The sequence below is a fragment of the Pandoraea sp. B-6 genome, assembly GCF_000282835.1.
In the GTDB taxonomy this organism is placed as follows: domain Bacteria; phylum Pseudomonadota; class Gammaproteobacteria; order Burkholderiales; family Burkholderiaceae; genus Pandoraea; species Pandoraea cepalis.
In genome coordinates this window covers 36,769-93,460 of the sequence record NZ_KB290514.1, presented here as the reverse complement: position 1 = coordinate 93,460, position 56,692 = coordinate 36,769, and the positions used below count along the sequence as shown (strand labels likewise).

Below are 56,692 nucleotides of genomic sequence, written 5' to 3'. Positions count from 1 at the left end.
CATTGACGCAAGATCTCGGCATACACGCGCGGGTCGAGGACTTCGTCCTTCGCGGCGCCGGCGAACTGGTCGGTCGTCACGTTGCGAATGCAGTTGCCGCTCGTCTGGATGGCGTGCAGGTCCACGTCGGCCAACGCCGACAGGATTTCGGGCGAGTCGGAGAGCGTCGGCCAGTTGAACTGAAGGTTCTGGCGCGTGGTGAAGTGGCCGTAGCCCTTGTCGTAGCGGGTCGCCACATAGGCGAGCTGACGCATCTGAATGCCGCTCAGCGTTCCGTACGGAATCGCAACGCGCAACATGTAGCCGTGCAGTTGCAGGTACAGACCGTTCATCAGGCGATAGACCTTGAAATCGTCTTCGCTGAGTTCGCCGGACAGGCGTCGCGCCACCTTCTGACCGAACTCGTTGGCGCGGTCCTTGAGGAACTCGCGCTCGGACGGGTCGTAGCGATAGATGCCGGCGTGCTCCGGGGCAACGGTCAATGCCGGCGCATGCACCAGCGCCGCCGGCTCACCGCCCTGCTCGGCCTGCTTGCCCAAATCTTCACGCACCGACGGCCCGCGCGAGCGCAGTTGTTCCCGGAAATCTTCCGGCACCGGGCCGGCGTCGCTCAGTTGCGCCGGGCGCGGCATGGGATCGACGATCAGATTGGCGGCCAGCGCGCTTTTCGCAGCCGCTTGCGCCGGCTCGAGTTCCTGCGCGTCGAACACGTGTGCCTGCGCCAGGTCATCGACCCAGTTATGCTGCTTGTCCAGCCAAACGACCAGGCCGTCTTGCAGCCGGTTTGCCGAAATCAGATTGCCTGCATTCATTCAACGCTCTCAATGCTTGTCATCATTTGGTCGCAACTCGCGATTCGACCCGCAGGCTATCAAGCCGCGCGCGAAGATACGACCATTTACTAGTTATGTAGACATTACGGGATGTTGTTTGGACTCGGCCGCCCCGCCGGACCTGACCGGGCCGACGACAGCCCGCCTAGGCATGCACGCCCCCAAGGGCCAAGAGCGCTGGAATGACTTCAAAAATACACTGTATTTTTATACAGTACTCATGCTACATTTCCGATCATGCCATTTCATCTTGAGTGACACCATGAGCGACGCCAAATCCATCAAGTTCATCGTCGTGCCCTATCGCAAGAACAAAGACGGCGTCTTGCAGCCCGGCGAGTTGCGCCAGGCGAGCACCGAATTCGGCGCCGTGCGCATCGCGCAATCGATGGCCTCCGGCTTCGCGGGCATTGCCGCCTACGAAGTGCTGGTCGACGAGGAAGACGGCACGATGGATGCACCGCGCGTGCTTTTCCAGGACGGGGCCATTCCCGCCATGGCCGACTGAGCGCTGACTGGCGTCAGGGTTCGTCGGTGCAGTGTTCAGTGGGGGCTTCGTGCGAGATCGTCGAGCAGCGGCACGATGGCCAGCACGATCAGTATCCCTGCGAGCGGAACCGTCGCGACGAAGCCGAGGTGCTTGAAACCCAGCGCCCCGGCCAGCCCGCCCAGGAAGAACATGCCCAGCAACGCGCACAGCAAACGCAGCTTCTGATGGTCCCCGGCCACGCGCGGCAGATGACGCGCCACCCCGGGCCGATTCCAGTAGCTCATTTTGCCCAGTTCGATGCCGATGTCCGTGACCAGACCGGTAACGTGTGTCGTGCGAATCTCGGCCCGGGAGATCTTGGTGATGATGGCATTCTGCAGCCCCATCACGTAACACAGCAACCCGACGGTGCCCGGCACGTATAACAGCCGCCGATTTTCAAGATTGGCCCCCATCACGCCGAACGCCAGCAGGAGCAACGCTTCGAGCATGAGCGGTACCGCATATTCGCTGTGCGTCTGATGGCGCCGCCCCCAATGAATGAGGATGGACGAGGTTGCGGCACCGAGCAGGAACGCCAGCAAGGCGCTGAATCCGGCCAACACGAGCACGAGCTGCCCGAGCGCCAGATTGTCGGAGAGCGAGGCGACAATGCCCGACATGTGCGACGTGTACTGACCGACGGCAAGAAAGCCGCCCGCGTTGGCGCCGCCCGCCACGAAAGCCAGCGAGCAGCCCAGACGCCGGTTCGCGGCATCGGTGCGCACCGGCTGGGTGAATCCACGTAGAAATTTAATCGGCATGACGCGTGAGTCTCAGGCTTCGCACATGCGGTATTCTAATGCGCGCTGACGCAGCGTCCACGCCAATATCGCGCGCCGACGCCCAGCCTGTATGACGGAGACAACGAAGCATGATCGAGTGTTACGCGTACTTGAGCCGAGCCTTGCCCGATCTCGATCTGCGGGAGCTCGCCAAGATCATCGTCAACTCACGCGGGTTCAACGCCACCTACGGCATCACCGGCGTGCTGCTCTACGATGGCACGATGTTCTATCAATACATCGAAGGACCGAGCGAACCGCTTGCCGATGCACGCCAGCGCATCGAGGCATCGCGTCACCATCGCGACATCCAGGTGTTGCTCGATGGCACGCCGCACACGCCCGGCGCATTTCCGACGTGGAGCCTGGGCTACCTGATGCTCGACCAGCCCGCCCACGCGCTGCAGGCCCTGATGATCCCCGCCGACCACGCCGACCTTGTCGGCGCCTTTGCCGCACTCGCTGCCAAGTCGGACGCGATGTGACTCATCTGGCACCCGAGCAAAAAACGCCGGGCGCCCTGATGCCCCCCAAGCGTCGGACATCCATCCAACTTTCGGGGTGCCTTTCATGAGCGGCCCGGCGTTTTCCGTCTTCCCGGCGCATGCTGGACATGCGCCAGGGGCATGGCATCGAGATTACTGCTCGATCTGACGGTTCCAGCGCTGATCCCACTGGGCGCGACGCTGATTGATGGCGTCCCAATCCACGGTCGTGATGTTCTTCACCAGTTCGTCGATCTTGCCCAGACGCTTCTGCATCGCGGGCGGCACGGTGGCGTGCGGATTGGTCGGGATGTACGCACCCGCCGCGGCGGCAAGCGTCTGCCCCTTGGCCGAGAGCAGGAATTGCGCGAGCTTCTGCGCCATGGCGTTATCCGGGCTGTTCTTCACGACACACAGGTCGACCAGCAACTGCACGGCACCTTCCTTGGGGGCCACGTACGCCACCGGAATGCCCTTGTCCTGCAGCTCGCTCACGGCCGTCGGCGTCAGCGGGAAGATCGCGGCTTCGCCGGTCTGGATCATTTCCGAGAGCTTGGCCGAATTCGGAATGTACTCGACGACATTCGGGCCCACGGTGGTCGCCCACTTGCTGAAGCCCGGCTCGACGTTGGTCTCGCTACCGCCCCAGATGCGGTTCAGGGCCAGGAAACCATGCAAGCCGAACGTGCTGCTCGACGCCGACTGGAACACCACCTTGCCCTTGTACTTGGGATCGGCGAAATCGCTCCACGACGTCGGCGCGGCCCAGCCCTTTTCCTTGAAGATCTTGGTGTTGTAGCCGATACCGGTCATGCCCAGCTGCACGCCAGCGGCCATGTCGTCCTTCACGCGCGCGAACGGATACAGCTCCTTGAGCGTGGGCGAATCGTCGAGCTTCTGGCACACCCCCATGCTGATCGCGCGCGCCATCACGCCATCGTCCAGGAACACCACGTGCATCTGCGGGCTGTTTCGATTCGCGAGCAGCTTGGCCAGCACGTCGGACGACGTTCCCGGCACCACCACGACCTTCACATTGTTGGCCTTTTCGAACTCGGGGAAGACCTGAGTCGTATAGGCCTTTTCCATCGAGCCGCCATTCATGCCGACGTACAACGTTTTGGACTGCGACCAGGCCGCGCTGCTCGCGCCCAATGCCAGCGCCGCAGCGCACATGACGACCTTTCGGGATAGCTTCATCGTGGTTCTCCTTGTGTTTCCTGGGTGTGAGGAAGGTAGTGTTGTGACGAACTCGGGACGTACGGGATGCATTTGCCGATCACGCATCGGCCGCGACCGGCGCGAACCGGTCGACGGCAAACGCCTCGATCGGTGTCGCCGTCTCGCCGTGCGTGACCAGATCCGCCAGCACTTCGCCTACGCCAGGGGCCAGCAGAAAGCCGCCCCCCGAGAAGCCGAAGGCATGCACCAGATGCGGCGTGGTGCGACTCATGCCGATGATCGGATTGTTATCGGGCGTCTCGCCCTCCACGCCGCTCCAGGTGCGAATGAGCAACGCATGGCGCAGCGCCGGCAGCAATGCACAGGCCTCGCGCATCACGGCGCGCGTGGTATCGGCCGACGGCTGGGCGTACTCGCCGTCGCCGGTGCCGCGTCCGCCGCCGATCACACAGTTGCCGCGCTCGACTTGCCGCGCATACACGCCGCCGCCGTACACGCCGAGGTTATGGCCAATGAACTTCGGCAGCGGTTCGGTGACCCACATGTTCGGATAGATGGCATGCATCGGCACCCGCTCGCCGAACGTGCCCGCGATGTGATTCGCCCACGCGCCGGAGGTATTGAGCAGCCAGTCGGCGCTCAGGTGCAATGGCTCGCCGTCGACTGGCTTTGCCGCAAGCTGGAAGCGCACGCCATCGTGCGCCACCGAGGTAATCGGCGTACGTTCGCGCACGTGCGCGCCGAGCGCGCGGGCGGCGCGCGCAAACGCGGGCGATACGAGACGCGGGTTCGCGTGGCCGTCGCTCAGACACAGCGAGCCGCCGACGGCGCCGTCGCCCAGCCACGGAAAACGCTCGCGAAACGCCGCCCCACGCAGCACAGTCGAGGCGAGACCGTAGCGGCTGGCCATGGCCGACCAGGCGTCGAGCGGTTCGAGATCGCTCTCGCGACGAGCGAGACGCAAGTGTCCCGAGCGCACGAATTCGCCGTCGATCCCGATCAATTCGGGCAGGCGATCCCATAACTTGCGCGCGCGCATGGCGAGCGGCAGTTGTTCTTCCGGGCGGCCCTGGCAGCGTACGCCGCCGTAGTTCACGCCGCTGGCCTGCGCGCCGCAATAACGCCGCTCGAACAACGCCACACGCAAACCACGCTCGGCCAGCGCACGCGCCGCCGAGGCGCCGACCAGCCCACCACCGGCGACGACAACGTCGTAATGCAGGGTCTCACTCATCGCGCGCCTCCTCGGGAATGGCCGCAACGTTTTCATCGAACAACATCGGCGCGATCGGAATCGGTTTGATCGGGGCCTGCGCCCGCAGACGCCCCGCTTGTGCCAGCGTCTGGCCGCTCTCGCGCGCGAGCAGATGGCAGGCCGCCTCGCCGCACATGCGGCCCTGGCAGCGCCCCATGCCGACACGCGTAAGCGCTTTGAGCCGATTGATGTCGGTCACACCGTCCTCCCGCACGCAGTCGCGCAGCGTGCGCGCATCGACTTCCTCGCATCGACACACGATCATGTCGTCGGGCCAACGCGCCGACGGATCGTCGGGCGCCGCAAACGCCTGCTCGATCCCCACACGAAAGCGCCCAATGCTCGCGAGCTTGCGTTCGATGGCGTCGGCGTCGGGCACGTCGGGCATTGCCGGAGCGGCGATGCCGAGATCCTCGAGCAAAGCCAGCGCCGCACGACGGCCGGCGAGTTCCGCCGCGTCGGCGCCGGCGATACCCGCGCCGTCTCCCGCCACATAGATGCCGGGTTGCGAACTGCGACCGGCGGCGTCGCGCTCAGGTAGCCAGCAACGATTGAGGTCGTCGAAGACGAAACGGCACCCGGCCAAATCGGCCAGTTGTGTCTCGGGACGCAGGCCGAAGCCCAGCCCCACGGCGCTGCACGCCAACGTGTGTTCGCGGCCGTCGCGCCGCCAGCGAATCGCGCGCACCCCGGCGGCGCCGTCAATGCCGTCGAGCGTGACGCCATGCTCGATGCGCACCCCATGCGCGCGCAGCCATCCCACGTAATAGAGCCCCTTGGCGAGGGTGGCGGGCTGATTCAGCAGCCGCGGCGTGGCCTTGACCTGACCGGCAAACGCGCTCGTGTCGAGCACCGCGGCCACGTTCGCGCCCGCTTTCGCGTACTGGTAGGCCACGAGATACAGCAACGGCCCCGTGCCCGCGAACACCACCTGCTCGCCAATCGCACACCCCTGTGCCTTGAGCGCGACTTGCGCGCCGCCCAGCGTGTACACGCCCGGCAGCGTCCAGCCCGGCAGCGGCAAGACGCGATCGGTCGCACCGCTAGCAATGATCAAATGCGTGAACGGCACGGGTTTTTCCCGGCCGTCGTGGATCGTATGGAGCCGCGCCGGATCACAAGCCCACACGAGGGTCGCGGGTCGATAGTCGACCTGAAGCAAGAGCGCGGCCATGACGCCGTGGATGGCGTCGGCCTTGGCCGCTTCGAAGCCGTACAGCGCCTGCTTGGTCCGTGTGAAGCCCGCGCCGGCCGGCGGCTGTCGGTAGATCTGTCCGCCCCAGCGCATGTTTTCGTCGAGCACCACCGGACGCTGCCCCGCTGCCACCAGCGTCTGCGCAGCGCGAATGCCCGCAGGACCGGCGCCGACGATCACGATCTCAGCGTGCTCAAACATGCGAGCCTCCGTGCGCTTCGTCGGCATCGGGCGCCCGCGTGAGAATCCGCATGCCGGCTTGCACCGGTGTCGAACAGGCGCGCAGACGCGTCAGTTGGGCATCGCCACCGGTGCCAGACGCCGTCTCGCAGCGCACCCAGCAATCCTGGCATGCACCGATCAGGCAAAAACCGGCGCGCGGTGCGCCGCCGAATTCACTGATCCGGACATGGCGCTGGTGCATGAGGATGGCCGTGAGCAGCGTGTCGCCCGCGAGTGCCTGCACCGGGGCGCCGTCGAGATAAAACGTGACGGGCGCGCGCGCCGTCTCGACCAGGCGCGCCAGTTGCGGATGTCCCGGCGCGCAGGTGTCTTGCGACGCGCGGGAAGCATGGGAAGCGTGAGACATGAGATTCTTCTTGGAGCGCACGTTCAATGCTGACCGATCAGGATGCGGTTCAGGCCGTAGACACGGTCGAGCAGCAACATCGCGCCCAGCGTCACTGCAATGACGAGCGCGGAGACGGACGCCATCATCGGATCGATCGACTCGGTCGCATACATGTACATGCGCACGGGGAGCGTGACCGTCTGCGGCGAGGTGATGAAGACCGACATCGTCAGCTCGTCGAAGCTGTTGATGAAGGCGAGTAGCCAGCCGCCGGTAATGCCCGGCAGGATCATCGGCATGGTCACACGGCGGAAGGTCGTCCATGCGCCCGCGCCGAGCGACGCTGCCGCATGCTCGACACTGCGGTCGAGTCCGCTGATCGACGCCAGCACGAGGCGCATGATGAACGGCGTCACGACGATCATGTGCGCGAAGGTCAGCGCCGCGAACGAGCCGCTCACGCCCAGCATGGCGAAGAAGCGCAGCAGCGCAATGCCGAGCACGAGGCCCGGAATCACCAGCGGCGACAGCAGCAAACCGTTGAGGAAGTTGCGTCCCGGAAAGCGCGCGCGGCCGATGGCCAGGGCGGCGGGCAACGCAATCGCCAGCGAGAGCGTTGCCGACAGGAACGCCAGCTTCAGGCTCGTGAAGAACGACGCGATGAAGTCGGGGTAGTCGAGAATCGCGCGGAACCAGCGCAGCGACACGCCGCGCGTGGGCAGCGAGAGCGTTTGCTCGGGCGTGAACGCGACCAGCACGACGATGATCATCGGCGCGAGGACGAAGAGAATGACGAGCGTATGGAACGCGAGCGCCAGGGGGCTGTTTTTACGCATGATGGCGAGTGGGTTCTGTTCTGCGGGAGACCGTGTCCTGGCCTTAGCCCATGCTGCGCGAATAGCGGCGATCGAGCAGGCGGTAATACGTCAGCATCACGATCAGGTTCGCTACGAGCAGCAGCACGGCGATGGTCGCGCCCAGCGGCCAGTTCAGCGAACTCAGGAACTGGTCGTATACGGCGGTCGCGGCGACCTTGAGGCGGCGTCCGCCCAGCAGGCTCGGAATCGCGAATGCACTCGCCGACAGGCCGAACACCATCAGACTGCCCGACAGAATGCCCGGCACCAGTTGCGGCAACACAATGCGGCGCAGCGTCGTGGCCGGTGATGCCATCAGCGACAGCGCGGCGTTCTCGGTCTGAGGGTCGAGCCGTTGCAGCGACGTCCACACAGGAATCACCATGAACGGCAGCATCACATGTACCAGCGCGACGATGATCGCGAAGTGGGTGTATTCCAGCTTGTACGGGCCCATGCCCAGGAGGCCGAACGTCTGATTGATCAGGCCGCCCGAGCCAAGCAGCATGCTCCAGCCGAACGCCCGCACCACGATCGACACGAGCAGCGGCGAGAGAATCACCAGCAAGAAGAGCGAACGCCACGGGTCGCCCATGCGCGAAAGCACATAGGCTTCGAACGTGCCCACCACGGCGCACACCGCCGTGACGGTGAGCGAGATGCCGAACGTGCGCAGAAAGATCGTGTGGAAGTACGCGTCGGACAGTACCTCGGCGTAGTTACCGAACTGGAACGCCGCGATCGGGCCGCTCGACGGATCGAACTGATAGAACGTGAGCGCGAGCGTCATGAGCAGCGGAATGAGCACCAGCGCCACGAACAGCAGCATGGCCGGAGCGCTCATCAACCACATCGGCAGATACGCATGCCAGGGTGCACGCGTCGCCGGCGCCGTCTCGGGGCTAGCCACCTGCAATGTCTCAGCCATGAGCGTGCTCTCCCGCGTTCGGCGTAATGAAGCGCACGGCCTCGGCCTGCCAGTCAAGGCCGACCGGCGCGCCTTCGGCGAGCGGCTCGCCGCCTTCGTTCTGACAACACACGAGCACTTCGCCCAGCGGACTGTCCACGCGGTACAGCCATTGGCTGCCGAGGAAGAAGCGGCTCGTGACCGTGGCCGCCATCCGGCCGTCGGCGGGTGCGCACAGACGAACCTTTTCGGGACGCAGACACAGCGTGATTGCGTCCCCCACGGCCATCACGCGCTCACGCGGCGAGAGGTCGGACAGCCGCGCGCGCTGGGTCAGTTGCGCGCCTATCTCGACATGCAGGTGCTCGTCGTCGCGCGCCGCCACACGGCCGGCCAGCATGTTGGCCTTGCCGATGAACTTCGAGACGAACGGCGTTTGCGGACGCTCGTAGGCACGATACGGCGTGTCGACCTGGGTGATGCGCCCGGCCTCCATCACCACGACCCGGTCGCTGATCGACAGCGCTTCCGATTGATCGTGCGTGACCATGATCGTGGTCGTGCCGATCTTGCGCTGAATCGCGCGCAGCTCGAACTGCATGTCTTCGCGCAGCTTGGCGTCGAGGTTCGACATGGGCTCGTCGAGCAGCAGCACGGGCGGCGCGATCACGACCGCGCGCGCGATTGCCACGCGCTGGCGCTGACCGCCGGAGAGTTCGCGCGGGAAGCGATGACCGAGCGCATCGAGGCGCACGAGGGCCAGCGCCTCGCGAATGCGCGCCTGACGCTCGGCCTTGTCGATACCGCGCATCTCCAGGCCGAAGCCGACGTTATCCGCCACGGTCATATGCGGGAACAGTGCGTAGCTCTGGAACACAATGCCCAGGCCGCGCTTGTTCGGACGCATGTGCGTGATGTCGCGCCCATCGAGGGTAATGCGCCCGGTGGTGGTTTCCACAAAGCCCGCGATCATCTGCAAGGTGGTGGTCTTGCCGCAGCCCGAGGGGCCAAGCAGCGAGACGAACTCGCCCTTCTCCACCGAGAGGTTGACATTCGAGACGGCGTTCAGCTCGCCAAACGTCTTGGAAACATCCGTCAAAGTCAGAAAAGACATGGTTACGACCTTCGGGCACTTGCGCGCCGCAAGAAATGCAATTGCATCGAACAGTAGCGAGCCAAATTGCCCGCCGCAAGATAACGATTCCGTGAAATGAGATAAATATTCAGATTATTTTGTTTGACGGAATATTTGACGAATGAACACATGAATTCATTTCGCGTCACCACCTCGGTACAATCCCTAACTTACCGAGAATATTGGATGTTTTTTACAGTTTCGGCGGATCGCACCTGTTTTCAAGAGGTATCGGCTTACGCTAGTATTCCGTTTGACGGAATATTCGAGACAGTAATGAACACCATCGATTCACCCCGCACGCCGACGTCGCCGTCGTCGGACGCGGCTGGCGCGGGCATTCTGCAACGCACCTTTGCCGTCATCCGCGCATTGGGCGACGCCAAGCCCGAGGGCGAGCGTGTGACCCACCTAGCCAAGGCAGTGGGCCTCAGTCAGGCGACGGTGCACCGAATTCTGCATGCGCTCATCGCCGAGCAGGTCGTGGAACAGGACGAGACCTCCAAGCTCTACCGGCTCAGCATCGACTTCTTCGCGATGGCGGCGCAGGCCGGCAACCCGAGCGGCATGCGCACGCTGTGCCGTCCGTCGCTGCTGCGGCTTTGCGCGAGCCTCGGCGACACCATCTTCCTGCTGGTGCGCAGCAGCTTCGATGCCGTGTGCCTCGATATGTGCGAAGGGCCCTTCCCGATCCGCTCGTTCACCGGCGACATCGGCGGTCGCGTGGCGCTGGGCGTCGGCCAGGGGAGTCTGGCGATTCTCGCCTTCCTGCCGGAGGCCGAGCGCGAAGAGATCATTCGTTTTAACGTGCCGCGTTTGCGCGGGTATGGAGTGCTCGACGAGGTCTATTTGCGCACCGAAATCGAGCGTGTGCGTCAATTGGGCTATGCGGGCAGCAACAGCGGCGTGCTCGACGGCATGGCCGGGGTGGCGGTTCCTGTGTTCGACCGCACCGGGCACGCGGTGGCCGCGCTGAGCGTGGGCACGCTCGCCGCCCGGCTGTCGCAGGATCGTCTGCCGATGGTGGTGGAATTGCTGCGGCGTCAGGCCGAGTTGATCGGCCCGCAGACGAACCCTTTCGACGTCGCGATGCGCCGCCCGATGCATGGCCTTACACGGGCGCTGACGACAGAACCGCTGGCGTAACTCACGCTGGCCTACCAGGGAGATACTTCGTGGCATCAGGCGAACATCAATATCAGGTCGACGTCGAGTGGACCGGCAATCAGGGCAGCGGTACGTCGGGCTACCGCGCGTACGGGCGCAATCACGACATTCGCGCCGATGGAAAGCCGACGATCCCCGGCTCCGCCGACCCCGCCTTCCGTGGCGACGCCGCGCGCTGGAACCCCGAGGACTTGCTGGTCGCGTCCGCGAGCGCCTGCCACAAGCTCTGGTATCTGCACCTGTGTGCCGAAGCGGGTGTGATCGTCGAGCGATACGCCGACCACGCCCTGGGCACGATGATCGACACCGCGCAGGAAGGCCGTTTCGCGCGGATCGCGCTGCGCCCGCACGTAACGCTCCGGGCGGGCAGTAACGCCGCGCTGGCGGCCGAACTGCATCATCAGGCCCACGCGAAGTGCTACATCGCCAATTCGGTCAACTTCCCCATCGAGTGCGAGCCACGCATCGACGTGTTGCCTGAGTGATGGCGTGATGGCGTGATGCGGATGAGCGGGGTGGCGGGTTGCCCGCCCCCGGTTCGGCCGGTCATTACGCCGCGAGTTGTTTCGCCAGTTCGGCATCGCGCTGCTGCGCGCGCACGAACGAGTCGCGGGCGCGAAAGCGTTCCACGTAGCTCATCACGGCCGGGGTCGGCGGCACGAGCTTGAATTGCGTGAGGAAGTGCATGGCGTTGCCCCACAACGCATCGGCCGCCGTGAACGACTCGCCCAACCACCACGGACCGTCGTTCTGCGCCAGATGCCGCTCCAGCGTCCACATAACGGCATCGTAGTCGCCATACGGCGAGCGCGAGCGCTCGGCGCCGTCGCGCCCCAGCGACTTGTCGACCACCGCCGGCTCGACACACGAACCATAGAACACCATCCAGCGCAGATAGGCGCCGCGGCGCGGATCGCCCGGCATCGGCGCGAGTCCTTTCTCTGGATACAGTTCGGCGAGATACATGTAGACCGCCGCCTGTTCGGTGACGATCGCATCGCCATGACGGATGGCCGGCACCTTGCCCATCGGATTGACGTCCAGATACTCCGAGCCACGTTGCTCGCCGGTGGCGAAACGCAGCAGATGAAGATCGTGCTCGGCCTGCAGTTCGTCGAGCAGCACCAAAACGCCTGACGAGCGCGTGTTGGGGGCGTGATAGAACGTGATGCGTCGATCAGTCGTCATGGGCTTGTCTCCAGTCCAGCGCCAGGGGGAGCGGCATGTCCGGGTCGGCAAGGGGCCCAGGCGACCGCCGTCGGATTTCGGGAAATCTTACTGCATCGCGTCGGGCGCTGGCCGACAGGTCCGGCGCCCGCGTGCGAAGATAACGAACGAAACTGTTCCCCGGGCGAGCCGCATTTATGATTTGATACCGCTGAAGCGACGCAAATCGGCTTCCCGCTCACCTGCAGGTGGCTTTTGTGAGCCCCTGTTCTTGATTTTCATACTCGTCTATTGTCGGAGGCGGACGTGCCAGGACTACTTCCCGATGTCGACCGCGAGGGACTCCTCGAATATTCGGTCGTGTATACCGACCGTTCCATCAATCACATGTCGCGGCGCTTTCAAGGCGTGATGCGCGATATTTCCGATACGCTGAAAAGCGTCTATCACGCGAAGTCGGCGGTCATCGTCCCGGGAAGCGGGACGTTCGGCATGGAGGCCGTGGCCCGGCAGTTTGCAACGAACAAGAAGTGCCTCGTCATTCGTAACGGATGGTTCAGCTTCCGCTGGTCGCAGATTTTCGACATGGGCGGCATACCGTCGGAATCGACGGTCTTGAAGGCGCGTCCCGTCGAACCGGGAAGGCAAGCGGCCTACGCACCGGCCCCGATCGACGAGGTGGTCGCGGCAATCCGGGAACACAAGCCGGATCTGGTCTTTGCCCCGCATGTCGAAACTGCCTCCGGCATGATGTTGCCCGATGCCTATTTGCGCGCGGTGTCCGACGCGATTCATGCCGTCGGCGGTATGTTGGTCCTGGATTGCATCGCGTCCGGCACGGTCTGGGTCGACATGCAGGCGTGCGGCGTCGACGTGCTGATCAGCGCCCCGCAAAAGGGGTGGAGTGCGCCGCCCTGCTGCGCCATGGTCATGCTCAGTGCGCTTGCCCGCGAACGGATCGACACCACCACGAGCACCAGTTTCGCCTGCGATCTTCGGCAATGGCTGCAGATCATGGAAGCTTATGAGAACGGTGGATTCGCGTATCACGCCACGATGCCCACGGACAGTCTTGCGACATTGCGCGACGTCATGAAAGAGACCGAGGCGTACGGCTTCGACAAAGTGAAAGCGGAACAGCTTGAACTCGGTGCGCGCATTCGCGCGCTCCTGACGGAGCACGGATTCAAGAGCGTGGCGGCCGAAGGTTTTCAGGCGCCGGGGGTCGTGGTCAGCTACACCGATGACGACGGCATTCGATCCGGCAAGAAATTCGCCGATGCCGGTTTGCAGATCGCCCCCGGCGTGCCGCTGCGATGCGACGAGCCCGACGACTTCAAGACCTTCCGTATCGGATTGTTCGGTCTGGACAAACTGCACGACATCGACGGCGCGGTGGCCCGGTTCGCCAAGGCAATGCAGAGTATTGTGTAGCGTTTCTCCGGCGCATGCGGGGCGCTAGCCGCCCTCGCATCGGCCGGTCTCCAACCTGGGGTGACCGGCGGACGGCGTCATTTCTTGCCGACGCTACCGCCCACCACCTCAATCGCTGAAAGATCCACGAGATTCGAGGGCATCCCGATACCGGGATTGCGGAACATCCGTTTGTTCTGGCGGGGATAGTCGCAAACATCGTGGGGAAGTCTCTCGCCGACGACGATGCAACGCAAGGTCTCGGAACCGGTATTTCGGATCGAATGCGCCAGACCGCCCTTCCGGTAACCGATGAAATCCCCCGGGCCAATGGCGAATGCCTCATCCCCGATCACGGCGGTTGCCGTTCCACTCAACACATAGACGCACTCGTCTTCGTGATGATGGAGGTGGTACTCCGTCGTTTCACGGCCCGGCTCGACTTCAACAATGTGGAATCCGAACCCGCTAAGCCCGGTCGCGTCGCCCAGCGATTTGTTGGTACGTATTGCATTCGGGTTCCGGAAATGCGTTTTCGTGACGCCATCCATCCCGGCGATGTCTTCGCTTTTGATCAGGTACGTGCTCATTGCAGTAGCGCCTCGTTGTGGACGGTGACGTTCCATTCTATGGGAAGTCGCGCCGCCGGCATGGCAACGTCGACTATCGGCGCCTTCTTTTGAACGCCGTACTCACGGCGCTCCTGCTGTGCGGCAGCGTGATGTGCCTGTCCCGGGTTAGCACACCACGGCATGGGAGCGGTTAGCCTCGCTCGCACGCCGTGCCGCGTTCCCTATTTCCACTTCGAGCCAAGCGTTTCGAGTCCAGCTTTCTTGAGGTCATCTGCCACCATCACCACGCGAAACTCACAGTCGGCATTGAACGTAAGAAACCATGGCTCCGCGAATTTTGGAATCTGCGACGGCTCCTCAAGGTTCACGACGAGGATTGCTCCGCGTGTACCGTTCTGCTCGGTGAAGTACGCTGCTTCCGGCTTCATCTCTGCGAGAATCCTCTCTATTAATTCTCCGATGGAGCCATCGCGCACAAAACTGTTGAATGGCTCGTGAGGTATTCGTATGTTGAGAAGCATTCGCATCGTCGTTCTCCTTGAATGTGTCCGAAAGGACGCTTCAAGGATAGGAGTTCGTCGCGTTATTGGCTGCGTTATTCAACAAGCAAGCAAAGCGCCATCGGGGGCGCTCATGACCCATCTCTGACTGACACCCTCACGGCGCGACGGCATCAGAGCCGAGGATGCTCATCAACGACCTCGCATTGCGCTGCCCCTGATCCTCGTAATTGTTGTTGAACACGACATACACGCGGGCGACTTCCTTGGCGATGACGCGAATCGGATCAACCAGCGCCACCAGTTCCGCGTCGCGATAATCGTAGTTGAAGCGGTCCGACGCCGCGGTGCTATCCCGCACATTCCATGTCGCCTGATTGCGCCCGTGCAGGCGCACGACAGCGGCGAGCGGCGTGGTCGTCGCCCAGACCATCGGGATGCTGTTGGCGAAACCCTGCGGCTCGTCGACCACGGTGTTGACCCAGCCCAACTCGCGCAGCCACGCCAGTGTGGCCTCGCCGTGCGCCCCGTCGAACCAGCCGCGGTGACGAAACTCTGCCGCCACACCGTAACCCTGCATCCGTTGCGCGCACGCCTCGACGTGCGCGCGGCTCTCGCGATTCCCCGTCAGCCAGGGCGGAAACTGAAAATGCACCAGCCCCAGCTTGCCCGCCTGCCGCAACGGCGCGAGCGCTTCGAGATAGCGCCGCCAGATCTCGTCTCTGAGCGCGTCGGGAATGTCCTTGTAGTACACGTTCGCGCGCGGGCCCGGCGGTAGCTCGGCCTGCAAATCCCTGGGCAGCGCAATGCGGGGCGTCTGGTGCCCCGTGAGCAGGCGGAATGCCTTGATGTTGAAGACGAACGCGCGCGGCGTGCGCTCGGCCCAAAGCTGCGCGTTCGATGCCGACGGCATCGCGTAGTAGCTGCTATCGACCTCGACCATCGGAAACTGGCTCGCGTAATAGCGAAGCCGCGCCTCGGCCGACGCATGCCCCGGCGGATAGAACCGCTTGCACGCAATCAGCGACTTGTCCGTCCACGACGCCGTGCCGATGTACACATTCTGGCCAGCCGTCGCGACGCTTGTCGAGGCGTCGGAGGCGTCGGAGGCGTCGGGCGTCAGCCAATCAGCCTGCCCCGCAGTGTGCGATTTCACTCGGCTCATGCCAAATCCTCCCGTGGCGGCAAGCGTCGCGTTCGTTGGGTTGCGTCGCGCCAGTATAGGGCTAGCGCGCATGTCGGGGATGGGGACTGGACTGGGACGAACGACTGCCATACTGCGCGCTGATCTGATCCGGCACGCGTTCCCCGCACCGTGCCGTTTATGCGGCCCGCAGCTCACCCTGCGGGTCGCCTTTTTCGGATCCCCGTTTTCGTCACCGGTGCCATCGGCAGGTTCTCGGCCACGCTATCATGGGCCAATTGCCATCACGCCTGTCATCCCGTTACGCCCGCCGAGTGCCCGCCATGACCGAACGCCTGCCCGTCGAACGCTCAAAAGCTTATCGTCTGCTCAATCACGGCCCGACCGTTCCCGTGGGAAGTGCGCACGACAGCGCCCATCGCAGCGCCGACGAGGTCACTCAAGCGATCGCGCAGACCGCCCACGCGCTCTGGCGCACACACGGCACGACGGGTTCCACGTCGTCGCATTTGCCAAGTGACGACAGGCGGGGCAGAATTGACGCCGTCACCGACATCATCGATCGAGAGTCGCCTTTGGCGTCCACCCATCGCGACATGACCGCATCCGAAGCCGACCTCCACGCATCGCATGCCCCCGCTTCCACGCCGCGGCATGGGCCGATACCCGACACGCCCGTTGACGAGGCCGAACGCCTCGCGGCGCTGCGTCGTTACGAAATTCTCGACACGCCACCCGAGCCCGCGTTCGATCGCATCGTGCGTCTTGCGTCTTATTTGTTCGGCGCACCGATGTCGCTCGTCTCGCTGATCGACGAGTCGCGCCAGTGGTTCAAGGCGCGCCAGGGCATCGACACGCCGCAGACCCCGCGCTCGATGGCCTTCTGCGCGCACGCGATTCTCGGCGACGATGTGCTCGTCGTGACCGACGCCCGTGCCGACCGGCGCTTCGCCGACAACCCGCTGGTCACGGGAGAACCCAACATCCGGTTCTACGCGGGCGCGCCGCTGCGCACGCCCGAAGGGCATCGCTTGGGCACCCTGTGCGTGATGGACCGCCGCCCCCGCACGCTCGACGACGAGAAACGCGCGCTGCTCGCGGATCTGTCGGCGCTCGTCGTCGACGCGCTCGAGCTGCGTCGCGTCAATCGAGTGCTTGGCGAGATGGCCATGCGCGACGCGCTGACCGGCGCACTCAACCGCCGCGCCTTCCTGATACAGGCCGAACGCCTGTTTTCCACCGCACGCGCTCAGCAACGCCGCTTATCCGTGCTGATGCTCGACCTCGACCATTTCAAGCGGATCAACGACGCGTGGGGCCATGCCATCGGCGATCGCGTCATCGTGGAGTTGACGCAGGTAGTGCGCGCCACGCTGCGCAAGGGCACGCCGATCGGCCGCCTGGGCGGCGAGGAGTTCGCGGTGCTGCTGCCCGAGGCCGACGCCCAACGCGCCATGCAGGCCGCCGAACGCCTGCTCGTCGCGATCGGCAACGCCAGCGTACCCGGCGGATCCAGCGACCCCATCCGCTTTTCCGTCAGCATCGGTATCGGCAGCCTCACCCCGGACGATGCCGAATTCGGCACCCTGCTGCAACGCGCCGACCGCGCGCTGTATGCGGCCAAACAGTCCGGGCGCAACCGCCTGGCCGTGATGTGACCCCCACCCGCGACCGACAACAACAACGAACACAATGGGCAAGAGCCGACTGGAAGCCTTCAGCGATGGCGTGATCGCCATCATCATCACGATCATGGTGCTGGAGATGAGAGCACCGCACGGCAGCGAGCTGTCCGATCTCCTGCCGGTCGCCCCAACGTTCCTCACCTACATCCTGAGCTACATCTACGTCGGCCTGTACTGGAACAACCATCACCACCTTTTCCATGTGGTTCAGCGAGTCTCGGGCAGCGTACTGTGGGCCAACCTGCATCTGCTGTTCTGGCTGTCGCTGGTGCCGTTCGTCACGCGCTGGCTCGGGGAGAACCATTTCACCGCCTGGCCGACGGCGCTCTACGGCGTGGTGCTGTTCATGGCGGCTGTGGCGTACTACCTCCTCACGCGAGCATTGCTCGCCGTGCATGGCGCAGGAGGAAATGCAAAGCTCGCCGCCGCCGTGGGGCGCGACGTCAAGGGCAAGCTGTCGGTCGTGGCCTACGCGCTGGCCATCGGACTGGCATTCGTGATGCCGGCACTCTCGCTCGTGCTCTATGCCGTGGTCGCCGCCGTCTGGCTGATCCCGGATCGCCGGATCGAACAGGTAATCGAGTCATAGGGCTGCGGACTCGCAAGCACGGTGGCAGTCGACGCGCATCGCGTTTTTACGTAGTATCCGGTCCATCATGCAAAACGTAACCTTTGAACTGACGGGCGAATTCGTCGCCCTGAACGACTTGCTCAAGCTCGCCGGCCTCGTGGATTCGGGCGGCGCGGGCAAAGTGATGGTAGCCAGCGGCGCGGTCAGCGTCGACGGACGGCAGGAGACCCGCAAGACCTGCAAGATCCGCGCCGGTCAGACCGTTTCGGTCGACGGTGTTCGCATTCGCGTCAAGGCGGCTTGATACCCGGTTTCCCCCATGTGAGCCTGCCCCCGCAGGCCGCTATACTTAAAAGCGGTTTTTGGCGTGTCAGCCCAAGTCACACCCGACAATGTCCACAGGACGTCCGAGGAGGCCGTTGCGATGGTCGTGCCCCGTTCACCGTCCGTCGCCGGCACCGCGCCGGGGCGCGAGGCGCTGCTCGCGGCGCTCGACCACTCGTTGGGCATGCTCACGCTCACGCCGGATGGCATCGTCGTCGATGTCAACGACAAGCTGCTCGGCATGTTCGGTTACGCGCGCGCCGACCTGCTTGGCCAGCCGCACGCACTACTGTGCGAACCCGGCGATCCCACATGCGGCAATGCCCTGGCCCACGTCGCCAGCACCCGGCGCTCGCACACCGGACAAGTTCGCCGTCGCCGCCGCGACGGTCGCCCGATCTGGCTCGAAGCCACTTACAACCCCGTCATCGACGACGACGGTAATCTCGCCTTCGTGATCAAGCTCGCCGTCGACGTGACCGCGCGCGTGGAGCGCCAGGCGGCCGACGACGCCCGCCTGCACCTGCTCTCGCTCGGCGTCGACGAGACCGACAACGCCGTGCTCATCACCGACGCACAGGGTTGCGTGTGCTACGTCAACGCCGGGTTCACGCGCATGTTCGGCTACGCTGCGAATGAGGTCGTCGGCCAGTCCACCCGGCTGCCGTTGGGGGAAACCGCGACGGGCGACGTCGCCGACAGTGCATCGGCCGTCGATATCAAGGAGGCCCTTGCGCATTGCCTCGTCGCCGCCCGCGACGGCCGCAGTTGCCACAGCGAAGTGCTCGTGCGCACGCTGCAGCGCCAGCCGCTGTGGGTCTCCGTCGTGACGAACCCGATGCTCGACGCGAACGGCAAACTCCTCAACGCCGTGGTGCTTTTCACCGACATCACGCAATCGAAGATTCAGGAAGTGCTGCAACACAAGGCGCTCGCCGCGATGGTGCGCGATGCGCCCCTCGTCGAAGTGCTCACGCTCATCTGCCGCGAACTGGAGCAGATCGCGCCCGAGGTCGTGGCCTCGGTGGTGCGGGTCGATTCGGAAGGCCGGTTGCGCCCGCAAGCGGGGCCAAGCCTGCCCGCGCAGTATCACAAGAACATCGAAGGCCTGGCCATTGGACCGAACGTAGGCACCTGCGGCTCGGCGGCGTTTCATGCGCGCCCGGTGATCGTGACCGACATTGCGAACGACCCGCGCTGGGCCGATTTCCGCGACATGGCGGCCGAATTCGGATTGGCCGCGTCGTGGGCCATGCCCATCATCGCGAACGACGGGCGGGTCCTCGGGGTGCTCGGTTTCTATTACCGCACGCCGCGCAGCCCCGACGCCCTGCATGAACGACTCGTCGACGTCTGCGTGCATCTGTGCAAGCTGGCCTTCGAGCGCGACGAGTCGCGCACGCGCATCCGCCAACTGGCGTTCTCGGACAACCTCACCGGCCTGCCCAATCGAAGCATGCTCGGCGTGCTCGCGGCACAAGCCATTGCCAGCGCGGCGGAGCTGAACGCGCGCATGGCCGTCATCTTCATCGACCTGGATCGCTTCAAGCAGGTCAACGACTCGCTCGGCCACCAGGCAGGCGACGCCCTGCTGCGCACGATCGCCCAGCGCTTGAGACGCTCGCTGCGCGGCGCCGATATCGTTGCGCGTCTGTCAGGCGACGAGTTCGTGGCCATGCTCACCGAGTGCGATCCCGAGCGACTCGATATTGCGCTCGAGCGCATGCGCAGCGCGTTGCGCGCGCCATGCCAGATCGATGGCGTGACGCTCGCACCGTCGGGCAGCTTCGGCATCAGTCTGTATCCGAATCACGGCAAGGAATTCGACATGCTTTTGCAGCGTGCAGACATGGCGATGTATCAGGCGAAGATGACCAGCCCGGGCAGCGTACGCGTCTATCACGAAGACATGAACATCCACGCGCAGGAGCGGCTCGAGCTGGAGACCGCCCTGCGCGACGCCCTGCGGCACGGCAAGCTCGCGCTTTTCTATCAGCCGCAGATCGATCTGTCCGACGACTCGGTCTACGGCGCCGAGGCCCTGACGCGCTGGACGCATCCGCAGTACGGCGACGTGTCGCCGTCGCGCTTCATTTCACTGGCCGAGGAGTGCGGCCTGATCGGGGAACTCGGCACCTGGACGCTGCGCGAGTCGTGTCGCCAGTTGGCGGATTGGCGCCGGCGAGGCGTAGGCATCGGCAATGTGTCGGTCAACCTGTCGCCCACCAACTTCCACGATCACAACCTGCCGCGTACGATTGCCGACGCGCTGGCCGATCACGATCTGCCACCATCGTGCCTCGCCATCGAGATCACGGAAAGCGTGTTGATGGACCACAATCCGACCACGCTGCGCATCATCGACGAAGTCCACGGCATGGGCGTGCGCCTGTCGATGGACGACTTTGGCACCGGCTACTCGAGTCTGGGTTATCTGCGCCGCCTGCCGGTCTCGGAGTTGAAACTCGACCGCAGCTTCGTCCATGACATTACCCGCGACGAAACGGTGCAGGCACTGACCAATGCCATCATCAGCATCGGTCGCAATCTGCGCCTGACGGTCGTGGCGGAAGGCGTCGAGGACGAAGCCCAGCGAGCGCTGCTCTTCGCGCAAGGGTATCGTGTCGCGCAAGGGTATCTGTTCTCCCCCGCCCTGTCGGCCGTCGACGTCGAACGCTGGCTCGAACAATGGTCGGCACGCCCTCCCTCACCGAACCCCGTCCCCGCCTGAAACATCGGGAATCACGGCGCGAGCCCGAGTTCCATCTGATGCAGGGCCGTCTCGATGGCCTGGCTCTGTTCGGCGTCGAGCGCGTCGGCGCCAATGCTCGTCTCACGGCGGTAGATCATCTGGCCATAAATGTTGGCCAGCGCGCGCGCCGACTGGCACAGCGACCAGTGGCTGTCGGCGGCCTGACGGCCCGTCCAGTAGTTGATCGCCTGCTCGATTTCGGCGATGGAATAGTTGGCTTTCATGAGAGGTTCTGTCTCGCCGCGAAGTGGAATACTGTGATTATATACAGTGGACAAGAAATCGGTAAGTTGCCCATGTCATGACCGGCATCGATCCAGATCGATTCGGGTCCGCGCATGCGTCGATTCTCAGGCGCGCGTTTCGGAACTGCAACACTTGATGCCGGGGCATCGCCACAAACGGTCCCGCATACCTCGACATTCTTCACAAAATCAACCACTTACCAGTTCCGGCACGATATTGGCTTCAGCTTCGTGAAAACGCCGTGCAGCCGCTTGCCATGCTCGCCCTGCTCGCGTCCCCAACGATCGCCCCGACGGAGCCGACCCATGCCGCCGAGACACGCTACGCCACCGGTTCTACCGGTTTTCCCATCCGCCGTGCGCCGCGTGATGCTGCTTCGGTTTGGCATCGTCGCACTCTGCGTGCTGATCGCATCCGGCGCACCACGGGTCCATGCGCAATCGGTGCCGCCCGCCGGCGCCGCACCCACCGATCCCTTTCATCAACCGTGTGTCGCCGTGCGCGCCTCGCCGGAAGCGTCCGCCCCGGGAGCACGCGGTATGCGCCACGGCGTCGCTGCCCTTCGGACCGTCGCGACGACACCGGCTGCAGGACGCGTGGTACGCAAGCAATACGTCGACCTCGACAACCGCTGCGCAACACCGCCCGCGTTCGCGCCGACGCGCGATGTCGACGCGACCTCCACCTGGCATGTGGACGCGCCGGCAGGCGACATGCACGCGGCCGCCAAGCCTTCCGGGACACACGCCTTGCGCGGTCTCGCGTCCTGAGCGGCGGCGCACGACGTTTGCTATCCTGCGTCTTTCGCACGCCCACGTCGTTGCGCCCCCAGAGTTTCCGGAACCTCAATGCCCGCCAACACGCCCAACAGGCCCGACACGCCCAACACTTCTGACAAGTCGCGCGGCACCCTCCGCTCGCCCGCCGACGGCATGCCTCCACCGGGCGCGTTGCCGCTCGCTTGGATCGGCTTGCTGGCCGCTGCCGCCTGGGTACTCAAAAGCCCACACCCCACGTGGGCCGTCGGTGTGATGTGTCTTTGCGCCGGCCTGATCTCATCGTTCGGCGCACGTCGCCGCGGACGCAGGGCATGGCCCGCCTTCTTCACCGGTCTGCTCCCCGTCGGCGTCGCGCTGTTCTTCGCGTTGCTGATGTTGCGCCCGCTGCTTCGTTGACAACGCCTCGTCAAGTGTTCGTGTGGCTTGCAAGCCATGACCGGCGAGCCCTTCTCGTTACGCACTCAACGACCGATGAGTTACCCACAGCTTCTGTGGATAACCCACTGGATAACTGGGCACTCGCCCGCCGAGACGCCCGCCGTTACACGCTGTCAAGAGGATTGCCCGTTTCAGCGTCAGCATTGGATAAATTTTTTAAGCTTGACGTTTCACCGCGCATCTGTGCGCAGGCAAAACCCTTTGACGTGAAGCAAGCCTGCGGAAAATCCCGCCGCAATTCGTGTGAAAAGCGGGGTCCCCGCACGCATGGAAGGGTTCGCAGCACAAGCGAATCGGCCTATGATGGAATTGCGCGATACCTCGCCATGCATGACTTGGGATCCTCGCCGGATCCGCACGTCAGTGGCCGCTTCGCTTTCCAGTAACCCCGGGAGAACGTCTCGTATGACCCAATCCGACAAGCCGTCCGTTACCTCCGCCTCATCACCTGTCGACGCGTCCACGACCGAAGCGGAGCGCGTCCATCTGGACGATCTGCTCGCGCGTCACTCGGTCACGGAAACGGTCGACCGCGCGTCCGTCATCGACTTGATCAACGAGTTGCGCTCGCCTGAAGTGAAAACGGCGGAAGACCGTGATCGGGTCGTCAAGGAAAGCCGCTTGTGGCGGGAAGTGTCGCACCGCGACACCGCCATTTCGCTGATCAATTCGCTCGCGCAGATGGCACCGATCTTTCTGAACCAGATTCACTGGTGATGCTTGTCGCGCCGGCCGTCGCCGGCGCGATGCGCCTTCTTTCGCTTCAATCCTGATTTGCACGCTTGCCGCGCCGATCCATTGATCTGGATTAACGTTGCGTGCGGACACCTTGGTGGGTGAGCGGGACCTTGCGCCGCGTGTGCCTTACAATGCGGGTCGCTTAAGCGCTTCCTGTTGACCCGACACCATGACGACCACGCTGAACACCTCGACCGACTTCAAGAACTGGATCTGCCTGATCTGCGGATGGATTTACAACGAAGCCGAAGGCGCACCGAACGACGGCCTTGCGGCCGGTACGCGCTGGGCCGACGTGCCCGCCGACTGGCGTTGCCCGGAATGCGATGTGGCGAAGGCGGATTTCGCGCTGTCCGAGTTCTGAGTGCGATAGCGCCCGCCCGATCGGTGCAGGCTCAGTGATGCCAGCCCCATCCGCGGCCCCGGCCGTGCCATCCGCGATCATAGCCACCGTCGTAATAGCCGCCCGATATCCCGAACGTCACGACCGGTGCGGGGGCAACCGCGTAGCCCGGCGCATAGCCATAACCGTCGTAATAGGCGTTGCCGTACGCCGGCGCGCCATAAGGCACGGCCACGCAACCGGCCATCATCAGGGCGACGGCAGCGCCGCCCGCCAGCCAAAGTAAGCGTTTCACGATGAAGTCTCCCGCATGAGCTGTTCGAGTCGTGCGCGAAACGGATCGACGCCAGCCCGTCAGCGGCTCATCGATTTTCGCAGCACCCGTTTGACTCGTTAGACAGGTATGTTCCCGCGAAATGCGTGATGGGGCACATCATCTTTGGTTACCAAATGTGACATCGGTAACCGTGCGATCAGAAAACCCAGCAGCGGTCGCGACCGGCACGTTTGGCGCGGTACAACGCCATGTCGGCTCGTTCGACCATGGTCATCGGCGAGTCGCCGTCCTGCCACTCCGTGATGCCGAAACTCGCCGAGAAACGCAGCGGCGGCTCACTGCCTTCCAACGATTCGCGCTTGCAGCGCTCACGAATGCGATCCGCCACGCGCAGTGCATCGCGCTCGCTCGCCCCCGGCAGCAGAATCGCGAACTCCTCGCCACCAATGCGGCCGATCAGGTCGTCGCCGCGCAATGTCGACGAGCACACCAGCACGAATCGGCACAGCACCTGATCGCCGATGGCATGCCCGTAAGTGTCGTTGATGGACTTGAAGAGATCGAGATCGGCCACGATAAGACTCATCGGCTCGTTCTTGCGTTGCGTGCTCTCCAGCAACCGCTCGAAGCGATGGAAGAAGTAGCGTCGCGTCAGGCTGCCCGTCAATTCGTCATAACTGGCTTCGAACGCCAGTTGATGATTGGCCGCGCGCAGCACCTCATTCGACTGACGGGCTTCGCGATGCTTCACACGCTCACGCCAATAAGTCCAGCCGGCGAGCGTTACGATGATGACGCCGCCCAGATACAGCAAGAAACACAACACCAGGTCCTTGGCATGCTCGCGCGTGAGTGCCTCCCAGGCGTCGACACCCTCCACCGCGTAGACGGTCAGGTCATTGCTCGAACTCGGACGCGACGTGATCACGAACGGCTTCCGGGACTCGTCGAATGCCGACATCCGGTCGAGCAATTCCTGAGGCACCCAGGCGTTCGAACGACCGGGGGCGCGCTTGAACGGGGAGATGGGCATGCGCGCGAAGTCGTCGTGCTGGTACAGCGCCATGCGCTCGGCCTCGGACAGCTTGCCCAGCTTGCCATCGAGCATGAAACGATCCTCGAAACGAGGGTCGTTCGCCATGATGACCACGCCATTGCCGTCAACGATGAACGACTCTCCGCTACCCACCCAATGACGCAATCGCGTGAGTCCGATCTTGGTCATCACGACACCGATCAGCGCGCCCTTGCGATACACCGGGGCGCTGAAATAAAGGCCGGGCGCCTGATGCTCCCAGCCTGCGGCATAACTCTCGAAACGTCCGCCCAACAAGGCATTCGTGACATAGGGCATGTTGGCCACGGACTGCCCGATCGGCGACGGCTCATCGCGGAAATTGCTTGCGGCCACGCACACGCCATGAGCGTCGATCAGCCACACCCGGTCAACGCCGAAGTATCCCTGAGCGCCTTGCAGAAATTCGTTGGCACGATCCACGGTCTCGGGCGCCGGGGCGTCGCCCCCCGTCGCTCGCAGCACGTCACGCAGCAAACCGACTTCCGCCAACGTGGCGGGGATGGCGCGCACCATCGCCAGATCCGTGTTGATGGCGTGAATCATGCCGTCGGCGACGCGGTCGGCCACCATTTGCCCCGCGTCAACGCTCTGAGCGAGCTTGTCGCCGACCAGCGACGTGGCAGTCCTGTCCGCCGCCATCCAGCAGGCGACCAGCACGCCAACCGAGACGCTGGCGGCATAAAGCCAATGTCTAATCCTCATCCGAAAATCAAACGCTCGTTCTAATATTATTCACTTCTTACGTTGGCGACGTATCCACTGCATTCGTGTTGCGCTTCTGTCATTTCCCCGGACAGAAGCCCTGGTCGCGGCTGACATTCTGAGTGCCAGCGAATTGCCGCCAATTCTGGTCTGCGCGTCGAACTCGTTCCCCCTTTTCCCCCTTTTTTGCGATCCACGGCGTGTCGCGCCACGCGCCTCCGGACCCTGGCTGCTCCGCATTGCCCACCCCGACAACGGCAGCCGCCCCCGCTCTCCAGCGCAGTGCGCGGCGCACGGCCACCCGCTCATGCCGCCCGACTTCATCACGACTACGACTGATTTTATCGCACGCCAACGATGAACTCGTACCGCCAAACATCAAATCACGAATTTATTACGATCACCGATTTAATCTATTAATTAGCCGAATACGTCGCTTGTTCGCATTGGTCAATGGGTCCGCTTTATTCGCAAATCCCCAAACGCGCGATGACCGAATCAATCTCTTCGATTTCCACCGGACGGGAGAATAGGTAACCCTGTGCGCACAGTGGCACGAAATGACGCAGCCAATCCAGTTGCCGCGCATTCTCGACGCCCTCGACAATCAGCTCGATACCCAGCGAACGCGCAATGTTGACGATGTTCGAGATCATCAGGCAAGAACGTGACGAATCGGGAATCGACTCCACGAACGAGCGATCGACCTTGAGCGTGTCGACAGGAAAACGTGTCAAGTAGGACAACGACGAGTATCCGGTACCGAAATCGTCAAGCGCAATGCGCACCCCGGCGCGCTTGAATTGCTTGATCTTCATCTCCACGAGCGCCGGATTCTTGACCATGACCGACTCGGTGACTTCCAGCTCAAGTCGATTCGGTTCGACGGCGTACGCCCTCATGAGACGCTCGACCAGCTCGCCAATGTCGCCGCGCCAGAACTGCACCGACGAGACATTGACGGCCAGTCGCAGCGACGCCATCGGCGTGCCTCGCCATGCCGCCAGTTGACGGCACGCCTGCGTCAGCACGAACTCGCCGATGGCCACGATCTGTCCGGTCGTCTCCGCCAGGGGAATGAACTCGCCCGCGCTCAGCACGCCGCGTTCCGGGTGACGCCAACGAATCAACGCCTCCATGCCGCGCACGCAATCGGACTCGAGCGCGACGATGGGTTGATAGGCGAGGAAAAACTCGCCGTTGACCAACGCCTGCTCCATTTGCCGCTCCCACACGACGAGCTGATGCGCCTGATACGTCATCTGCTGCGTATAGACGCGCACCACGCTCTTGCCGGCCTCCTTCGCAGAGTACATGGCGAGATCGGCCTTCTTGATGAGGTCGGCTTCGGTTTCCTCCGGTTTGGACCAGAAGGTCACCCCAATACTCGCGTGAAGCGCGAACGACGTGCCGTCCGCCACCATCGGCGACTTGAGGGTGGCGAGCAACGTCTCGCCCAGCGGCTCGGCGGCGTCGGTTGCGCCGTTGCCTGTGAGCAGCACCATGAATTCATCGCCGGCAAAGCGCGCCAGCATGGCCTCTGGTGGCATGCGCGGGGCAAAGCGCTCGGCCACCTGCCGGATGATCTCGTCACCCTGCGTATGACCCAACGTGTCGTTCACGCTCTTGAAATTATCGAGGTCGATGTGCAGCAGCGCCACCTTGCCGACCTGGTCGGGCACGGACAGCGCACGCCGCAACGCCTCCATGAGCGCATAGCGATTGGGAAGTCCGGTGAGCGCGTCGAACGAAATCAGTCGCGTGAGCTGCTGATCCCGTCCGATCAGCCGCTGCATCAGGTAGGCGATAAGCACGAAGAACACGATGAGCGCAACCGACACGAAGGTGGCCATCGTTAAATAAACCCGCGCGACATGCCGATGCTCGGTCAGCGCTTCATCCAGCGACAGTCCGACCTGAACGGCGAGCGGATAGTCCCGCAGATGGCGGTATGCCACGATACGTTCGATGCCATCGATGGGATCACGCTGGATACCGGAACGGCGTTGCGCTGCCGAGAACGGCGGCAATTCCCCCGTGCCGGCGATGGCAACGCCGGCGCCGGTGCTGCGCGCGAGCATGGCGTTGTCGTCGGCAATGACGGCGACCTCGCCGTATTGGCCCAGCACGGCGTTCGTGTAGAAGTCCGTGGTGAAGTAGTCTGGCGCCTGCGACACGATCACCACACCGGCGAAGCTACCATCGGGATGATTGAGCCGCCGGGTGAACTGAAGCACCCACTTGCGCGACACGCGCCCGAGCACCGGATGACTGATGAACAGGTTGTCGTTCGAGAGTTCCTGATGCACCCGGAAGTGCTCGCGGTCGGCGATGCTGATCCCAACGCCGCCGGCGATCGTCGTGGCCACGATGTTGCCGCTCGCATCGGCCAAACTGACCTGCACCATGAAGGGATCTTTGACCGTTCCTTCGGCGAGCGCTTGCTTCAGATCGAAGTGTCCGTGACGTCGCTCGAATTCGTATTTCACGAAACGCGTCAGTTGATCGACCTGACGGATGGCCCGCAACGTATGCTGCTCGAGTGCGGTCGTCACGGTCGACGCCGAGGCCGCGGCGTCGCGCAGAATTGCCTGACGCTCGATGGCGATGCGCCATAGCACCGCCGTCCAGACGAGGATCAGAATCAGGAGACCGAAAATCAGAATCGCGGCGATCGAGCGATGGGGCGTCATCCAACGCCCGTGTCGCGCTCCCGTTGTGCTCGGTTCCGCCATAGGTGGAGATCCTCTCAGCCTTTGTGCCAAAACGCGCAAAGATCGGTGTTGGCCCGGTCGTCAATAGGATCCAGCGGTCGTCGCCAACGGACGCCATGGTTTCCGGCAAGTGTAAGGCAATCGCGGCGCCCCCGGAAGTCGTTTGGCGTTTCCGCGTTCCGGCAGGGGGACGGGGTGGGCGCGAGCACCGCCCCACCCCACGGCGTGCCATATGTCGGATTACGGATATTTCGGCCACCGCCGCACTAGGAGAATCCCGAAGTTCGAGGCACGGTTCGAGGCGCGCCCCAGCAGCCGAATGCCACGGGATGCGTCACAAGCACTCGCTATCGCGTGGCTTCAGGCATTGACGGCAAAAGCGAAGACAGTGCAAGCGCACGAGGACCGCCACCACCGATGCGTACGCCTTGTTCAGGACTTGAGCAGATCGATGACCGCCTCCAGACGATGGCGTAAGTCAGCCACGTCGAGGGTCGTCTCGGGTTCGGTCAATGCGGCCGACTCGCCCCCGTGCCCCGCAGCCGCGCGGGCGCCACGCGGCGTGTCGGCATCGAGGCGATTGCGCGCACCATTGATGGTGAAGCCCTGCTCATAGAGCAACTCCCGGATACGCCGGATCAACAGGACTTCATGGTGTTGGTAGTACCGTCGATTACCGCGCCGCTTGACGGGGCGCAGTTGCGTGAACTCCTGCTCCCAATAGCGCAGTACATGCGGCTTGACGCCACACAGCTCACTCACCTCACCAATGGTGAAGTAACGCTTTGCGGGAATCGGCGGCAAGGCAACGTGATCCATCGCGGCGTTAGCGGAATGGGACGACGGTTAAACAGCGGAGGAAAACCCAACGGCCGCCACAGAAAGCGGCGGCCGGGAATCACTTGCCCAGCACGCCTGATTCCACCATCGACTTGAGTTTCTGGCTGGCGTGGAAGGTCACCACCCGACGCGCGGCGATCGGAATCGCCTGGCCGGTTTTCGGATTGCGGCCCGGTCGTTGCGGTTTGTCGCGCAACTGGAAATTGCCGAAGCCGGAGAGCTTGACGCTGTCGCCAGACTCAAGCGCATCGCGGATCGATTCAAAGAAGGCCTCGACCATATCCTTCGCTTCGCGCTTGTTCAGACCGACTTGCTCGAACAGCAACTCGGCCAGTTCGGCCTTGGTCAGCGTCGGTGCTTCGGTCGAGACCTCGTTCGTGTCGCTGCGACCCAGCGCGATGCGCTGCGCCGCGAGCATGGCTTCAAATTCACCAGGATTCATTTCGTTCATACGTCCCACGCGATGGCGATGACAGTGCGATAACCAACTCGCAAGCGGATGTTGACTGAGTTTCAGGCGCGCAAACGTGCGCCGAACCCTTCTACCCGTTGTACCAGTGCGTTGATGGCGCCCTGGACCGTCTCGTCTTGCAACGTACCCGAGGGGTCCTGCAGAGTAACACGAAACGCCACGCTTTTGTCCTGAGCCCCCAGCGAGCCCGAGGCTGCACCGGCCTTCGGACGGAACTCGTCGAACAGGCGAACCGATTGCACGACGCTGCATGCCGGATCGTCGTGACGCGCCGCCAGCATGGCGTCGATCAGCCCTTGCACCGGCTGCGCCTGATCCACCACCAGCGCGATGTCGCGCGTGACCGGCGGGAACTTCGAGATGTCCTCGTAGCTCGCGACGTCGCGCACCAGCAGCGCTTGCGCCTCGATCTCGAACAACACCGGCGCATGCGGCAGGTCGTACTTCTGTTGCCAGCGCGGATGCAGCTCGCCGATGATGCCGACACGCTTGCCATCGACTTCGATCGCCGCGCTGCGTCCCGGGTGCAACGCCGGGTGTTCGGCCTTCACGAAGCGTGCCGTGCGCGGGGACAACAGTGCTTCGAGATCGCCCTTCACGTCGAAGAAATCGACCTGACGCGTTGCCGCGCCCCATTGCTCGTCGAGCACCGGGCCATAGGCCAGCGCCGCGACCGTGAGCGGCTGACGGTAACCGCCAACGCTCAACTCGCCCGAGGCGACCGTATTGTCGCGATGGTAAGTACGGCCAATTTCGAATACGCGTACACGCGACGCCTTGCGATTCAGGTTGTAGCGCGTGCTCGCGATCAGGCTGCCGATAAGCGTCGAGCGCATCACCGCCAGGTGGCTGGCGATCGGATTGAGCAGCTTGATGGGGTGATCGTTGCCGGCGAAATCGGCTTCCCACTCCACGTCGACGAAGCTGAAGCCAACCGTCTCGTGATAATCGCGCGCCGCCACGGCGTGACGCAACGCGTGTTGCGAGCGGCGGCCTTCCTGCGTCGGGCGCATTTCGCTTGCGGCGACCGGCGGATTGGCCGGAATGCGATCGAAACCGTAGATGCGGGCAATCTCTTCGATCAGATCTTCTTCGATTTCGATGTCGAAACGATACGACGGCGGCGTGACGCTGAACACGCCATTCTGAAAGGTGAAAGGCAGACCCAGGCGCGTGAAGATCGCGCTCATCTCCGCCTCGGAAACCGGCACGCCCAGAATCTTGACGGCACGTGCGACACGCAGGGTCACGGGCTGACGCTCGGGCAACTGTGCGATCTGGTCTTCAAGCGGACCGGCCTGGCCGCCGCAGATGTCCAGCACCAGTTGCGTGGCCCGCTCGAGGGCGCGCCCATTGCCGGCGAAGTCGACGCCGCGCTCGAAGCGGTGCGAGGCATCGCTTGTGAAGTTGTACTTGCGAGCCCGGCCCTGAATCGCCTGCGGAAAGAAGAACGCGCCTTCGAGGAAGATATTTTGCGTGTCCAGACCCGCCTTGGTCGAGTCGCCGCCCATGATGCCGGCAAGTCCGATCGGACCGCTGGCGTCGGTGATGGCGAGCACATTCTCGTCGAGCGTGACGGTCTGTTCGTTGAGCAGCTTGAGCGTTTCGCCCGCCCGCCCGAAGCGCACGTCGATCCCCCCTTGCAGGCGGTTCAGGTCGTAGACGTGCAGCGGCTGGCCCAATTCGAGCATCACGTAGTTGGTGATGTCGACCAGCGCGGAGATGCTGCGCTGACCGGCGCGCTCAAGGCGCTCGACCATCCAGCGCGGCGACGCCGCGGCAGCGTTCACATTGCGGATGATTCGGCCGCCGAAGCGCCCGCAACCTTCCGGCGAGCTGATGCGTACCGGCAGCGTGTCGGCGATCGTCGCGGGCTGAGCGCCCTGCCCCGGCAAGTCCTTGAGCGGCGCGCCGGTAATGGCCGCGACTTCGCGGGCGATACCCAGCAGCGACAGGCAATCCGCTTTGTTCGGCGTGAGCTTGACGACGAACACCGTATCGTCGAGATCGAGATACTCGCGGATGCTCATGCCGACCGGCGCGTCGTCCGGCAGGATCATCAGACCGCCGTGGTCTTCCGAGAGCTTCAGTTCGCGCGCCGAGCACAGCATGCCGAAACTCTGCACGCCGCGCAGCTTGCCGATCTTGATCTGGAACGGGGCGCCGCCGGCCTCGGCCGGGGGCAATGCCGCACCCACGGTCGCGCACGGCACCTTGATGCCCGGCGCCACGTTGGGGGCGCCACACACGATGGTGAGCGTCTCGCCGGTACCGGCGTCGACCTGGCAGACGTTCAGACGGTCAGCGTCCGGATGCCGGGCGACGTCGAGCACCTTGGCCACGACCACACCGGTAAACGGCGGGGCGACCGGGTCGGTTTCCTCGACTTCGAGCCCGGACATCGTCAGGGCATGCGCCAACGCGTCCGTCGACAAATCCGGGTCGACCAGGGTACGCAGCCACGATTCAGAGAATTGCATGGATCAGTTCGCTCGCAGTTAAGTCTTCACTTCCGAGAGCCCGGCGGCAGCGGCTTCGCGCGCCAGTCCGGGGCCGTCGGCATCGATTACATGAATTGGCGCAGGAAGCGCAGGTCGTTCTCGTAGAACAGTCGCAGATCCTGCACGCCGTAGCGCAGCATCGTCAGACGCTCCAGACCCGAACCGAACGCGAAGCCGATATAACGCTCCGGGTCGAGTCCCATGTTGCGCACGACCGTCGGATGCACCTGCCCGGACCCCGAGATCTCCAGCCACTTGCCGGCGTTCTTGCCCGTTTCGAACTGCATGTCGATTTCAGCGGACGGCTCGGTGAACGGGAAATACGACGGGCGGAAACGCACCTGAATGTCGTCGCGTTCGAAGAACTTGCGCAGGAAATCGGTGTACACCCCCTTCAGGTCGGCGAAGCTGATGTCTTCGGCAATCCACAGGCCCTCGACCTGATGAAACATCGGCGAGTGCGTGGCATCCGAATCCACGCGATACGTGCGGCCCGGCGCGATCACCTTGATCGGCGGCTTGTTCATGCGCGCGTAACGCACCTGCATCGGGCTCGTGTGCGTGCGCAGCAGCAGCGGCTTGCCGGCGTCGTCGTTCCCTTCGATGTAGAACGTGTCTTGCATCGAGCGGGCGGGGTGGTTCTCCGGGCTGTTCAGTGCCGTGAAGTTGAACCAGTCGGTTTCGATTTCGGGGCCGTCGGCCACGTCGAAACCAATGGAACGGAAAATCTGTTCAACGCGCTCCCAGGTGGTGAGCACGGGGTGCAGGCTGCCAGCGCCCAAGCCTCGGCCGGGCAGCGTGACGTCAACGGCCTCGGCCGACAAGCGCGCGTCGAGCAGCGCGTCGGCCATGGCCTGGCGGCGCGCCTGCAGGGCGCCTTCGATCTGTTGCTTGGCCGCGTTGATCCGTGCGCCTTCATGCTTGCGCGCGTCGGGATCAAGCTTGCCGAGGCCCTTGAGCAACTCGGTCAGTTGGCCGGTCTTGCCGAGAAAGCGGGCTTTCTCGTTTTCCAGCGCGGCGGCGTCGGGAGCGGCGGCGAACGCACGCTGCGCTTCGCTGACGATAAGTTCCAGATCCATATGCTACAGACTCAAGTTAGGCGGTCGGAATGGCCGCAGATGCCAGCGAAAAAACCAGCGAAAAGGCATGCGAAAAACAAAAGGGGGCTCCGATGAGAGCCCCCTCCTGGCGAATGGCGCGCGGTAAAGCGCGCGATACGCTAACTACAGCTTAGGCTGCGACGGCGGCTTTCACCTGGGCGACAATCGCGGCAAACGCCGGCTTGTCGTTGATGGCCATGTCGGACAGCACCTTGCGGTCGAGTTCGATCGAGGCCTTTTTCAGACCAGCGATGAACACGCTGTAGGTCATACCGTGCTGACGCACACCTGCATTGATACGCGCAATCCACAAGGCGCGGAACACGCGCTTCTTGTTACGGCGATCGCGATAGGCGTACTGCCCAGCGCGCATGACCGCTTGCTTGGCGATGCGGAAGACGTTATTGCGGCGGCCGCGGAAACCCTTGGCAGCAGCGATGACTTTCTTATGGCGGGCCCGTGCGGTGACCCCACGTTTGACTCGAGGCATGTTTCTCTCCTATCTAAGTCGGGGTTTAAGCGAAGGGCAGCATTGCGCGTACGGAGTTCAGATCAGACTCATGAACGCCGACGGCACCGCGCAGGTGACGCTTATTCTTGGTGGTCTTCTTCGTCAAAATGTGACGCTTGAAAGCCTGACCACGCTTAACGGTACCGCCAGGCCGCACGCGAAAGCGCTTCTTGGCACCGCTCTTGGTTTTCATCTTAGGCATGAAAAACTCCGAGTTTTTAACATGATCACAGGTGTGACGCCAAAATCGCGCCCCTTGTAGAACCCGAGACCACTTGTATTCAGGGTCAGACAGCACCCTGCATCACTGCCATGGCCTTGCGGGCCACGGCGGCAATTCCTTGCAGCCCGGCGGTATCGATCGATACCGCCACGGCGTTACTTCTTTTTCGGCGCGATGACCATGATCATCTGACGGCCTTCCATCTTCGGCATCTGTTCCGGCTGGCCGACCTCTTCGAGATCGGACTTCAGACGTTCCAGCATACGCGCGCCGATTTCCTGGTGAGCCATCTCACGGCCGCGGAAACGCAGCGTGATCTTGGTCTTGTCGCCTTCTTCGAGGAACCGCTTCAAATTGCGCAACTTGACGTTGTAGTCGCCGTCGTCGGTGCCAGGCCGGAATTTGACTTCCTTGATCTGAACAACCTTCTGCTTCAGCTTGTTCTCGTGCGCTTTCTTCTGTTCCTGATACTTGAACTTGCCATAGTCCATCAGGCGGCACACCGGCGGCTGCGCCTGCGGCGCGATTTCCACCAGATCGACGTCGGCCTCTTCGGACAGACGGAAAGCCTCGGCGAGTTTCAAGATGCCGAGCTGTTCCCCGTCGACCCCGGTTAGACGCACTTCAGGCGCAGTGATTTCGCCATTGATGCGATGCGCTTTATCGGTAGCGATGTTGCTTATCCTCGAAAAAAACAAAAAATTTAGCCGCGCGGTCCGACAGGCGTTATTGGAACGTTGCGCATTCCTGCGCCAGACGTTCGATGAGCGCGTCAACGGGCATCACACCCAGATCCACGCCGCCACGGGCACGCACGGCTACCGTATTCGCTTCCTGCTCTTTATCCCCTACAACAACAAGGTAAGGGACCTTCTGCAAGGAATGCTCGCGTATTTTATAGCTAATTTTCTCGTTGCGCAAATCGCTGCGAGCCCTAAGCCCTTGTTCTTTCAACTTTTTCGTCACTGCCTGGGCATAATCGGCCGTTTTTTCAGACACATTCAGCACAATGACCTGTTCCGGCGCGAGCCAGACCGGCATTGCACCAGCATGGTGCTCGATCAAAATACCGATAAACCGCTCGAGCGACCCCAGGATGGCCCGGTGCAGCATGACCGGACGGCGGCGGCTGTTGTCCTCCGCCACATATTCGGCATCCAGGCGCTCCGGCATCGAGAAATCGACCTGCATCGTGCCGCACTGCCACTGACGGCCAAGCGCGTCCTTGAGCGTGTATTCGATCTTCGGGCCGTAAAACGCCCCGTCGCCCTCCGCGATCACGAATTCGCAGTTCGAACGACGCAGCGACTCCATCAGCGCAAATTCGGCCTTGTCCCAGTTCTCGTCCGAACCCACACGATGCTCAGGGCGCGTCGCGACCTTGTAAATCATGTCCGTGAAGCCGAAATCCTTGTACACGGCATGCAGCAGCGCCGTGTAATTCACGCACTCGTCAAGAATCTGGTCTTCCGTACAGAAAATGTGACCGTCGTCCTGCGTGAAGCCGCGCACGCGCATCAGCCCGTGCAGGCCGCCCGACGGCTCGTTGCGATGACATTGACCGAACTCGCCGTAGCGCAGCGGCAAATCGCGATAGCTGTGCAGCGCCGAGTTGAAAATCAGCACATGGCCCGGACAGTTCATCGGCTTGAGCGCATACGCGCGATTTTCCGATTCCGTCGTGAACATGTTGTCCTTGTAGTTCTCCCAGTGGCCCGACTTCTCCCAGAGCGCACGGTCGAGAATCTGCGGACCCTTCACTTCCTGATAGCCGTGATTGCGATAGACGCGGCGCATGTATTGCTCAACCTGCTGCCAGAGCGTCCAGCCCTTCGGGTGCCAGAAGACGAGGCCAGGCGCCTCCTCCTGCATGTGGAAGAAGTCCAGCGCACGGCCGAGCTTGCGGTGATCGCGCTTTTCCGCCTCTTCGAGCATGTGCAGATAGGCATCCTGGTCTTCCTTTTTCGTCCAGGCCGTGCCGTAAATGCGCTGAAGCTGCTCGTTCTTGGCGTCGCCGCGCCAGTAGGCACCCGCGACCTTCATCAGCTTGAAGACTTTGAGCTTGCCCGTCGACGGCACGTGCGGTCCTCGGCAAAGATCGACGAACTTGCCTTCGCGATACAGGCCGATCTCGTCCGTCGCCGGAATCGATTCGATGATCTCGGCCTTGTACTTCTCCCCCATCGACAGGAACAGACGCACGGCGTCGTCGCGCGAGAGCACTTCGCGCGTGACCGGCTCGTCTTTCCTGGCCAGCTCGTGCATCTTCTTCTCGATGGCATCGAGATCTTCCGGCGTGAAGGCGCGGTGGAACGCGAAGTCGTAATAGAAGCCGTTTTCGATGACCGGGCCGATCGTGACCTGCGCTTCAGGGAACAACTCCTTGACGGCGTAGGCCAGCAAGTGAGCCGTCGAGTGACGAATGACGTCGAGGCCATCGGCGTCCTTGTCCGTGACGATGGCGAGACTCACATCGCGCTCGATCAGATAGGACGTATCGACCAGCTTGCCGTCGACGCGGCCGGCCAGGGCAGCCTTGGCCAGCCCCGTGCCGATCGAGCCGGCGACTTGCGCCACCGTGAGCGGGCCTTCGTACTGGCGTTGCGAGCCGTCAGGCAAACGTACCGAAATCATGTCGCACTCCCATGCGCAAAAGCATCACGCGCGGCCAACGCCACGCGGCAAAACCACGAAAAAAAACGGCCTCGACTGTCGTCGAGGCCGTCTCTTCATTCCTTGCATCCAGACGAAAAACACCCTCGACTTAACGTCGCACCTTCACCACTGTGAAAGTTCGGGCCGTCTTCAACATGAGTGTTTTCCAGCGTCTGTGTCTGCGGGGTCTCGCGGACTGTCATGCATCAAATTCGTTGGTAGGCTCGATTGGACTCGAACCAACGACCCCCACCATGTCAAGGTGGTGCTCTAACCAGCTGAGCTACGAGCCTACTACAAGAGAACGAGATTCTAGCAATATTTCAGCGAGTCGCCAAGCGAATATTGTGCCTGCCGCAAATGCCGATCACCGCCGCCGCGACGACATCACCCCCGCCACCCCGCCCAGTTGCGCCAGCGCGCGCTGCAACTGCCCGCCATCGCGCACTTCCACGGTGAACTGCATGAACGCCTGCGCGCCCCGCGACTGCGTGCTGACACCGGTGACGTTGAGCTTTTCCCGCGAGAACACTTCGGAGATGTCGCGCAGCAATCCCTGACGGTCGGTCGCCTCGATCTGGATATCCACCGGATACGCCGCCACGCCCCGCCCTTCGAGCACATCGGCCGACCACGCGGTCTGAATGACCCGCTCCGGCGCCCGCGCCTTCATGGCGTGAAAGCTCGTGCAATCCTGACGGTGGATCGATACCCCTTTGCCGCGCGTGACAAACCCCACGATCGGATCCGGCGGCGCCGGACGGCAGCACTTGGCCAGTTGCGTGAGCAACGCGCCGACGCCCACGACCAGCACGCCGCTCTTGGCCCCCTGCGTGACGCTGGTGTCGAGGCTCTTCTTCGCGACGAGCGTGTCCTCGTCGCGCGGCTCCGGCCCCGGCAGGTTGCCCGACAGCGCCTGCTCGACATGGCGCAGGCTGAACTCATCCTTGGCAATCGACGCGTAAAGGTCGTCCGGCGTCCGGAATCCGAGCCGAGCCGCCAGATCCTCCAGATTGACCGACGTCTTGCCCTCGCGCTGCAACGTCTTGTCGATCAGCGTTCGGCCATGGGCAATCGTTTCTTCGAGATCGATGGTATTGAACCACTGACGCACCTTCTGGCGTGCCCGGTGACTCTGCAAATACCCCAACTGCGTGTTGAGCCAATCGCGCGACGGGCCGCCCTGCTTGACCGTCACGATTTCGACCGTCTGCCCGTTCTGCAGCGGCGTATTGAGCGGTACCATCGCGCCGTCGACACGCGCGCCACGGCAACGATGCCCCAGCTCCGAGTGCAGGTGATACGCAAAATCGACCGGCGTCGCCCCCTGCGGCAACGCGATCACGCGTGCCTGCGGCGTGAGCACGTAGATATGATCATCGATCGTCGCGCGCTTGAGCTGCGCCCACGGCTGCGCGGCCCCCTCGGCGCCCACCGTATCGGCCACATCGTCTTTCCACGCGAGCAACTGGCGCAGCCAGGCGATCTTCTCGTCGTAGGCCTCGTTCGCCGCAAACGCGCCGCCGTAGCCGCGCTGCCCCGCTTCCTTGTAGCGCCAGTGGGCCGCGATGCCATACTCGGCAAAGTGATGCATCTCATTCGTGCGTATCTGCACTTCGAATGCCCGCCCGTCATCGCCGATCACCACGGTGTGCAGCGACTTGTAGCCATTGGGCTTCGGACGCGAGATGTAATCGTCGAACTCTTTCGGAATCGGCTGCCACAGGTTGTGGACAATGCCCAGCACCGTGTAGCAATCCTTGATGTCGTCGACGATCACGCGAAACGCGCGCACGTCGTACAGTTCGGCGAAATCGACCGCCTTGCCGCGCATCTTCTTCCAGATACTGTAGATGTGCTTCGGCCGCCCGGACACTTCGGCCCTGACACCCGCGCGCGCCAGTTCGTCCTGAAGTCGCTGGATCGCGCCTTCGATGAACGTCTGACGCTCGACGCGCTTCTCTTCGAGCAGCTTGGCAATCTGCTTGTAAGTGACCGGCTCCAGGAAGCGGAACGCGAGGTCTTCGAGCTCCCACTTCAGTTGCCAGATGCCGAGGCGGTTCGCAAGCGGCGCATAGATCTCGAGCACCTCATGCGGCATCTCCTCAGGGGGTGTCTTCTTCTGTGCCGCATACCAGCGCAGCGATTGCAGACGCGACGCCAGCCGGATCATCACCACACGGATGTCTTGCGCAAACGCGAGCAGCATCTTGCGCAGCCCTTCGACCTGCGACTTGCGTTCTGCCGCGGCGTCGCGATCGCGCCCGTCGGTCGGCATGGCCTGCGCGGCACGCGAGCCCGCGCCCGAGAGCCGCTGCAACTTGCGCACGTCGATCACGAGCGCCGCCACTTCGGCGCCGAAGGTTTGGGTCAACGTGGTTTGGGGATCCGGCAGGAACTCGACGGCGGAGAAGAGCGCCGCGGCCTGATGCGTTGCCTCGTCCACGCGCAGCGTATCGAGAATCGCGAGCATGCCCCGTGCGTGCGCCATGATTGGCTCGCCGGACGAGAGCACATGCTCGCCGCACAGGGTGGTGGCGAACGCGAGCGCGTTGTCGAGCGTGGCGGGCAGAGGCACATCACCCACGCCCGGGGTCGAATTCCGGGCGTCGGGCGCCGTTGTCGAATTCGTGCCAGCGGAGGTCGGTGCTTGATGTTGGTTCATGTCGGAACATGGGGCGACGCGCGCCCCTGATGATACGGGTCGTGAGACTCAGCCTTCGCGCTGAGCCGCCACGACCACGATTTCTACAAGCATGGCAGGGTCGGCGAGCAACGCCTGCACAGTGGCACGCGGAGGTGCATTACCCGCGGGCACCCATTCGTCCCACACCTGGTTCATTTCGCCGAAATACTTCATGTCCGAAATATAGATCTGACAGGAAAGAATCAGCGACTTGTCGCTGTTCGCCTCGGCGAGCAGGCGGTCGATATGCGCGAGTACCTGACGCGTCTGACCGACCATGTCCTGCGTGCGGTCATCCGGCGTCTGCCCTGCCAGATAAACCGTGCCGTTGTGCACCGCCATGTCCGACCAGCGCTTTTCGACGTAGAAACGTTGTACTGCCATGATGTAAGACTCCTCGTGTTCTTCGAACGTCGGACTTGTCGCCGCACCCCGCCACCGGAGCGAGTGTCAGTCGGCAAATCCCTCAAAAAATCGGCGTGCGATCTCGATCTGATCCGCATGCACAAACGTCGGCGCGTGTCCCACGCCGGGTATTTCCACGGCGCGTGCGTGTTGCGCGAGCGCCAGCATTTGTTCGAGCGTCGCGCGAGACAGCAGATCCGACTGCTCGCCGCGCACAATCAACAGGCGTCCGGAAAATGCCGCAAGCGACGCCCAGAGCATGCCCTCTCCCGCCGCTACGGCCTCGGGCGAAATCGCGGCAAATGCCGCTCCGAGCGACGGATCGTAACGCAACACATACCCATCGCCGTCGGCCTTGAGCAGCGGCTCGCACAATGCGCGCCATTCCTCCCGGGTATGCGGACCGAATGACGACGAGATCGACCAAAGGTAGTCGGCCCCCTCGTCGATCGATGCAAAACGCTTCGGCGTACCGACATATTGACCGATGCGTGCGAGCGCGGCGACGTCGATGTGCGGTCCGACATCGTTGAGCAGCAGATTGCGAATCGGCGTATCGGGCAAGCCCGCGAGGCCCATGCCGATCAACCCGCCCATCGACGTGCCAAACCAGTCCACGGACGTCACGCCCAGGCGCGCAATCAACGTCACCATGTCGGAGACGTATTGCGGCACGACATAGCCTGCGGGATTGCGCAGCCACGACGACTGTCCGCGCCCAACCACGTCGGGACACACGACACGGTAGTCGTTTGCGAACGTCTTCGCCAGCGCATCAAAATCGCGACCGCATCGCGTCAGCCCATGCACGCACAACAGAACGCGCGGATTCTCCGGATCGCCCCATTCCGTGTACGCCATACGATGCAACCCGGAAGGGCTCAGACACTGAACGTTCGACAGGCGCGGCGCGTAGCTCGACATGACAGACTCATCGGATCGGTTTCCAGAACCGAATTCTACCGCGCTTGCCGTCTACCTTTGCAGCGATGCCCGCAACACGGCGCGCAGTGTCGCGCAGAACCCGAATCGTGGCCGACTCACCGTCACCGCCAAAACAAAACGGGCGGGGAAATCCCCGCCCGCTTCGCCTTCCATCGGTCACCGGGTTCAACGGCCACGGCAACCCTCAGCAATACTGCGTGTCACACGCCCCTGGCATTCAAGCCACAAGAGACGACGGCCACGTCACCCATGCGTCAGACAGCGCTCGTGTCGAGCGGTGCCCCGGTCTTCTGCGAAATTTCTTCCTTCGTCACGCCCGGCGCGAGCTCGACCACTTTCAGGCCGTCCGGCGTCACATCGATCACACCGAGGTCGGTGATGATGCGGTTGACCACGCCAAGGCCGGTCAGCGGCAGATCGCAGGCCTTCAGGATCTTGTGGGCGTCGCCCTTGGCAACGTGCTCCATGAGCACGACCACGCGACCGACACCGGCGACAAGATCCATCGCGCCGCCCATGCCCTTGATCATCTTGCCCGGGATCATCCAGTTCGCGAGGTCGCCTTTTTCGCTGACCTGCATCGCCCCGAGGATTGCCAGATTGATGTGGCCGCCACGGATCATCGCGAACGAGTCCGCCGACGAGAAGATCGACGAACCCGGTAGCGTCGTCACCGTTTGCTTGCCCGCGTTGATCATGTCTGCATCGACTTCGTCCTCCGTCGGGAACGGGCCGATACCGAGCAGGCCATTCTCCGATTGCAGCCAGACTTCCATGCCGTCGGGCACATGGTTCGCCACCAGCGTGGGCAAACCGATGCCGAGGTTCACGTAAAAGCCGTCTTCCAGCTCTCGCGCCGCGCGCGCAGCCATTTCATCACGATTCCATGCCATGGTTATCTCCTTGATCTCGGCGCTTACTTGGCACGAACCGTGCGTTGTTCAATGCGTTTTTCCGGATGCGCGTTCAGCACGATGCGCTGAACGAAGATGCCGGGCAGGTGCACGTCGTCCGGGTCGATCGAACCGGTGTCGACCAGTTCCTCGACTTCGACGATGGTGATCTTGCCGGCCATGGCCGCCACCGGGTTGAAGTTGCGGGCGGTACGATTGAACACGAGGTTGCCCGCGCGGTCCGCCTTGGCGGCCTTCACGAGCGCGATATCGGCGCGCAGCGAGCGCTCCATGACGTACGTCTCGCCGTCGAATTCACGGATTTCCTTGCCTTCGGCGACTACCGTACCCACGCCCGTCTTCGTGAAGAACGCCGGAATGCCTGCGCCACCGGCGCGCAGCTTTTCGGCCAGCGTGCCCTGCGGGGTGAATTCGAGCTCGAGTTCGCCCGCCAGATATTGGCGCTCGAACTCCTTGTTCTCGCCAACGTACGACGAAATCATCCGCTTGATCTGACGCGTCTCGAGCAGCAATCCCAGACCGAAGCCGTCCACGCCGGCGTTGTTGCTGATACAGGTGAGCCCCTTGACGCCCGAGTCGCGCAACGCGGCGATCAGGGCCTCGGGAATGCCACACAGGCCGAAGCCGCCGACAGCAAGCGTTTGCCCGTCTGCGACAACATCGGCGAGCGCCTCCTTGGCGCTGGCGTATACCTTGTTCATCGTGTGTCCCTTTCCCTCGGTTGAGAATTGAAATTATGTCGCGCGCTTGCGCGTTGCGAGGCTTGCGCCGCCCGTTGAATCGCTGTGGCCACGCACCTCATGCAATCATAGAGCTTACGGTGCCGGGCAAATCGGGCACAATACGTGAAATTACATATCTCCTTGCGCGCCGGGCCGTAACACGCGATCCACCGGCACGCGCCCAGACAGGATCCGCGCCGCTCCCCCATGCCGACGTTCGACTACCAGACCGCTTTTCATATCGCTCCCGTCGGCCTGGTCATTTCGCGCCAGCGCATCATCGAGGACTGCAATCGACAGCTTGGCAAGATCTTCGGCTACGAGCCCGAGGCCCTGATCGGTCAGTCGTTCCAGGTACTGTATCCGTCCCCCAAGGAGTTCGAGCGCATTGGCGAGCGCATTCCGCCGATCATGAGCGCGCAGGGCGTCTATGCTGACGAGCGCATCATGCGCCGGGCCAGCGGCGAACTGTTCTGGTGCCACGTGACGGGTCGCTCGCTCGACGTGAAAGACCCCCACGCCGCCGGCCTCTGGACCTTTGAGGACATGTCGGCCACTCGTCGCGTCGCCGTGGCACTGACCGCGCGCGAGCGCGAAATCGCGGCGCAACTCGTGCAGGGCAAGACGAGCAAGCAGATCGGCAAGGTTCTCGACATCAGCCCGCGTACCGTCGACATCTACCGCGCGCGCCTGATGCAGAAGTACGGCGCCGGCACGGCGACCGAACTCGTTCAGCGACTCCTCGGCAACTGAGGAACGCCAGGGGGCAGGCAGCGCCCCCTTCCCGCTTCACCGAAACAAGCCTCACGCCATCAACGCGCGCACCGCCTCCGGCAGCGGCACCGACTTTTCCGCTTTGTAGTTGACCCAAACGATCTTCGCACCGCCCTCGGCGACGAGGACATCCGGCGTATCGGCGCGGCGCAGCTCAAAACGTGTATCGACGCTGCTTCGGCCCAGCGCGCCTACCGACATGCGGCAATCGATATCGCCGGGATAGCGCAACTGACGCAAGAACGTCATGTTCGCGTTGATGATCACCGGCCCCTCGCCCGTCGAGCTTTCTTCCGACGCGATGTCGAGCGACTCCAGCCACGAGATACGGACCTGCTCCATGTAGCGGAAGTAGACGGTGTTATTCACATGCCCGAAGGCATCCATATCGCCCCAGCGAATGGGCATGCTCATCCGAAAGACTTCTTTGTATTCTGACGACACTGCAAATTCCCCATATTGAAAATCGACGCCCTGCCACGTAGTGACAGGACACCATGGGGAGAAAGTGTAGCGCGTCGGAGCGTTTGGTGTGCGCCAACCCTCGGCGAGTGGCGACGAGCGGCAGCCTTTTCAGAATCGCGTGAGACCAGCGCCACAGACATTTCCGACGCGAGCCGGCACAACTACTTGCGCGCGCCGGCGTCGTGCGTCTTGGCGATCGTTGCCTCGTCTCTCACGGCGGCCTCGGCCTTGTCGACCAGATCGCGCCCGACCAGCACTTTCCATTTCGCATAGACGGGACGCGTTGCGTCGACAAAGCGCTGGCGTTGTTCCGGCGTGAGTCGCGTGACCTTCACGCCGCGCGCTGCCAGATCGTCCCACGCGGCATTCTCGCCGCGCATCGCGTCTTCTCTTGCGAGCGTCACTTCGAATCGCGCCGCCTCGATCGCTGCGTCGCGAACGATGTCGCGATCCTGCGGCGACCAGCTATCCCAGACCTGTCGGTTGACGGAGAACACGATGGGATCGGCGACGTAATCCCACACCGTGATGAAGCGCTGTCCCAACGTATCGAGCCGCACATTGTTGAAGACCGTAATCGGATTTTCCTGGCCGTCGATCTTGCGTGCGCGCAGCGCGCGCACCGCATCGTTCCACGTCATCTGAGTCGGCACGGCGCCCAATGCCGTGAAGATGTCGTTGAACAGCAATGACCCGACAACACGGAAACGCAGGCCGCGCATATCCTCTGGCGCACGGATCGAACGGCGAGAGTTGCTCAGTTGCCGAAAGCCATTCTCGCCCCACGCCAGCGGTACAACGCCCTGCTCTTCCACGCGGCGAAACAGCTCGCGCCCGACGTCGCCCTGCGTCAGGGCGTCGAGAGAACGACAGCCACGCAGCAGGAATGGCAGGGAGAAAACGTTGAATTCGGGTATCGCTGACGACCAGTTGATCGTCGAGCCGACCGCCATGTCGATCACGCCCTGACGCAATGCGGAGAATTCCCGCGTCTGGTCGCCACCCACGAGCGAGGCGCCTGTGTGCAGTCGAATGTTGATGCGCCCACGCGTACGCTCGCGCACCATGTCCGCCCAAAGTTGCGTGCCTTTGCCCCAGGGCGTGCCGGCATCGGGCATGATCGACAGCGAGTATTCGGCCTTGTAGGGCTGCGCGGCCACCGGCAGCGCAATTGCGGCGAGGGCGAGCGCGACGCCGACGAGCGCACGCCAGCCTTGATTCAACATGTTGTCCTCAAGATGTTTCGGGATCCGACGTCAGCACGACGTCCTTCACGACCCCATTAGCACCCGAGAATTATGCGCTTGTCGCCGCTACGCTGACTGCCTCGGACAATCCCGGATTGCCGCATTGCAGCGAGCCTGCCCAATTCGCCAAATCGCCGTGGCACAAGGCCTGACGAGGCTCAGCCGACCGCCAGACCATCGTCGATCGTCATGATCGACCCGTTGATAAACCTGGAATCGTCTGAGGCAAGAAGCAGAATCAGCCCGTCCAGATCGCTCGGTTCCCCGACGCGTTGGCGGGGCAGCATCTGAACGAGCTTGCGACCGGCGTCGGTCTGCCAATGCTCGTGGTTGATCTCGGTGTCGATATAGCCCGGACACAACGCATTGACATTGATGTTGTAACGTCCCCATTCGAGTGCCATCGCACGGGTCATGTGGATGACCGCCGCCTTGCTCACGCAGTACACGCCGAGCATGGAAATCGCGCGCTGCCCAGCCACCGACGCCACATTGATGATCCGGTGCTGGCGCTGCGGGTCGCCCTTTGCCCGCCGAATCATGCGTTTGGCGACTTCCTGCGCCACGAAAAAGGTGCCGCGCGTGTTGGTGTCCAGGACGTAGTCGTAGTCCTGGGGCGTAACGTCGACCAGACGCTGCTGGGTCGACACACCGGAGTTGTTGATCAGAATATCAATGGCCCCCGCCTCGGTCTCGGCATGGGCCACCCCGGCGCGAATGCTGTCGTAGTCGGTCACATCGAGAGGAACGACGTGCGCCGCACCGCCTTGCGCCTCGATCTCCGCCCTCAATTCCTTGAGCCGCTCGACACGCCGGCTGGCCAGCACGACCTTTGCCCCGGCCTGGGCCAGCACCTTGGCAAACTGCATGCCAAGTCCGCTCGAGGCCCCCGTCACCATCGCCACTTTCCCTTCGAGATTCAGCGAACGCCCCATCGTCTTCTCCCTCGCGCCTGGACACCCATTGAACAACGGCGACGCCGCATGGCGTGCCGCTAGAGTTGCTTACCTACCATACCGAACGATCGTGCTATTAATATGCGGTTGCGAGGTGCCCCCCATTCCCGGAAAATGGCCGCACCCACGAATTCTAACGTTTATAACAGGAGCATCAATGGATCCCAAGCTGCTTGAGCAGTACGGCCCGAGGGAGTCGATGGAGTATGACGTCGTCGTTGTTGGCGGCGGTCCGGCCGGCCTGTCCACGGCAATCCGTTTGAAGCAGCGCGCGCAGGAGGCGGGGAAGGAGATTTCCGTATGTGTCCTGGAAAAAGGCTCGGAAATCGGGGCGCACATCCTGTCCGGCGCGGTCATGGATCCGCAAGCGCTGACCGAACTCATTCCCGACTGGAAAGCCCTTGGGGCTCCGCTCGACACCCCGGTCGTTGAAGATCGCTTCCTGTTCCTGAACGAGACCGGCGCGACCCCCACGCCGTCGTGGCTGCTGCCCGCCTGCTTCCAGAATCACGGCAACTATGTCATCAGCCTGGGCAATGTCGTGCGCTGGCTCGGACAACAAGCCGAAGCGCTGGGCGTTGAAATCTTCCCGGGCTTCCCGGCCGCCGAGATCCTGTACGACGAGAACGGCGCGGTCATGGGCGTGGCGACCGGCAACATGGGCGTCGGCAAGGACGGCGAACCGACCGAGAACTTCCAACTGGGCATGGAACTGCACGCCAAGTACACGATCTTCTCGGAAGGCGCACGGGGCAGCCTGGGTCGCCAATTGATGCGCAAGTTCAATCTCGACGAAGGCCGCGATCCGCAGGCCTACGGCCTGGGCATCAAGGAACTGTGGGAAATCGACCCGGCCAAGCACAAGGAAGGTCTCGTCATCCACACGGCCGGCTGGCCACTCAACGCGCAAACCTACGGCGGCTCGTTCCTCTACCACCTGCCGAATCATCAGGTGGCGGTCGGTTTCATCGTTGGGCTCGACTACGGCAATCCGTACCTGTCGCCGTTCGAGGAGTTCCAGCGTTACAAGACCCATCCGTCGATTCGTCACTTCCTCGAAGGGGGCAAGCGCATTTCATACGGTGCACGTGCCATTACAGCGGGCGGTCTGCTGGCCCTGCCGAAGCTCGTTTTCAAGGGCGGTGCGCTGGTTGGGTGCGAAGCGGGCTTCCTCAATGTCAGCCGGATCAAGGGCAGCCACGCCGCTATCAAGAGCGGCATGATGGCAGCCGATGCCGCCTTCGACGCGCTGGTGGCCGAGCGCCAGCGTGACGAACTCAGCGCCTACCCGGCAGCGTTCGAGCAATCGTGGCTGCACGAAGAGCTGAACAAGGCGCGCAACTTCAAGCAGTGGTTCAAGAAGGGCCTGACCGTGGCCACGATCATGACCGGCATCGAGCAAAAGCTGCTCGGCGGCAAGATGCCATGGACGATTCACCGCAAGAAGGCCGATCATGAGTGCCTGCTGCCGGCCGCGCAATGTCAGCCGATCGCCTACCCCAAGCCGGATGGGAAGCTCACGTTCGATCGTCTGTCGTCGGTCTTCATCTCGAACACCAACCACGAGGAGAACCAACCGGCGCATCTCACGCTCAAGGATCCCAGCGTGCCGGTTGGCATCAATCTGTCCGAATACGCGGGGCCTGAGCAACGCTATTGCCCGGCAGGTGTGTATGAGTTCGTGAAGAACGAGGACGAGTCCGAGCGGTTGCAAATCAACGCGCAGAACTGCGTGCATTGCAAGACTTGCGACATCAAGGACCCGACGCAGAATATCGTGTGGGTTACGCCGGAAGGGGGGGGCGGGCCGAACTACCCGAATATGTAATGCGGTATCGCCGCCGGTTCGCCCGGCGGCCTTCACTCCGGCTGACGACGCCTGGCGTTCGCCTTGCGCCTCGTCAGTCCGGCACGCGCGCCGCGATAACCGGCGTGTTCACGTGCACGTCGCCACACTGCGCGCGGTGACGCAACGCGTGATCGATCAACACGAGCGCGAGCAGCGCTTCGGCAATCGGCGTCGCGCGAATTCCCACGCAAGGGTCATGCCGCCCGAACGTTTCCACCATCGACGCGTGACCGGCAACGTCGATCGAGCGACGCGGTGTACGAATGCTCGACGTGGGCTTGATCGCGATCGACACGTCGATATCCTGACCGGTCGAAATGCCGCCCAGAATGCCACCGGCGTTGTTCCCGACGAAGCCCTCCGGCGTCAATTCGTCGCCGTGCTCCGACCCCTTTTGCGTGACGCTGCGGAAACCCGCACCGATCTCCACGCCCTTGACGGCATTCAGGCCCATCATCGCGTGGGCGATATCGGCATCCAGGCGATCGAACAGCGGCTCTCCAAGACCCACCGGAACGCCGGTCGCCACAACGCGCAGCTTCGCCCCGACCGAATCGCCCGCCTTGCGAAGGTCATCCATATACGCTTCCAGTTGCGGGACGACTTCCGCGTTGGCAGCGAAGAACGGATTCTGCGACACCTGCGACCAATCCGTCTGTGCGATCTCGATGTCGCCGAGTTGCGTCATGCAGCCGTACACCTGCACGCCAAATTTTTCGGCCAGCCACTTCTTGGCGACGGCGCCGGCGGCAACGACGGGCGCCGTGAGACGTGCGGACGAGCGTCCGCCACCGCGGTAATCGCGCACGCCGTACTTTTGCAGATAGGTGTAATCGGCATGTCCGGGGCGGAACGTCTGGACGATGTTGCCGTAGTCTTTGCTGCGTTGATCGGTATTGCGGATCAGCAGTGCGATGGGCGTCCCCGTCGTCACGCCCTCGAACACACCAGAGAGGATCTCGACGGCATCCGGTTCGTTGCGCTGCGTAACGTGGCGCGACGTGCCAGGACGGCGGCGATCCAGCTCCCCCTGGATGTCGGCTTCCGTGAGCGCCATTCCCGGCGGACAGCCATCGATCACGCAGCCAATGGCCGGGCCATGCGATTCGCCGAAAGTGGTGACGGTAAACAGAGTTCCAAGCGTATTGCCAGACATACGGGGATCGGGTTCGGGGAGGACGGGAAGGCCCTATTATGCCAGCGATCCCGCCACACCGCGCCGCCCCGTGCGACGGTCGAGGGCGCTAAACGACCGGCCGGCGGCATTTTGGGCGCTTTTGGGGCGTGGCATCGGAGACTTCCGAGCCACGGCCGCGATTCATGAGGAGACGCCCCCTCACACCGGCCAGGGGCCGCGCAGCTTGAGCACCTTGTCCCGCAGGGTTTCCGGCGTCGCCTGCGCAGGCGACACCGGCGCCCCGATGACAAGCTCGAGCCGGTTCAGAATGCCACGCTTGAACGGCCGTGACATTGCCGCGCCACCATGTCGCGAAAAGAAACTTCCCCACAGCCCGCGCAGCGCCATCGGCACGACCGGCACGGGCGTACGCTCGACAATGTGCTGTACCCCCTGACGGAAGACCTGCAGCTCGCCGGATGCCGTGAGCTTACCCTCAGGAAAGAGGCAAACGACGTCGCCCGCCGCCAGCGCGTCTGCGATCTGCCGGTAGGCGCACTCGAGCGCGACTGCATCTTCGTGCGCCGGGGCAATGGGAATGGCGCCGACCGTACGAAAGAACCACGACAGCACCGGGATGCGGAAAATACGGTGGTCCATCACAAAGCGAACCGGACGCCGGATCGACGCCCCGATCACCACGGCATCGGCAAAGCTGACGTGATTGCAGACCAGCAGGCATGGCCCGTCGTCCGGAATCTGATCCGCCCCTTTGACGTCGATGCGATAGAGGGTGTGCAACAGCAGCCACATCGCGAAGCGAATCAGGAATTCCGGGAGTCGCAGGTATAGATAGACAGCCACCAGCGCGTTGAGAATGCCGGTGACGAGATACAACTGGTCGATGGTGAACCCGGCCTTCGTGAGCGCCATCGCCATGAGGGCCGACACGACCATGAACAACGCGTTGAGGATATTGTTCGCTGCGATGATGCGTGCGCGATGCGACGGCGCGCTACGGCTTTGGATCAGCGCGTACAACGGCACGCTGTAGAAGCCCCCGAACATCGCCAGCAGGAACAGGTCCACCAGCACGCGCCAATGGGCCGGTTGCGAAGCGAACTGCGCCACCGTCTGCAAGGCCGCGCCGTGAGCGCCGCCCCGACTCGCAAAATAAAGATCGACCGCGAATACCGTCATGCCGATCGAGCCGAACGGCACGAGTCCGATTTCCACCTTGCCGCCCGAAAGCCGCTCGCACAACAGCGACCCAATCCCGATGCCCAGGGAGAACATGGCCAGCAGCAGCGTGACGACACCCGGACCGGCGCCGAGCACGTCATGTGCGAAGTTGAAAAACGACGCGAGAAAGGTCGCCCCGAGAAACCAAAGCCACGAGATACCGAGCAGACTCTGGAAGACCGCACGGTCCGTACGCGCGATGCACAGATTTCTCCACGTCTCGGTCAACGGATTCCAATTGATGCGCAGATCCGGCTGCGCCGCGGGCGTTTGCGGCACCCACGTCGACACCAGCCGGCCCAACAAGGCCAGTCCGAGGCAAACGCCGCCGATCCACGGCAGCGAGCCCGCCCCGGCGCCAGCCAGTTCGCCGCCGACAATCGTGCCGATCAGGATGGCCACGAACGTGCCCATTTCGACCAGACCGTTCCCCCCCACCAGTTCGCGCGTGGCCAGGTGCTGAGGCAGATAGGCGTACTTGACCGGCCCAAAGAGTGTGGAGTGGAGTCCCATCAGGAAGGTGCACACGAACAGCAGCGGCGCGCTTGCCCAGAGGAAGCCGGCCGCGCCGAGCGCCATGATCGCGATCTCCAGCGACTTGACGAAACGGATCAGGCGCGCCTTGTCCCACTTATCGGCAATTTGCCCGCTGGTCGCGGAAAACAACAGGAACGGCGCGATGAAGATGGCCGAGATGAGGAACGCCGCCGTCTTGCCGTCGACGTTCTGAAAAAGCGATGCGTGATAGGTGACGAGCGACGTGAATGCGATTTTGAACACGTTGTCGTTCATCGCACCCAGAAACTGGGTCCAGAAGAACGGCGCAAAGCGCCGCTCTTTCAACAGTCGTGATTGGTGGCCCTCGCCGCGTGCCCCGCGCTGGCTGGCCTCACTCACTTGGTGTTTTCCGCTTCCTCGGCCGGCCAATCGCGAATGTAGGCCTTGAGCATGCGATTTTCAAAGGATTGCTCCTCGACGACGGCACGCGCCACATCGTAGAAGGAAATCACGCCCATGAGCGTGCGATTGTCCATGACGGGCAAATAACGGGCGTGACGCTCAAGCATCATGCGCCGGACTTCGTCGACATCCGTCTCCGGCGTGCAGGTGAGCGGATGGTCGTCCATGACTTTGCGAATTGTGGAACTGCCAACCGTACCGCCGTTCTTGCTGATCGTATTGATGATTTCGCGGAACGTGAGCATGCCCACGAGATCGCCGAACTCCATCACGACGAGCGAACCAATGTCATGCTCCGCCATCGTGTCGACGGCTTGGGCCAGCAACGTCTCCGGGGTCACGGTGAAAAGGGTGTTGCCCTTTACTTTCAGGATGTCAGACACACGCATGGCACACACTCCTCGTTGAGATGCTCGGGCAACCGCGGCAGGACGATGCCACCGGACGCATTTGCCAGACTTCGGCGTTCGAGATGGATCGCCGGCGCACGCGCCGCCGTCCCCTCGTTATTGTGATTAGATCATGTTCGAAAGATGCTATCGGAAAGCGTCTGAAAAGGAAAGGAACAAGACGCGCCAATGTCCGTGCGACGAGGGTTTTCGGCCGATTCCGGGGATCGATCGGGCATCGCCGCACCTCAGACATCGGACAGCACCGGCATTTTGCCAATGGGGGCGGCAGCGCCTGTCGAGATGCATTGCGGTGGTGCTAGGATTGCCGCATACGTGATGTCCGCATCACACGCCAGCGCCAAGTCGCCGTCAAGTCAACGTCAAGCCAACCGAGAGGCCCTCTCCGACATGTCAGTCCCGCACTTCGACACGCTTGCCCTGCACGCCGGGGCCGCCCCCGACCCCGCCACCGGGGCTCGCGCCACGCCGATCTACCAGACCACGTCGTTTGTCTTCTCCGATGCCGACCAGGCAGCCGCGCTTTTCAACATGGAACGCGCCGGCCATGTCTATTCGCGCATTTCCAACCCGACCAATGCCGTCTTCGAAGAGCGCATGGCCGCACTGGAAAACGGCGTCGGCGCCATTTCCACGGCAAGCGGCCAGGCCGCGCTGCACCTGGCCATCGCAACCCTGATGGGCGCGGGTTCGCACATCGTGGCGTCCAGCGCGCTGTACGGCGGTTCGCACAATCTGCTGCATTACACACTGCGCCGCTTCGGCATCGAGACCACCTTCGTGCGCCCTGGCGACCTGAACGGCTGGCGCGCCGCCGTGCGCCCCGAGACCCGGCTGTTCTTTGGCGAAACGCTTGGCAATCCGGGGCTCGACGTCCTCGACATCGCCCAAGTCGCGGAGATCGCTCATGACGCGGACGTGCCCCTGATGGTCGACAGCACGTTCACCACACCGTGGCTCATTCAGCCGTTCGATCATGGCGCCGATATCGTCTATCACTCGGCTACCAAGTTCCTCGGAGGGCATGGCACGACCATCGGCGGCATTCTGATCGACGGGGGCACGTTCGACTTCGAGCGAAGCGGCAAATTTCCCGAACTGACCGAGCCGTACGACGGCTTCCACGGCATGGTCTTCGCCGAGGAGAGCTCGGTCGCGCCATTCCTGTTGCGCGCGCGACGCGAGGGCTTGCGCGACTTTGGCGCATGCCTGCATCCGCAGGCGGCATGGCAACTGCTGCAAGGTCTCGAAACGCTGCCACTTCGCATGGCGCGGCACGTCGACAACGCACGTCGGGTGGTGGCGTTCCTGGCGGGGCACGAGGCGGTGGCAAGCGTCGCCTATCCGGAACTGGCGTCGCATCCCGACTACGCACTGGCCAAGCGACTGCTCCCGCGCGGCGCGGGTGCCGTCTTCAGCTTCAATCTGAAGGGCGACCGGGAGGCCGGGCGCCGTTTCATCGAATCGCTGCAGCTCTTCTCGCATCTGGCCAATGTCGGCGACGCACGCTCCCTGGTCATTCACCCTGCCTCCACCACGCATTTCCGCATGGACGCCGCGGCGCTCGCGGCGGCGGGTATCGGAGAGGGCACCGTACGCCTGTCGATCGGCCTGGAAGACCCTGACGACCTGATCCAGGATCTCAAACGCGGCCTGAAGGCGGCAGTCAAATCCACGGCCAAGGGACAAGCACGATGAAGTTCGACATCCGCGGCAACAACGTCTACGCCTATACCGCCGGCAAATCGATGGATCCCGCGCTACCGACGGTCGTCTTCCTGCATGGCGCACAGCACGATCACAGCGTGTGGGGGTTACAGAGCCGGTACCTCGCCCATCACGGCATGAACGTACTCGCGCTCGATCTGCCCGGACATCACCGCAGCACGGGCGCCCCATTGACGACCATTGAAGCGATGGCCGATCGCGTGGTCGCCGTGCTCGATGCCGCCGGCATCGGAAAAGCCACCTGGGTCGGGCACAGCATGGGGTCGCTGATTGCGCTGGACGCCGCCGCCCGCCACCCCGATCGGGTGTCCCGTATCGCCCTGGTGGGCACCGCTTACCCGATGAAAGTCTCCGATGTCCTCCTCGAGGCCGCCGCCGAACGTGAGCCGGAGGCCATCGCCCTCGTCAACGCCTGGTCGCACAGCACGATCGCCGCCAAGCCATCGGCGCCCGGCCCCGGTTTCTGGACATGGGGCGTCAATCAACGCTTGATGGAGCGCGTGGCGCAACGCAATCCCGCCAAGGTGTTTCTTACCGACTTCGAGGCGTGCAATCGCTACGATCGAGGGATGGCGGCGGCTGCGCAGGTTCGATGTCCGGTGCTCGCCGTGTTGGGGCAACGCGATCAGATGACGCCGCCCCGCGCAGCGCAAGCCCTGCTCGATGCGTTGCGCGACGCCGGTGCCCCCGTTTCGGTCAAGGTCGTCAATGCCGGCCACGCGATCATGACGGAACAGCCGGACGCGCTGCTCGATGCGCTTGTGCAATTCATGCGAGACTGAACGCATCAACTTCCCAATGCAGGAGGTTTGCCATGACACCTGGGCACGATGAGTCGCCGGCGTTTCACCGGTTTGCGGACTTCTACCCCTTCTATCTCGGTGAGCACCGCAACGCCGTCTGCCGCCGTCTGCATTTCGTCGGCTCATGGGGCGTGATCGCCTTTCTGGCAGCGCTTGCCCTGACAGGCAACCCGTGGTGGCTGCTCGCGGCAGTCGTCTGTGGTTACGCGTTCGCGTGGGTCGGCCATTTCTTTTTCGAGAAGAACCGGCCCGCCACCTTCCGCCATCCGATCTACAGCCTGATGGGCGACTGGGTCATGTTTCGGGATATCTGTCTCGGCCGTATCAAGCTCTAGCGCCTGCTTCGGGCTCGTGACCCTTGTGATCCACGTCAAGACACGACGCGTCGCCACCGCCGTCGTCCGGAGTGACATCGCGCGGTAGCGCGTCGGCCAGGGGCACGTCCCATTTTCCTTCGCGCAGAATGTCGGCAACATGCGCGCCATCGAGCGCGTGACGCTCCATTTGACGCGCTAGCTCGTCGACGTTGAGGGCCAGCTGCGCGACCAGTGGCGCCAGGGTCGTCGTACGCGGGTTCGCGAGCAGCAGCCAACGCTCCACCGGTGGCTGCATCGTCAACCGTCCGACCCATCCCATGCGCTCAAGCCGAGCGAGCAGGTCACCGGCATGATCGAGGCTCGTGCGCATCGTACCCGCCAGTTGCGCCATCGTGCGACCGCTACCGCCGGCTTCGCGGTCCAGATTGAGCAAGTGGATCAGCGTCAGGCCGTCCAGCAGATCGCTCCCCGGAAAGCGGGGGTATTGGAAATGCCCGAGGCGCAGCGCGGGCAGGACCGACGTGATCGTCGCGCCGATCAGCGCCACCAGCCACGACAGGTAGATCCAGAGCAAGAAGATCGGCACCGCCGCGAATGCGCCATACACGGCCGTGTAGGTCGGAAACTGCCGGATGTACATGCCGAAGCCCCGCTTGGTCAGGTCGAACGCCAGCGCCGCCACGACACCGCCAACCAGCGCGTCGCGCCAGTCCACCTTGCAATTCGGCATGTAGAGATACATCAGCATGAACACCACGCTGGTCAGCGCCGGCGGAATCAGGCTGAGCAACGAGGTGACAACGGGCGGCAGCGTGCTCACCAGCGACATCGATTGCGTGAAGACGTACGAACTGATCGACAGACTCACTCCGATCAACAGCGGCCCAAGCGTGAGCAGACTCCAATAAATCAGCAGACGCTGTGCGATCGGTCGCGGACGTCGCACACGCCAGATCACGTTGAACGCCGACTCGATCGTCATTAACGTGAGCACGGCCGTCACCAGCAAGCCGATCAAACCGAACGCCGTCAGGCCTTTCGCCTTCGATGCGAATTGGTTCAGGTAATTGAAAATCTGGGCATTGACGCTCTCGGGCATCAGGTGCTCGATCAGGAAGCCCTGCAAGGCGTCGCGAAACGTATTGAAAATCGGAAAGGCGGTGAACAGCGCGAATGTCACCGCGAACAGCGGCACGATCGACAGGATCGAGGTAAACGTCAGGCTCGCCGCCACTTGCGGAATCCGGTCGTCCTGCGCCCGCGCAAGCGCGTATCTCAGCAGTTGGCGAACGTTGTTCCAGTTGATGCGGGGCAGTCTGAGCAAATCGGGCTCCTAAGGGGAAGGGCTGGCGCGGCTGGCAACCGTTCATCCCACGCGATCCGTTACGGGGCCTCGCGGTTAAGCGGTTAAGCCGTTACGCCAATAGGAACGCCCTATAATACCCGCACTTTTCCGTTCCTTTTCTGTTCCTTCTCCACCCGGCTTTCACCCAAGGCCCAAGGCTCGGGCAGGTTTTCCGCATTACGTCTGACGCAGGCGTTCCCGACAACCGGGGCGACCTGCAACGACACAACGCGCAGCCAGACCGCTTGATCTCGCTACCTCGAGTCGACGCCCCGACATCGATCTGCCCGCCACCACCGACCCGCCGATTCGACTTCATGACTGAAATCCTCGTCCTGTACTACAGCCGCCACGGCACCACGGCACAACTCGCCCAATGCATCGCAGCCGGCATCGACAGCGTGCCCGGCGCGCAAGCGCGCGTGCGCACCGTCCCCGCCGTTTCCACGGTATGTGAAGCGAGCGCACCGGACATTCCCGACAGCGGCCCACCCTACGTCGAATTGCGCGATCTGGAAGAATGCGCGGGACTCGCGCTTGGGTCGCCGACCCGCTTCGGCAACATGGCGTCCGCGCTGAAATACTTTCTCGACGGCACCACGCCGCAGTGGCTCTCGGGCGCCCTGGCCGGGAAACCGGGCTGCGTGTTCACATCGAGCGCCAGCCTGCATGGCGGCCAGGAAAGCACGCTGCTGTCGATGATGATCCCGTTGCTGCACCATGGCATGTTGCTGATGGGGCTGCCCTATACCGAACCCGCGCTCTCCAGCACACGCACCGGCGGCTCGCCCTACGGCGCCACCCATTTCGCGCATGACGGCAATCCGCTCTCGGCCGACGAACGTCAGTTGGCGTCGGCGCTCGGCGCACGACTCGCCCGCGCCGCGCGCAAGCTGGCAGAATGAGGGTTTGCGCCGCGCCACACGCCGCCCCCGGCGCGTGGCGATGGGCGCTCCCGCAGTAACGCCGGCCATCACGACAAGCCCATGACTGCTACACCGCCCGACATGCCCCAAAACACCGATGCCCGGCGTGCGCCCGCGCAGCCCCCACGCACGCCACCGCCGATGCCCGCCGCCTCCGGCGGGGCTCGCGGGCTGCGCCTGATCAGTGTGACGAGCCTGCTGGCGTTGATTGCACTGTCGCTCGCCTGGGAGTTAT

The 56,692-nt window shown here is 63.2% G+C and carries 56 protein-coding genes and 1 tRNA gene (1 of these 57 cut by a window edge); 19 read left to right on the top strand and 38 right to left on the bottom strand.

The features are described 5' to 3' along the window. Window positions 1–812, bottom strand: the 5' end (the start) of a protein-coding gene (locus A985_RS0110475) for a DUF2849 domain-containing protein (RefSeq protein WP_017233356.1). 1,195 nt of this gene lie to the left of the window's left edge; 812 of the gene's 2,007 nt are visible here — the first part of the coding sequence; the start codon lies at window positions 810–812; its stop codon lies off the left edge, out of view. A gap of 283 nt (window positions 813–1,095) precedes the next feature. Between A985_RS0110475 and A985_RS0110465 the strand changes: the two genes are divergently transcribed. Beyond that, window positions 1,096–1,341, top strand: a complete 246-nt coding sequence (locus tag A985_RS0110465) for a hypothetical protein (RefSeq protein ID WP_017233355.1) — start codon at window positions 1,096–1,098, stop codon at window positions 1,339–1,341. A 35-nt stretch (window positions 1,342–1,376) separates the two neighbouring features. Here A985_RS0110465 and A985_RS0110460 read toward each other — a convergent pair whose 3' ends face one another. Beyond that, window positions 1,377–2,126 carry a YoaK family protein gene (locus A985_RS0110460; RefSeq protein WP_017233354.1) on the bottom strand — a complete coding sequence of 250 codons (750 nt, stop codon included), beginning with the start codon at window positions 2,124–2,126 and terminating at the stop codon, window positions 1,377–1,379. A gap of 110 nt (window positions 2,127–2,236) precedes the next feature. On the opposite strand from A985_RS0110460, the gene A985_RS25015 reads away from it, so the two are divergent. Continuing rightward, window positions 2,237–2,632, top strand: coding sequence for a BLUF domain-containing protein (locus A985_RS25015; RefSeq protein WP_017233353.1), 396 nt, complete (start codon window positions 2,237–2,239; stop codon window positions 2,630–2,632). A 153-nt stretch (window positions 2,633–2,785) separates the two neighbouring features. On the opposite strand, the gene A985_RS0110450 is transcribed toward A985_RS25015, so the two are convergent. From A985_RS0110450 to A985_RS0110420, 7 genes are all read right to left on the bottom strand, one after another. Next, window positions 2,786–3,832, bottom strand: a complete 1,047-nt coding sequence (locus A985_RS0110450; RefSeq protein WP_026131833.1) for an ABC transporter substrate-binding protein — start codon at window positions 3,830–3,832, stop codon at window positions 2,786–2,788. 79 nt (window positions 3,833–3,911) lie between these two features. Then, a complete protein-coding gene (locus A985_RS0110445) occupies window positions 3,912–5,048 on the bottom strand; it encodes an FAD-binding oxidoreductase (RefSeq protein WP_017233351.1) in 1,137 nt (378 codons plus the stop codon). Then, window positions 5,041–6,465, bottom strand: a complete 1,425-nt coding sequence (locus tag A985_RS0110440) for an NAD(P)/FAD-dependent oxidoreductase (protein WP_017233350.1) — start codon at window positions 6,463–6,465, stop codon at window positions 5,041–5,043. Before A985_RS0110440 ends, A985_RS0110445 begins: the two co-directional genes overlap by 8 nt. Next, window positions 6,458–6,853, bottom strand: coding sequence for a (2Fe-2S)-binding protein (locus A985_RS0110435; protein WP_017233349.1), 396 nt, complete (start codon window positions 6,851–6,853; stop codon window positions 6,458–6,460). The genes A985_RS0110440 and A985_RS0110435 overlap by 8 nt, the downstream gene beginning before the upstream one ends. Before the next feature lie 23 nt (window positions 6,854–6,876). Next, window positions 6,877–7,671, bottom strand: a complete 795-nt coding sequence (locus A985_RS0110430) for an ABC transporter permease (protein WP_017233348.1) — start codon at window positions 7,669–7,671, stop codon at window positions 6,877–6,879. 43 nt (window positions 7,672–7,714) lie between these two features. Beyond that, entirely contained in the window at window positions 7,715–8,620 is a 906-nt protein-coding gene (locus A985_RS0110425) for an ABC transporter permease (RefSeq protein WP_017233347.1), read from the bottom strand. Then, window positions 8,613–9,713: an ABC transporter ATP-binding protein gene (locus tag A985_RS0110420; protein WP_017233346.1), complete on the bottom strand. Its 1,101-nt coding sequence runs from the start codon at window positions 9,711–9,713 to the stop codon at window positions 8,613–8,615. The genes A985_RS0110425 and A985_RS0110420 overlap by 8 nt, the downstream gene beginning before the upstream one ends. Window positions 9,714–10,010: 297 nt before the next feature. Here A985_RS0110420 and A985_RS0110415 point away from each other — a divergent pair, with 297 nt between their 5' ends. Next, window positions 10,011–10,880, top strand: a complete 870-nt coding sequence (locus A985_RS0110415; RefSeq protein WP_017233345.1) for an IclR family transcriptional regulator — start codon at window positions 10,011–10,013, stop codon at window positions 10,878–10,880. A gap of 29 nt (window positions 10,881–10,909) precedes the next feature. Further along, window positions 10,910–11,386 (top strand): OsmC family protein, encoded by a 477-nt coding sequence (locus tag A985_RS0110410; protein ID WP_017233344.1) that lies wholly within the window; start codon window positions 10,910–10,912, stop codon window positions 11,384–11,386. 64 nt (window positions 11,387–11,450) lie between these two features. Here A985_RS0110410 and A985_RS0110405 read toward each other — a convergent pair whose 3' ends face one another. Further along, entirely contained in the window at window positions 11,451–12,089 is a 639-nt protein-coding gene (locus A985_RS0110405) for a glutathione S-transferase family protein (protein WP_017233343.1), read from the bottom strand. Between the two features lie 285 nt (window positions 12,090–12,374). On the opposite strand from A985_RS0110405, the gene A985_RS0110400 reads away from it, so the two are divergent. Further along, window positions 12,375–13,502: an aminotransferase class V-fold PLP-dependent enzyme gene (locus A985_RS0110400; RefSeq protein WP_026131832.1), complete on the top strand. Its 1,128-nt coding sequence runs from the start codon at window positions 12,375–12,377 to the stop codon at window positions 13,500–13,502. 77 nt (window positions 13,503–13,579) lie between these two features. On the opposite strand, the gene A985_RS0110395 is transcribed toward A985_RS0110400, so the two are convergent. The 3 genes from A985_RS0110395 to A985_RS0110385 all read right to left on the bottom strand — a co-directional run bounded on the left by A985_RS0110395 (window position 13,580) and on the right by A985_RS0110385 (window position 15,718). Then, window positions 13,580–14,071 carry a cupin domain-containing protein gene (locus tag A985_RS0110395; RefSeq protein WP_017233341.1) on the bottom strand — a complete coding sequence of 164 codons (492 nt, stop codon included), beginning with the start codon at window positions 14,069–14,071 and terminating at the stop codon, window positions 13,580–13,582. A gap of 203 nt (window positions 14,072–14,274) precedes the next feature. Next, window positions 14,275–14,580 carry a hypothetical protein gene (locus tag A985_RS0110390; RefSeq protein ID WP_017233340.1) on the bottom strand — a complete coding sequence of 102 codons (306 nt, stop codon included), beginning with the start codon at window positions 14,578–14,580 and terminating at the stop codon, window positions 14,275–14,277. Window positions 14,581–14,710: 130 nt separating this feature from the next. Next, the gene (locus A985_RS0110385; RefSeq protein ID WP_017233339.1) at window positions 14,711–15,718 is read right to left on the bottom strand and encodes a DUF72 domain-containing protein; all 1,008 of its coding nucleotides are present in this window, start codon (window positions 15,716–15,718) and stop codon (window positions 14,711–14,713) included. 248 nt (window positions 15,719–15,966) lie between these two features. Between A985_RS0110385 and A985_RS0110380 the strand changes: the two genes are divergently transcribed. From A985_RS0110380 to A985_RS0110365, 4 genes are all read left to right on the top strand, one after another. After that, window positions 15,967–17,355, top strand: a complete 1,389-nt coding sequence (locus A985_RS0110380) for a GGDEF domain-containing protein (protein ID WP_369751569.1) — start codon at window positions 15,967–15,969, stop codon at window positions 17,353–17,355. 34 nt (window positions 17,356–17,389) lie between these two features. Next, a complete protein-coding gene (locus A985_RS0110375; RefSeq protein WP_017233337.1) occupies window positions 17,390–17,971 on the top strand; it encodes a TMEM175 family protein in 582 nt (193 codons plus the stop codon). A gap of 67 nt (window positions 17,972–18,038) precedes the next feature. After that, window positions 18,039–18,257 carry an RNA-binding S4 domain-containing protein gene (locus A985_RS0110370; RefSeq protein WP_017233336.1) on the top strand — a complete coding sequence of 73 codons (219 nt, stop codon included), beginning with the start codon at window positions 18,039–18,041 and terminating at the stop codon, window positions 18,255–18,257. A gap of 120 nt (window positions 18,258–18,377) precedes the next feature. Next, window positions 18,378–21,008, top strand: a complete 2,631-nt coding sequence (locus A985_RS0110365) for an EAL domain-containing protein (RefSeq protein WP_017233335.1) — start codon at window positions 18,378–18,380, stop codon at window positions 21,006–21,008. A gap of 11 nt (window positions 21,009–21,019) precedes the next feature. Here A985_RS0110365 and A985_RS0110360 read toward each other — a convergent pair whose 3' ends face one another. Further along, window positions 21,020–21,253: a DUF3717 domain-containing protein gene (locus A985_RS0110360; RefSeq protein ID WP_017233334.1), complete on the bottom strand. Its 234-nt coding sequence runs from the start codon at window positions 21,251–21,253 to the stop codon at window positions 21,020–21,022. A gap of 387 nt (window positions 21,254–21,640) precedes the next feature. Here A985_RS0110360 and A985_RS0110355 point away from each other — a divergent pair, with 387 nt between their 5' ends. The 4 genes from A985_RS0110355 to A985_RS0110340 all read left to right on the top strand — a co-directional run bounded on the left by A985_RS0110355 (window position 21,641) and on the right by A985_RS0110340 (window position 23,594). Next, entirely contained in the window at window positions 21,641–22,045 is a 405-nt protein-coding gene (locus A985_RS0110355; protein ID WP_157211417.1) for a hypothetical protein, read from the top strand. Window positions 22,046–22,123: 78 nt separating this feature from the next. Next, a complete protein-coding gene (locus A985_RS0110350; RefSeq protein ID WP_017233332.1) occupies window positions 22,124–22,450 on the top strand; it encodes a hypothetical protein in 327 nt (108 codons plus the stop codon). 447 nt (window positions 22,451–22,897) lie between these two features. Then, the gene (locus A985_RS0110345; RefSeq protein WP_017233331.1) at window positions 22,898–23,209 is read left to right on the top strand and encodes a hypothetical protein; all 312 of its coding nucleotides are present in this window, start codon (window positions 22,898–22,900) and stop codon (window positions 23,207–23,209) included. 190 nt (window positions 23,210–23,399) lie between these two features. Continuing rightward, window positions 23,400–23,594, top strand: a complete 195-nt coding sequence (locus A985_RS0110340; protein ID WP_017233330.1) for a rubredoxin — start codon at window positions 23,400–23,402, stop codon at window positions 23,592–23,594. 31 nt (window positions 23,595–23,625) lie between these two features. Here the strand turns inward: A985_RS0110340 and A985_RS0110335 are convergent, their stop codons facing one another. The 17 genes from A985_RS0110335 to A985_RS0110250 all read right to left on the bottom strand — a co-directional run bounded on the left by A985_RS0110335 (window position 23,626) and on the right by A985_RS0110250 (window position 42,297). Continuing rightward, on the bottom strand, window positions 23,626–23,868 hold the full coding sequence (locus A985_RS0110335) for a hypothetical protein (protein WP_017233329.1): 243 nt from the start codon (window positions 23,866–23,868) through the stop codon (window positions 23,626–23,628). Between the two features lie 178 nt (window positions 23,869–24,046). Next, a complete protein-coding gene (locus A985_RS0110330) occupies window positions 24,047–25,630 on the bottom strand; it encodes a sensor domain-containing diguanylate cyclase (protein ID WP_083902261.1) in 1,584 nt (527 codons plus the stop codon). Between the two features lie 464 nt (window positions 25,631–26,094). After that, on the bottom strand, window positions 26,095–28,323 hold the full coding sequence (locus A985_RS25010; protein WP_017233327.1) for an EAL domain-containing protein: 2,229 nt from the start codon (window positions 28,321–28,323) through the stop codon (window positions 26,095–26,097). Between the two features lie 453 nt (window positions 28,324–28,776). Further along, the gene (locus A985_RS0110320) at window positions 28,777–29,163 is read right to left on the bottom strand and encodes a MerR family transcriptional regulator (protein ID WP_017233326.1); all 387 of its coding nucleotides are present in this window, start codon (window positions 29,161–29,163) and stop codon (window positions 28,777–28,779) included. Between the two features lie 79 nt (window positions 29,164–29,242). Further along, window positions 29,243–29,635: an integration host factor subunit alpha gene (locus A985_RS0110315; RefSeq protein WP_017233325.1), complete on the bottom strand. Its 393-nt coding sequence runs from the start codon at window positions 29,633–29,635 to the stop codon at window positions 29,243–29,245. Between the two features lie 62 nt (window positions 29,636–29,697). Further along, complete coding sequence (pheT, locus tag A985_RS0110310) at window positions 29,698–32,136, bottom strand: phenylalanine--tRNA ligase subunit beta (protein WP_017233324.1); 2,439 nt, start codon at window positions 32,134–32,136, stop codon at window positions 29,698–29,700. An 86-nt stretch (window positions 32,137–32,222) separates the two neighbouring features. Then, complete coding sequence (gene pheS, locus A985_RS0110305; RefSeq protein WP_017233323.1) at window positions 32,223–33,236, bottom strand: phenylalanine--tRNA ligase subunit alpha; 1,014 nt, start codon at window positions 33,234–33,236, stop codon at window positions 32,223–32,225. Window positions 33,237–33,387: 151 nt separating this feature from the next. After that, window positions 33,388–33,747: a 50S ribosomal protein L20 gene (gene rplT / locus A985_RS0110300; protein ID WP_010806048.1), complete on the bottom strand. Its 360-nt coding sequence runs from the start codon at window positions 33,745–33,747 to the stop codon at window positions 33,388–33,390. A 25-nt stretch (window positions 33,748–33,772) separates the two neighbouring features. Continuing rightward, window positions 33,773–33,970 (bottom strand): 50S ribosomal protein L35, encoded by a 198-nt coding sequence (rpmI, locus tag A985_RS0110295; RefSeq protein ID WP_010806049.1) that lies wholly within the window; start codon window positions 33,968–33,970, stop codon window positions 33,773–33,775. 176 nt (window positions 33,971–34,146) lie between these two features. Beyond that, window positions 34,147–34,689: a translation initiation factor IF-3 gene (gene infC, locus A985_RS0110285; RefSeq protein WP_017233321.1), complete on the bottom strand. Its 543-nt coding sequence runs from the start codon at window positions 34,687–34,689 to the stop codon at window positions 34,147–34,149. Between the two features lie 28 nt (window positions 34,690–34,717). Continuing rightward, window positions 34,718–36,625, bottom strand: a complete 1,908-nt coding sequence (gene thrS, locus A985_RS0110280) for a threonine--tRNA ligase (protein WP_017233320.1) — start codon at window positions 36,623–36,625, stop codon at window positions 34,718–34,720. 237 nt (window positions 36,626–36,862) lie between these two features. Further along, window positions 36,863–36,939, bottom strand: a tRNA-Val gene (locus A985_RS0110275). A gap of 74 nt (window positions 36,940–37,013) precedes the next feature. Further along, the gene (locus A985_RS0110270) at window positions 37,014–39,311 is read right to left on the bottom strand and encodes a bifunctional (p)ppGpp synthetase/guanosine-3',5'-bis(diphosphate) 3'-pyrophosphohydrolase (RefSeq protein ID WP_083902260.1); all 2,298 of its coding nucleotides are present in this window, start codon (window positions 39,309–39,311) and stop codon (window positions 37,014–37,016) included. 48 nt (window positions 39,312–39,359) lie between these two features. Further along, a complete protein-coding gene (locus A985_RS0110265; protein WP_017233318.1) occupies window positions 39,360–39,716 on the bottom strand; it encodes a RidA family protein in 357 nt (118 codons plus the stop codon). A gap of 66 nt (window positions 39,717–39,782) precedes the next feature. After that, the gene (locus A985_RS0110260; protein ID WP_017233317.1) at window positions 39,783–40,661 is read right to left on the bottom strand and encodes an alpha/beta fold hydrolase; all 879 of its coding nucleotides are present in this window, start codon (window positions 40,659–40,661) and stop codon (window positions 39,783–39,785) included. Between the two features lie 275 nt (window positions 40,662–40,936). Then, window positions 40,937–41,575, bottom strand: coding sequence for a CoA transferase subunit B (locus tag A985_RS0110255; protein ID WP_017233316.1), 639 nt, complete (start codon window positions 41,573–41,575; stop codon window positions 40,937–40,939). A gap of 23 nt (window positions 41,576–41,598) precedes the next feature. After that, window positions 41,599–42,297 (bottom strand): CoA transferase subunit A, encoded by a 699-nt coding sequence (locus tag A985_RS0110250; RefSeq protein ID WP_017233315.1) that lies wholly within the window; start codon window positions 42,295–42,297, stop codon window positions 41,599–41,601. A 228-nt stretch (window positions 42,298–42,525) separates the two neighbouring features. Between A985_RS0110250 and A985_RS0110245 the strand changes: the two genes are divergently transcribed. Further along, window positions 42,526–43,071 (top strand): PAS and helix-turn-helix domain-containing protein, encoded by a 546-nt coding sequence (locus A985_RS0110245; RefSeq protein ID WP_017233314.1) that lies wholly within the window; start codon window positions 42,526–42,528, stop codon window positions 43,069–43,071. A 51-nt stretch (window positions 43,072–43,122) separates the two neighbouring features. Here A985_RS0110245 and A985_RS0110240 read toward each other — a convergent pair whose 3' ends face one another. The 3 genes from A985_RS0110240 to A985_RS0110230 all read right to left on the bottom strand — a co-directional run bounded on the left by A985_RS0110240 (window position 43,123) and on the right by A985_RS0110230 (window position 45,739). Continuing rightward, on the bottom strand, window positions 43,123–43,536 hold the full coding sequence (locus tag A985_RS0110240; protein WP_255349099.1) for a thioesterase family protein: 414 nt from the start codon (window positions 43,534–43,536) through the stop codon (window positions 43,123–43,125). A 182-nt stretch (window positions 43,537–43,718) separates the two neighbouring features. Further along, on the bottom strand, window positions 43,719–44,783 hold the full coding sequence (dctP, locus tag A985_RS0110235) for a TRAP transporter substrate-binding protein DctP (protein ID WP_017233312.1): 1,065 nt from the start codon (window positions 44,781–44,783) through the stop codon (window positions 43,719–43,721). 179 nt (window positions 44,784–44,962) lie between these two features. Next, the gene (locus A985_RS0110230; protein ID WP_017233311.1) at window positions 44,963–45,739 is read right to left on the bottom strand and encodes an SDR family oxidoreductase; all 777 of its coding nucleotides are present in this window, start codon (window positions 45,737–45,739) and stop codon (window positions 44,963–44,965) included. 178 nt (window positions 45,740–45,917) lie between these two features. Between A985_RS0110230 and A985_RS0110225 the strand changes: the two genes are divergently transcribed. Next, on the top strand, window positions 45,918–47,588 hold the full coding sequence (locus A985_RS0110225; protein ID WP_017233310.1) for an electron transfer flavoprotein-ubiquinone oxidoreductase: 1,671 nt from the start codon (window positions 45,918–45,920) through the stop codon (window positions 47,586–47,588). A 73-nt stretch (window positions 47,589–47,661) separates the two neighbouring features. Here the strand turns inward: A985_RS0110225 and aroC are convergent, their stop codons facing one another. The 3 genes from aroC to A985_RS0110210 form a co-directional block, all read right to left on the bottom strand. Beyond that, window positions 47,662–48,765: a chorismate synthase gene (aroC, locus tag A985_RS0110220; RefSeq protein ID WP_017233309.1), complete on the bottom strand. Its 1,104-nt coding sequence runs from the start codon at window positions 48,763–48,765 to the stop codon at window positions 47,662–47,664. Window positions 48,766–48,945: 180 nt separating this feature from the next. Then, window positions 48,946–50,865, bottom strand: coding sequence for an MFS transporter (locus A985_RS0110215; protein WP_017233308.1), 1,920 nt, complete (start codon window positions 50,863–50,865; stop codon window positions 48,946–48,948). Further along, a complete protein-coding gene (locus A985_RS0110210) occupies window positions 50,862–51,317 on the bottom strand; it encodes a CBS domain-containing protein (RefSeq protein WP_017233307.1) in 456 nt (151 codons plus the stop codon). The genes A985_RS0110215 and A985_RS0110210 overlap by 4 nt, the downstream gene beginning before the upstream one ends. A gap of 411 nt (window positions 51,318–51,728) precedes the next feature. Between A985_RS0110210 and A985_RS25005 the strand changes: the two genes are divergently transcribed. From A985_RS25005 to A985_RS0110195, 3 genes are read left to right on the top strand one after another with little or no spacing between them, the layout of a single operon-like run. Further along, window positions 51,729–53,036 (top strand): O-acetylhomoserine aminocarboxypropyltransferase, encoded by a 1,308-nt coding sequence (locus tag A985_RS25005; protein WP_017233306.1) that lies wholly within the window; start codon window positions 51,729–51,731, stop codon window positions 53,034–53,036. After that, a complete protein-coding gene (locus A985_RS0110200) occupies window positions 53,033–53,848 on the top strand; it encodes an alpha/beta fold hydrolase (RefSeq protein WP_017233305.1) in 816 nt (271 codons plus the stop codon). Before A985_RS25005 ends, A985_RS0110200 begins: the two co-directional genes overlap by 4 nt. Window positions 53,849–53,880: 32 nt before the next feature. Further along, complete coding sequence (locus tag A985_RS0110195) at window positions 53,881–54,204, top strand: DUF962 domain-containing protein (protein WP_017233304.1); 324 nt, start codon at window positions 53,881–53,883, stop codon at window positions 54,202–54,204. Here A985_RS0110195 and A985_RS25000 read toward each other — a convergent pair. Continuing rightward, on the bottom strand, window positions 54,194–55,510 hold the full coding sequence (locus A985_RS25000; protein ID WP_017233303.1) for a YihY family inner membrane protein: 1,317 nt from the start codon (window positions 55,508–55,510) through the stop codon (window positions 54,194–54,196). The two genes, A985_RS0110195 and A985_RS25000, sit on opposite strands and share 11 nt — an antisense overlap. 338 nt (window positions 55,511–55,848) lie before the next feature. On the opposite strand from A985_RS25000, the gene wrbA reads away from it, so the two are divergent. Further along, on the top strand, window positions 55,849–56,436 hold the full coding sequence (gene wrbA / locus A985_RS0110185; RefSeq protein ID WP_017233302.1) for an NAD(P)H:quinone oxidoreductase: 588 nt from the start codon (window positions 55,849–55,851) through the stop codon (window positions 56,434–56,436). Window positions 56,437–56,692: the final 256 nt, after the last annotated feature.

Coding starts and splice junctions, on each gene's coding strand:
- A985_RS0110435 (WP_017233349.1), bottom strand. CDS start 6,853: ATGTCTCACGCTTCCCATGCTTCCCGCGCGTCGCAAGACACCTGCGCG.
- A985_RS0110315 (WP_017233325.1), bottom strand. CDS start 29,635: ATGAACGAAATGAATCCTGGTGAATTTGAAGCCATGCTCGCGGCGCAG.
- A985_RS0110260 (WP_017233317.1), bottom strand. CDS start 40,661: ATGTCGAGCTACGCGCCGCGCCTGTCGAACGTTCAGTGTCTGAGCCCT.
- A985_RS0110430 (WP_017233348.1), bottom strand. CDS start 7,671: ATGCGTAAAAACAGCCCCCTGGCGCTCGCGTTCCATACGCTCGTCATT.
- A985_RS25015 (WP_017233353.1), top strand. CDS start 2,237: ATGATCGAGTGTTACGCGTACTTGAGCCGAGCCTTGCCCGATCTCGAT.
- pheT (WP_017233324.1), bottom strand. CDS start 32,136: ATGCAATTCTCTGAATCGTGGCTGCGTACCCTGGTCGACCCGGATTTG.
- A985_RS0110270 (WP_083902260.1), bottom strand. CDS start 39,311: ATGAACCAACATCAAGCACCGACCTCCGCTGGCACGAATTCGACAACG.
- aroC (WP_017233309.1), bottom strand. CDS start 48,765: ATGTCTGGCAATACGCTTGGAACTCTGTTTACCGTCACCACTTTCGGC.
- A985_RS0110365 (WP_017233335.1), top strand. CDS start 18,378: ATGGTCGTGCCCCGTTCACCGTCCGTCGCCGGCACCGCGCCGGGGCGC.
- A985_RS0110250 (WP_017233315.1), bottom strand. CDS start 42,297: ATGAACAAGGTATACGCCAGCGCCAAGGAGGCGCTCGCCGATGTTGTC.
- A985_RS0110265 (WP_017233318.1), bottom strand. CDS start 39,716: ATGGCAGTACAACGTTTCTACGTCGAAAAGCGCTGGTCGGACATGGCG.
- A985_RS0110245 (WP_017233314.1), top strand. CDS start 42,526: ATGCCGACGTTCGACTACCAGACCGCTTTTCATATCGCTCCCGTCGGC.
- A985_RS0110340 (WP_017233330.1), top strand. CDS start 23,400: ATGACGACCACGCTGAACACCTCGACCGACTTCAAGAACTGGATCTGC.
- A985_RS0110405 (WP_017233343.1), bottom strand. CDS start 12,089: ATGACGACTGATCGACGCATCACGTTCTATCACGCCCCCAACACGCGC.
- A985_RS0110345 (WP_017233331.1), top strand. CDS start 22,898: ATGACCCAATCCGACAAGCCGTCCGTTACCTCCGCCTCATCACCTGTC.
- A985_RS0110200 (WP_017233305.1), top strand. CDS start 53,033: ATGAAGTTCGACATCCGCGGCAACAACGTCTACGCCTATACCGCCGGC.
- A985_RS0110380 (WP_369751569.1), top strand. CDS start 15,967: ATGGGCCAATTGCCATCACGCCTGTCATCCCGTTACGCCCGCCGAGTG.
- A985_RS0110360 (WP_017233334.1), bottom strand. CDS start 21,253: ATGAAAGCCAACTATTCCATCGCCGAAATCGAGCAGGCGATCAACTAC.
- A985_RS0110230 (WP_017233311.1), bottom strand. CDS start 45,739: ATGGGGCGTTCGCTGAATCTCGAAGGGAAAGTGGCGATGGTGACGGGG.
- wrbA (WP_017233302.1), top strand. CDS start 55,849: ATGACTGAAATCCTCGTCCTGTACTACAGCCGCCACGGCACCACGGCA.
- A985_RS0110370 (WP_017233336.1), top strand. CDS start 18,039: ATGCAAAACGTAACCTTTGAACTGACGGGCGAATTCGTCGCCCTGAAC.
- A985_RS25005 (WP_017233306.1), top strand. CDS start 51,729: ATGTCAGTCCCGCACTTCGACACGCTTGCCCTGCACGCCGGGGCCGCC.
- pheS (WP_017233323.1), bottom strand. CDS start 33,236: ATGGATCTGGAACTTATCGTCAGCGAAGCGCAGCGTGCGTTCGCCGCC.
- A985_RS0110420 (WP_017233346.1), bottom strand. CDS start 9,713: ATGTCTTTTCTGACTTTGACGGATGTTTCCAAGACGTTTGGCGAGCTG.
- A985_RS0110225 (WP_017233310.1), top strand. CDS start 45,918: ATGGATCCCAAGCTGCTTGAGCAGTACGGCCCGAGGGAGTCGATGGAG.
- A985_RS0110390 (WP_017233340.1), bottom strand. CDS start 14,580: ATGCGAATGCTTCTCAACATACGAATACCTCACGAGCCATTCAACAGT.
- A985_RS0110465 (WP_017233355.1), top strand. CDS start 1,096: ATGAGCGACGCCAAATCCATCAAGTTCATCGTCGTGCCCTATCGCAAG.
- A985_RS0110395 (WP_017233341.1), bottom strand. CDS start 14,071: ATGAGCACGTACCTGATCAAAAGCGAAGACATCGCCGGGATGGATGGC.
- A985_RS0110210 (WP_017233307.1), bottom strand. CDS start 51,317: ATGCGTGTGTCTGACATCCTGAAAGTAAAGGGCAACACCCTTTTCACC.
- A985_RS0110330 (WP_083902261.1), bottom strand. CDS start 25,630: ATGAGGATTAGACATTGGCTTTATGCCGCCAGCGTCTCGGTTGGCGTG.
- thrS (WP_017233320.1), bottom strand. CDS start 36,625: ATGATTTCGGTACGTTTGCCTGACGGCTCGCAACGCCAGTACGAAGGC.
- A985_RS0110425 (WP_017233347.1), bottom strand. CDS start 8,620: ATGGCTGAGACATTGCAGGTGGCTAGCCCCGAGACGGCGCCGGCGACG.
- A985_RS0110255 (WP_017233316.1), bottom strand. CDS start 41,575: ATGGCATGGAATCGTGATGAAATGGCTGCGCGCGCGGCGCGAGAGCTG.
- A985_RS25010 (WP_017233327.1), bottom strand. CDS start 28,323: ATGACGCCCCATCGCTCGATCGCCGCGATTCTGATTTTCGGTCTCCTG.
- A985_RS0110385 (WP_017233339.1), bottom strand. CDS start 15,718: ATGAGCCGAGTGAAATCGCACACTGCGGGGCAGGCTGATTGGCTGACG.
- A985_RS0110375 (WP_017233337.1), top strand. CDS start 17,390: ATGGGCAAGAGCCGACTGGAAGCCTTCAGCGATGGCGTGATCGCCATC.
- A985_RS0110450 (WP_026131833.1), bottom strand. CDS start 3,832: ATGAAGCTATCCCGAAAGGTCGTCATGTGCGCTGCGGCGCTGGCATTG.
- A985_RS0110445 (WP_017233351.1), bottom strand. CDS start 5,048: ATGAGTGAGACCCTGCATTACGACGTTGTCGTCGCCGGTGGTGGGCTG.
- dctP (WP_017233312.1), bottom strand. CDS start 44,783: ATGTTGAATCAAGGCTGGCGTGCGCTCGTCGGCGTCGCGCTCGCCCTC.
- A985_RS0110195 (WP_017233304.1), top strand. CDS start 53,881: ATGACACCTGGGCACGATGAGTCGCCGGCGTTTCACCGGTTTGCGGAC.
- A985_RS0110415 (WP_017233345.1), top strand. CDS start 10,011: ATGAACACCATCGATTCACCCCGCACGCCGACGTCGCCGTCGTCGGAC.
- A985_RS0110320 (WP_017233326.1), bottom strand. CDS start 29,163: ATGGATCACGTTGCCTTGCCGCCGATTCCCGCAAAGCGTTACTTCACC.
- rplT (WP_010806048.1), bottom strand. CDS start 33,747: ATGCCTCGAGTCAAACGTGGGGTCACCGCACGGGCCCGCCATAAGAAA.
- A985_RS0110350 (WP_017233332.1), top strand. CDS start 22,124: ATGCCCGCCAACACGCCCAACAGGCCCGACACGCCCAACACTTCTGAC.
- A985_RS0110440 (WP_017233350.1), bottom strand. CDS start 6,465: ATGTTTGAGCACGCTGAGATCGTGATCGTCGGCGCCGGTCCTGCGGGC.
- A985_RS0110460 (WP_017233354.1), bottom strand. CDS start 2,126: ATGCCGATTAAATTTCTACGTGGATTCACCCAGCCGGTGCGCACCGAT.
- rpmI (WP_010806049.1), bottom strand. CDS start 33,970: ATGCCTAAGATGAAAACCAAGAGCGGTGCCAAGAAGCGCTTTCGCGTG.